This is a genomic window from Saccharopolyspora shandongensis (genome assembly GCF_900106995.1).
GTDB lineage: Bacteria > Actinomycetota > Actinomycetes > Mycobacteriales > Pseudonocardiaceae > Saccharopolyspora > Saccharopolyspora shandongensis.
Genome location: NZ_FNOK01000060.1, coordinates 1 through 57,263 on the forward strand (window position 1 = coordinate 1; position 57,263 = coordinate 57,263).

Genomic DNA, 57,263 nt, shown 5'->3' on the forward strand with positions numbered 1-57,263 from the left:
CGCAACCTGGCCCTGACCCATTTCATGGCGTCCTACGGCAACATGCGCAACCCGGTGGCGACCGTGCTCGACCAGTACGTCCGGCAGTGTGCGATCGAGATGAGCTGCCGCGACCTGGCCCTGGCGGGGCGGTTCCTCGCCGCGCGCGGTGTCCGCCGCGACGGTTCGGAGCTGGTCACCTGCAGGCAGGCCAAGCGGATCAACGCGATCATGCTCACCTGCGGGACCTACGACGCCGCCGGCGATTTCGCCTACCGGGTCGGCATCCCGGGCAAGAGCGGGGTCGGTGGCGGGATCCTCGCGATCGTGCCGGGCCGGTGCGCGATCGCGGTGTGGAGCCCGGGGCTGGACAAGCGCGGCAACTCCGTGGCCGGTGTGGCCGCATGTGATGCCAGCTTCGATGATGCACGCGAGTCCGTGACCCGCCCCATCGCCGCGCTCTTGTCAAGTCGCTAATACCTATTAGTCCTGTTGGACAAACATAGACCAGGGGCTTGATCCACGTGGCATGTGTCATACAGTCTCGGTGCCTGATCCGCGTTTTCGACGGGGAGGTACTGCAGTGGCAGCGGGGCTCAGCATGCGACACGCGGGCATCGCCCGGATCGCGACCACAGAAGATTTCTCCATCCTTGCCTGCACGAGGGTGGCTGCAGCGGCCCGTCCAATCCGGACCGGGATTCACCTGTGATCACCACGTCCGACGGTGTCCGCCTTGAGGCTGTGTGGCATCAGGGCGGTGCGGATACTGTGGTACTGGCACACGGAATCACCGCCGACCTCGGAGAGCAAGGACTGTTCCCGATTCTGGCGGATCGGCTTGCGGCTGCGGGGTTCTCGGTGCTGCGGTTCTCATTCCGTGGGCACGGCCGCAGCGAGGGCAGGCCACGCGACATGACGATCGCGGGAGAGCGGTTGGATTTGCAGGCGGCCGTGGAGTCGGCGGGGCACCCGGTGTCGGTGGTGGCGTCGAGCTTCGGCGCGGTGAGCACCACGCTCTCCTTGGGCGAGTTGCCCATCGACTCGGTGGTGCTGTGGCAGCCGGTGCTCGATCTACGCCGGACTTTCCTGCAACCGGAGCTGCCGCGCGGGCGGCAGCTCTACGGCGACTTGACTTCCTTGCAGCAGCAGGGTTTCCTTGACATCGAGGGACGGTTCGAACTGGGCGCGCAGCTCTTCGAAGAATTCGCGGAGCTCGACCCGAGAGCTGCCTTTCTCGCGAGCGGCATACCCGCGCTCGTCGTGCATGGCGATGCGGATGAGCACGTCTCCTACGAGGTGGCCCATGAAGTGGCAGCCCGGCGGCTGCGCACGGACTGGCACCGCGTTCAAGGCGGCGGACATGGCTTCCGGGACACGGGGAGCGAAGTCATCGACGTGACAGTGTCGTGGCTTCTCGGCCAGGCTGCCCAGTAAGAAGCGGAACCTGACCGGCAACTCCGCATGACGAACCTGTCGTCAAGCGAAGTTGCCCGCCGTGCGGGCTGCGGTCAACCGCGGGCCATGGCGATAACGCCGGACAGCCGCTCCCCGGCCTCGTAGATCATGTACGGCACTCCCCTGTCTGTCCCGAAGGCCGGCGCGGCCGCGCGGCCGTTTTCCGGCGCGGTGGAACGCGAGTCGTAGAAGACACCGAGGTGGTTGCGCCGGGAGAAGTCGTTGCCGACCTCCGTGATGAGGATGTTGCCGCCGCTCTCCTTGTCGCTGTTGTAGACGACGTACGTGCTGCCGTTCTTGTGCAGCAAGTGCGGGCCGCCGACGTTGACCGCGCCGACCTTGGCGTGGTCGATCAGCGGCTCGTGGTCGAAGGTCCAGTTGCGGCCCTCGGGCGACCAGCCCCAGCAGATGTCGCGGTGGTTGGCGGTGGTGTTGCGCATGAAGACCATCACGTAGCGGGCACCCCGGGAGGGCAGGTGGTGGCGGAAGACCCTGGCGTAGGAGGTCTCGGTGGTGCCCGCGGGCATCATCGAGGTGGTCAGCACGGCTTTGTCATAGGTGAAGTGGATGCCGTCTTTCGAGCGTGCGAGGCGAGTCGTGTTGTTGTCGCCGTGGAAGTACAGCCACATCTCCCGGGCCTCGCGGTGCCACAGCACGTGCGGGGACGAGACGTGCTTGACGCTGTAGTGCGGCTGCCACTCGTTGGCGACGATCGGGTTGTGCGGGTACTCGGTGAACGGGCCCTCCAGCGAATCACCATAGGCCAGGCAGATGCCACCAGGCGCGTCGTGTGGGGCGTAATAGAGGTAGTAGCGGCCGATCGTGCTGCTCAGCCGGTCGTAGACGCCGCGGACGCAGGGGAAGATGATTTCGCCGGTGGGGTTGTACTTGAGCTGCTCCGGTTTGAGAAGGGTACGCACGTAGCGGTAGTCGGGGAAGCCGCCGGGGGCGGCGGATGCGGGCAGGGCACTGCCAACTGCGAGCAGGGCACCGCCCGCCGTCGCGGTGCGCAGGAACCTACGGCGGTCAAGTTCCATGAAGGACACTCCATTTCGGACGGTGGGTCAGAGGTAGGTGGCGGCAGTGACGCACAAGCCGCCGAGCGCGACGCACCACACGTAGGGCAGGGTGCGCAGCATCACCCGCTGCGGGCTGACGCCGGAGTACTGCGCCGCCCACACCGTCTGGGTGCTCGTCGGGTCGGAAACGCCGAAAACCTGATTGTACGAGGCGGTCAGGCCCAGCACGGCGACCGCCGGGTAGATGCCCGCCGCGATCAGCACACCCGCGATCCCGGCGCCGAGGCCGAAGACGTTGAGCGGCCCCCGGTACAGGCACAGCGGCACCAGCAGTGTGAAGACCAGCACGAAGACGACCGGGTGCCCCGGGGCGACGGCCCCGACCAGCGGGTTGAGCGCCTCGATCGCGCCGGGCAGCTTGACCGCCGCAAGCAGGATGCCGATGGCGACGAACAGCACGATGGGTGGAGCAGCGACCTCGAAGGCGGCGTAGAGCGTGCGCAGCATCCGCTGGTTCATCTCGGCTGGTCTTGTCGTCGTCATCAACGCGTAGAGCACACCGGCGAGCATCGACGGGATGATCGCGAGGTCGAAGCCGAGCGCCAGGACCAGCGGGATGGCAGGGGCGAGTAGCGCGTACCAGGGCGCGTCGCCCATGCGGCGGGCACGCCCGCGCCCACGGCGCTCCGGCCGGGCCACGCCCGAGGTCAGCGACCAGGAGTGCTCCACCCCCTTGCGCCGGGTCTCCACGAGCACGAACAGAACTGCGAATAGCAGGGCGAAGGGGAACAGCCTGACCATGAAGCTGCGCACGGTGTCGATCGGCAGTTCCAGGGCGGTGGAGAAGAACTGCCAGACCGGCAGCTCGAACGGCACGCCGGCGGCGATCCCCATGAGGATGGTCCCGGCCGCGGTCGTCTTGGGCACCCCTACGGCGATCATCGCGGGGATTCCGACGATGCCCGCCATCATCGCGGCGGGAGCCGAGCCGGTGACCGTACCGACGAGCGCGGAGACGGCCAGCACTCCGAGCGCGACGATGGTCGGGCGGTCGCCGCCGAACTCGACGATCTTGCGGACGAGGGTCGCGGCGATGCCGGTCTCCTCCATAAGCTTGCCCAGCCACGAGCCGATCAGCACGGCGAGCATGGTGGACGCCAGCGCCACCGAGCCCTTCTGGAGCACGGTGTCGACGATGCTGTCGTCACCGGTGAACGGGGCGCCCGCCGCGACCGCGATGGCCACCCCGAGCAGGACGAGGGCGAAAGCGGTGGGCAGCTTGCGGGCGAGCATCAGCCCGACGCCGGCGAGCATGAGCACGAGGATGACGACTCCCATGTGGGCTTCAGTCCTCTCCGAAGGCCAGGACCGCGCCGGTCAGCGCGGCGGTGAGCAGGATCGGGGTCCGGCCCAGGCCGACGACGGCGCCGGCGTACCCGTGCGCGGCGACCTCGTCGGCACCCGCGACGTGGCCGAGGATGCGGAAGCGGCCGAGGCGCAGGGAGATGTGTCCCAGGCGGTGGCGGAGCGCTCGGCGGACTCCGGTGTCGTGCAGGCGCGCGTGCGCCTCTTCGTGGGCCAGCGCGGTCGCGCGCAGCGAGCCGGGTGGGAACCACCCCTGCCAGCCGAGGAACGCGGCCAGGTCCTCGCCGAGGGCGAGCGCGTCGACGTAAAGCTCCACAGTAGACACCGGACGGGACCGGTAGCGGGCCATCAGACCGCGGTTCAGCCCGCCGTCGCGCTCGAGGACCCTGGGCGGGTCGGCCGGACCGGCGGCGCCGGACCGGGCGAGTTCGGCACCGTACCCGGTGGACACCTCCGCCCAGCGGGCCAGCAGGGCCGAGTCGCGCGCCTCGTGGGTGGGAGTGCCGGCCAGCAGCCGGGCGGCGAGTTCGACGTCGGTGAACGCCGCCAGCCGCTCGCACTCCGCGGACAGCGAATCCCGGCGTGCGGCGGGCAGATCGGTCAGGCGGCGGGACGGGCCGGTCATGAGCGTGCCTCCAGCACCGCCACCACCGGCTCGTCGGCCGTGCGCGAGCGCAGCTCGCTGCGGGCCAGGGCCAGCAGCGGCCCCGCCTCGAGCACGCCGGACAGATCGGCGATCCGCGAGCCGAGCAGCAGGCGCAGCGACGGTGCTCGGACACCGCCATCCCCGTAGGTCGTGGTCTCGCGGATCAGCTCCGCCAGCAGCTCCGGCGCCTGCCCCACGGTAGTCGTGGCAACACGGGCGTTGGCGGCGTGCAGGCGCACGACGCCGTCGGCGTCGAGGACGCGCACTGGGTGGTGCGGTTTGCGGAAGCGGCGACGTTGCAAGGTTCCGTAGACGGTGTGGGCGTCGGTGGCGGCAAGCACCTCGACCTTCTGCGGATCAGTCTTGAGGCTGGCCGCGGCGACGGAGAGGAGTTCGCTGTCGTCTGCGCGGCGGGCGCGGTCCTGAGTGCGCAGTTCGGTGGCGCCGGTGGCGATGGCCCGCACGGTGCTGGTCTGCGGGTCGACGGTCACCTCCACTTCGACCGCGCCGGGTGCGGCCCCCTGCGCGACGACGGCCGCTTCGGCTTCGTTGCGCACGCCGAGGATGTGTTCCTGGGTGGCGCCGGGGATGATCCGTTCGATCTGCTCCCGGACCAGCGCGAGAGCCACACCGACCGGGCTGATCACTTCGTTGTGCTTGGCGATCCGGCCGGTCAGCCCGGTGCTGGCGGCCAGGTGCGGGGTGACGGCGGCCGCGCCCCCTCCCCCACCGACGAGGACGGCGGTGTCGCGGTCGAGGCGGTAGTCGCGGACCACCGCGTCCACGACGGTTTGAACCTGCTTTACCCCCGCATCCAAGACCCGCATCGCGGCACCCGCCACGTCGGTGTCCAGTGCCTCGGCAAGCGGTGCCAACGCGGTGTGAGCCACCTCCGGTTCGCACGCGGCGAAGTCGCCTTCCGGGACCCGGCCGAGCGCGTTGGCCGCGCAGGTCATGGTGATGGCGAAGCGTCCGCCCGCGGCTTCGAGGACCGCGTAGTCGCCCGGGTCGCCGTCCAACGGGCTGATGGCGACGAGCTTCGCGCCCCGCAAGTCCGCCGGATTCGCATAGCAGGCGTACGGCAACCCGGCGATGTGGGCGCTGCGCGGCCCGACAGCGCGCACCCCGCCACCGGCGAGCCGCACCATCGAGCCGCCGCCGACACCGACGGTGCGCACGTCCAATGCGGACAGGTACGAGGATTTGCCCAGGATGGTGGCGTGCCGGACCGCGACCTTGCCGCGGCGGACGACGCTGATGTCGGTGGACGTGCCGCCTGTTTCCAGGAACACGCCATCGCTGACCCGCTCCCGCATCAGCGCGCCGGCGACTCCGGCGGCGGGGCCCGACAGCACGGTCAGCAGCGGACGCCGTCGCATCTCCTCCAGCGACATCACCCCGCCGTCGCAACGCATCACCATCAGCGGGGCGGTCATCCCGGACGCGGCGATGCTCGAGTCGACCAGGTCCGCGGTGGCCAGCATCTTCGGCAGGATGGCCGCGTTGACCACAGCGGTGCGGGTGCGCTTGCGCAGCCCGTACAGCGACGTGATCTCGTTCGCGGCGGTCATGGGCAGCCCGTAGGAGCCCGCGACCGCCAGCACCGCCTGTTCGCCGTCGGGCAGGTCGACGCTGAACGGCTCGCTGGCGACCAGCACTTCGGCTCCGGCGGCGGTGACCTGCTCGACGGCGGTGCGGACCCCCGCGGGATCGTCGGGATCCCGGACGTGCGCGTAGTGCAACGGCAGCCGTTTGCCCGGGGCGAGTTCGAGATCTCCGAGGGCGGCGAGGCGCTTGGTGGAGACCGCGCCCGGGCCGGTGCCGATGCCGAGCAGCCCGACCGGGGCCACATCGCCCTCGAGCAGGGCGTTAGTCGCCTGAGTGGTGCCGTGCGCGAGGAAAGCGACGTCCTCGGGGAGGCAGCCGACGTCTTCGAGCAGCCGATTCAGCGCCGCCACGATGCCGTGCGCGACGCCGTCGGGATGGTGGTGGGTGGTGGGAACCTTGACCTGGGCGACGAGCGCCAGCGTGGCCGAGTCGACCGCCACGGCGTCGGTGAAGGTTCCACCCACATCGATGCCGACGCGGATGCGGTGCCGGGTCATAGGGACACCTCCTTGTGTCGTACGCAGGTCGAGCGAATGACGTGGGTGGGTGCTTCCGGGCGGGAAAGAACTGTCCCGACCGGTCTTCTCAGTAGCCGCGAACGTCGGGCCAGTGCCGCTGGACACCTGCCCGGTCGAGCACGCGGGCGAACTCCGCGAACCTCTTCTCGTCCTCCTGCACCTGGTGCGGCCGCACGCCCTCGTCCAGGCAGTGCGCGGCGAGCGCGCCCGCGACCTCGCCGACGTTCCACTCCACGGGGTGCAGGCGGTAGCAGCCGTTGGTGATGTGCGTGGTGCCGATGTTCTTGCCTGCGGGCAGCAAATTGGTGGTGCGGCGCGGCAGCAACGCACCCAGCGGGATCTCGAACGGCACCGACCCGATGTCGATGTAGTTGTCGCCGCCGGTGGACGGGTGCAGGTCGATGCGGTAGCCACCGATACCGACGGAGTCGGCGTGGCGGGTGCCGCCGTAGGGGCCGACCAGCTCGATGGCGACGTCGCGCTCGGTAACGGTGGTGACGGCCTTGATGCGGCGGGATTCGCGGATGTAGGCGGCCTTGGCCAGACCGTCTGCGGTGCCGGTGACGTCGGGCCGGAGCTTCAGGCCGGGGAAACCCGTTCCCCCGTCGGGACGCGGCGCCTCGGTCTGCAACCAGTACAGGACGGAAAGGGACAACTGCCGGGCGTCGGCGAGCGCCTGCCGGGCGGTCTCCTCGCCGGCCCCGAGCAGCGGCTTGAGCCAGTAGTCGTTGAGCGGCCAGTTGACCAGGGTGATGTCGGAGTCGAAGGCGCCGGGCCGGTGCAAGTTGCGGGCGAGGATGCGCCGGAATGCCCAGAGCTCCTTGTCTCCCGCGTCCGCGCTCTGGTCGGCGTCGACGTCGAGCGGATCGTCGTCCGGGTTCGGCTGGAACGTGCGCGGCACGGCTTCGAGGGTGCGCGGGTCCGGGGCGAGGAAGCCGATCAGCGGACCGGGCCAGAAGTCCGGCCGGTAGGAGCGCCAGAAGTCGTAGTTGGCGGGCCGGTCGATGATGTGGTCCTCGCCTTCGTAATGCGAGAGCGCGAAGCAGATGGTGATGCCCTGCTGGTTGAGGGGATCGGCGATCTCGGGGGCGTGCGGCTCGACGTGTTCGCTGCGCGCCTCGGCGCCGATCGCGTGCTCGACACCGGCCAGCTCCAGCAGATCGCCGGTCTCGGTGGCGTCGATGATGTACGGTGCCGCGATGGTGTGGCGGGTGCCGTCACGGACGTCCTCGACGGTGACTGCCCGGACCACGTCACCTTCGGTCTCGGCGGCGACGGGCCGATGCTCGGTGAGCACGGTCAGCCGCCCGGCGGCGCGGTGCGGCGCGAGCATCGCCTCGATCACGGCTAGCGCGACGCGCGGCTCGTGGCAGAGCTTGCTGACCCGCCCGGCACCGGGGTTGAGGCGCACCAGGTCCCTGGCCTGCGCCCGCAGCGGGTACCACTGGCGGTAGTGGGCGCGGATGCCCTCCCGCAGCGCCCGGTAGGAGGCGGTGACGCCGAACTGCTCGACCCACGGGTGTTCGTCGGGCGGCACGGCCTGGGCGGTGAGCTGGCCACCGACCCAGTCGGTCTCCTCGGTCAGCACGACGGTGCGCCCCGCCCGGCAGGCGGCCAGGGCGGCGGCCACGCCGCCGAGCCCGCCTCCCACGATCAGGACTTCGGTCTCCCCTGGGGTGGAGATGGGGGTGGGCATGTGGTGCGGCCTCCTCGGGATGTGTCGGATGTTGTTGCGGCTCAGGGACGCCCGGGCGCCGGGCCGGCGGTGCGCCCCGGCCGGAAGGTGCACGCCACCAGCGGCTCGGCGGCCTCCTCGCCGGCCAGCAGCGCGGTGGCCATCCGAACCGCGGCCGATCCGAGCTCGGCCCGGGGAACGTCGAAGCCGGTGGGCTGCGGCCGTCCGGCGAGGTCGGCCGGCGGAGAACCGAGCAATGCCAGGGATACTTCGCCCGGCACGTCGAGCCCGGCACCGTTGACGGCCGCGAGCAACTGCCGCCACGCGGCGCCCGTGTCGGTCTCCTCGGCGACGAACGCGGTGACTCCCTCGGCAACCCGGGCGCGCACCCAGGCCGGCGTGATGTCGGCGCCGGGGCGGGCGGTGCGCACGACCGCCGCGCCGTTCGGACCGCCCAGCTCGGCGAGCGCCATGCGGAATCCGCGCTCGCGATCGGCGGAGGCCGGAGCGTCATCGGACTCGCGGACCAGCACGATCCGCCGGTGCCCGAGACCGGCCAGGTGGCGCACGACCTCGGCGCTGGCGCTGACGTAGTCGACGCCCACCCAAGCCAGGCCCTCGAGCTCGTCACGGCGTCCGATGTGCACGGCCGGGAAGTTGTCGTCCACCAAGCGGCGCAGTTCGCCTTCCGGGATGTGCCGGCCGAGGAAGAGGCAGCCGTCGGCCATCCGCACCCGTTGCAGCGCGCCGGGCGCGACGGTTTGCGCGGGCCCCGAGCTGGAGCCGGTGAACAGCACCAGGTCGTAGCCCCGGGCCACCGCCTCCCGCTCCACACCGACCAGGATCGGGTAGTACGAGTGCTCGACGTCGACCGGGAAGGTCGCGGTGAAGCTGAAGACGCCGAGCAGGTTGTTGCGAGCCCTGGCCATCCGCCGGGCCGCCGGGTCGGGCACGTAACCGAGTTCGCGGGCGGCGGCGAGCACCCGGGCCCGGGTGTCCTCGTGCAGCGCGATGCCCTGCTTGTTGCCGCCGAGCACCAACGACACCGTCGTCTGCGATACCCCGGCCAGTCGGGCGACCTCCGCCTGCCTCGGCCGTCCCCGGCGCCCTGGTGTGGATGCTCTTCCCACCATGGTCACTCCTGACTAATACGCATTAGCCGACTGCGTCGAACGATCTGGCTGCGAATGCGGATTGACGAGCACACTGCCGCCGGGTCCACGGCGCCGTCAAGGGCCGTCGACGACTAATATCCAGCTAATTTCGGGAACTCCGGTGGGCGGCGGTCCGACGCGGCCAGGTGGCCGAGTGGCCGGGCAGCTGGGGCCGGGCGGACGCGGATCTCATCGGAAGGCAGGACCGCTGCCGCGCAAGCTCGCCTGCCTGTGCTTTCGTGGCGCGCCAGCGAGCTCTCCCCATGGTCGGGCCGACAGGATTCCCGGTAATGTCCACAAGAGACATTGATCCGCGAAAATCCCGAAACCGCGGGACAAACCTGCGCAGCGCGCCGCCGTTCGGCGCGTTGCCCGTTTCTACCGCGAACACCGTCCAGGCGTCTGCGCGAGAGTGCACCGGTGTTCCGGCCTTACCGGACGGGCTGCTGAACGCCGGCGTTGCGCGAGATGTCCGGGTAGTCGTTGTCGGCCAGCGTCGGCAGGCGCGTCCAACCCCATCGCGTCTCCTGCGAAACGCGCAGGTCGTAGCGGCCCACCGGGAGCTGGTAGCGGACCACGAACACGTTCCCCCACGGCAGTCGGGGCGGTCCGCCGGGCAGTTCCGCGGCCAACCGGGTCTGCGTCCACTCCCGGGTCGCCTGCATCCAGGCGCCGCCCCACTCCAGGTAGCTGATGTTGTCCAGCCACTCCGGCGGCAGCCCTTCGTCGGCGGTCAGCCGCACCTCCGGCGTGTCCGTGACACCGTCGCGGATGCCGACCTGGTCGACGCAGGGCCACAACGGCGCGTTGATGTGGTTCGCCAGCACCGGCCGGCCGCGGGTGAGCTCGGTGATCGGGCGCGATTCGGTCGTCTTCGGTTCCGCGACGGCCAACCACGACCGCGCCCCGGTCACCTGGTCGGTCGCGACGACCCGCACCGACTGCGCGCCCGCCGGGATCGGCGTCGCGAGCTGCTGCCATTCCCGCAACGCGGATCGGCGCAACTCCGGGTGCAGCTGCTGCGCGACGACACCGCCAGGACCCGCGAACTCGACTTCCAGGCCCTGGCCCGCGAGCAGCCCGGCCACCGGCACCGTCACGTGCGTGCCCGGGCCGGACAGCGGGTACCAGCCGGTGACCAGTCGGCCGACGCCCGGCGTCGTCCCGTCCGGACGATCGGTGTTCCAGATCGTCACCGGCTCCGGCCACGGGCCGGCCGGCAGCACGTTGCCGACCTGGAAATCACCGGCGAGTTCCGGGGCGCTCGGTGCGCCGAGCCGTCCGGACGGCAGCTGAACCCGGACATCGCTGGCCAGGCCGCAGCCGTCGCCGAACAAGGTTTGCGCGCCGGAGCGGGCGATCGTCCACCCCGGCGACTGCCCGATCGGCGCGTAGCAGAACAACGCGACCAGCAGCAGCACCGAGCCGATCGACGCAACGCCCAACACCGCGCGGTCCGGGCCCACGCGCACCGGCTCGCCACGTCGACGACGCCACTTCGCCCACGAGTACGCCACCACCGCGATGCCGATCCACAGCAGCGGATTGCGCAGGTAGAGCGGGCCGAAGTGCGGTTCTAGGTCGTTGGTCTGCGAATCCCGGTTGAGGTGTTCGCCGAACCGCTGCCCGGCGTCGGAGAACGGGATCCACCAGTTGTCCCCGGCGAAGCTCAGCGAAACCGCACCGATGATCAGCACCAGGCTCGCACCCGCGACCACCGGCCCGGCGCGACGCGGCAACGGCGAGCGCAGCAGCGCCGCCGCCAGCAGCACCGTCGGCGCGGCGGCCACCGCGTGGAAGTGGCTCACCCACTTGGTCGGGCTGAACGCGATCAGCACCAGCGCGATCGCGGTGGTGACCGCGCTGGTGATCAGCAGGCGGCGGATCGGATCCCGGCCCATGCCGCCGCGTCCGCTGGCCAACGCGACCACGCCGACGATCGCCAACGTCAGCAGCACCGGTAACCGCCGCGCCCATCCGGCCGTGTTCAGCAGCGTTTTGTAGTGCTCGAACTCCTCGTACCAGAGGAAGGACAGGTAGTACCAGCGGTGGACGTCGGTCGCTTCGAGGACATCGCCCAAGCTCGCGTCGGCGAAACCCACCGGCACGACAACGGTTGCCGAAGCCGCCGCCAGCAATACCGCGGCGATGCGCCCCGACCAGGACTGCCGGCGCAGCCAGCGCAGCAGCCACGGCACGCTCAGCACCAGCGGAGCGGCAGCGACCAGGCCGGACGGCGAGGCAGTCATCGCCAGCGCCGCGAACATCGTCGCCACCGCCAACGCGCCGATCGAATGCCGCAGGTGGGCGGCCTCCGCGAAGAGCAGCGCCGCCGCCGCGCAGACCACGATCACCGGTTCCGGGCGCAGCGACATGCCGTAGGACAAGAACCAGACCAGGTGCGCGACCAGCAACGCCCAGGGCACCGCGCGGAGGTTGGCCGCACGTCCGAGCAGCGTGGCGAAGACGATGCGCAGCAGCACCCAGGTCGCGAGCCCGCAGAACATCGGGACCAGGCGCATCCACCAGAGCGACCAGCCGCCGAGCTCGCCCCACCACTGCAGCAGGTACTGGCTCGACGCGAACGGGTTCTCCGTCGCGTTGAACATGTAGACGAAGTTGCCGACGTAGCCGGATTCGCCCGCGTTGCGGGCCATCATCAGGTACCAGCCGTCGTCCATGTTGACCGGCCCGAGCAGCACCCACGCCGCGGCGACCAGCACCATCACCGCGTCGGCGGCGGCGAAGCGGGGGATCGTCAGGACGCTCATCGACTGCCGGCCCCGCCACCGCCGCCACGCGAGCACCAGCAGCGCGACCAGGCACGCCGCGTGCGCCAGCAGGAGCGCGATTTTCAAGGCGCTGGGCGAGGATTCGTAGCGCGCGTCGGCGTGCAGCGCGACTTCGAGGCCGTCGACCGAGCCGGTGGTGGACAGCTCGGAGACCTGCGGTGGCAGCAGGTCCGGCCGGTCCACCAGGAGCGCGCCGTCCCGGGAGACGCGGATTCCGGCGGCGTCGGCGACCACCTGGTACTCGCACGTCGCGCGCAGCGGATCGGCGAGGATCTCACTGCCGTCGACCAGGAATCGCGCTTGCCCTGCCCGCGCGGCCACTTCCAGGCCGGGGTTGCCCGGGGCGTGCGTGCGCAACGCCGCTGCGGTGCTGGTGCGCAGCGTTTCGCACGGGATCGTGGCGGTGAAGTCCAGCGGCCGGTACGGCGACAGCGGCAACACCGTCGACGGCGTCGCGTCACCGGTCCGCGGCCAGGTGACCAGCGGCGCATCAGCCTTCACCGGCGCGAGCACGGCGAGCACTCCGAGCAAGAGCGTCAATCCGGCCAACGCGGCGAGCCGGCGATTGCCGCGCGGGGCGCGGTCGTGCGGGTTCGACGGAACGTCTCCCAAGCCCTGCCTCACTCTTCGTGATCAAAAGGTAACGGGAGACCGCCCTTTTGGCCGTAGTTCTCCGTGCGCCGATCTGCAGCATGATCGGCGCCAGTCGACAGCGAACAACGAAACCGCAAGGGCTGCACGCAGATCAGCAGAACTGCCCTCGCGTGCACCCGTGCCTCGAGTGACCGGGCAAGAACGCGCCTGGTCCCGCGCTGTGACTTCGAGAAGCGCTCCCCGAGCCGGTCCGGGGAGCGCTTCAGTGAAACGTCAAGATCGTGATGTCGGCGTGAAGTGGGCCCGATCCACGCAAGCCACGCGCGGTGTGCCACCGGATCGGCGCAGTGCCGGCCGAGACCCGCAATTTCCGGGAAGCCTCCGACCGCGCGACCCACCAGAGCCGCCGGTGTCATCGTGCTCCGCTGATCACGCGGCACCGAAGCCGTTGACATGTCCTTCTCCTCGCTCAGGTCCCCTCGCGCCGCGATGCCGTGAGCACCCCCGCGGCCTTCCCACGCCTCCGCCCGGCTCGGGGTTGCCCCAGGCTCGCTAATTGCCCGAACAGGCGATTCGCCTAGCTCAAAGGGGAAATTTGAACCGGGCAGCACGGGACGTGCGTCACAAACCCTTGACATGGCGCAGGATTTGCCGACTCCGACATTCCTCGGGCCAGGCAACGCGAAGCCGCACATTCCGGAAACCCGGTCGCGCAGCCAGTTCGGCAATGCATCGTGGGCGGCGCACCGTCTGGCCGGTGTCAATTCGAGCCAGGGCAGTCGGCACCTGCCATCGACTCGTAGAGCCAGTCTCCCTGCTCGCCGCAGCAAGCCGCAGTCGAGAGCCAGGCCCTGTCGCTAGACCCGCATCGACATGCGCGTAACGCACTGTCGGTGCTTGCAGGTCGTTTCAGAATGATGTTGGCAGTTGACGCTAGCAGATCAAACCAAATTCCAGCTGGAGGAATCCGAGATGGATATCGGCTCGTCTTTCGCAGCGGACTCCACTCCTAGTCTCATTCACAAGCGACATGGATATGAATAAACCAGCAACCACAGGACAAACCGTCGACACTAGCTGTCGTCCAGCGCATTTCAACGCAGCCTAGGAAAAATCGATCAACCTACTTTCCTTCCGATGACGGCATAAAACCGAGGCTTGCGGGGACAGTTCGATTCCCCCTCCTGTCGCTGCCACAACGAATTTCGCATCGTGATCGAGCACGAGGTTCGGTCGCGCTCCCCACCTCGCGTTACAGGCTCCGATCCACTATGGACTCTCATGTATCGGGCTGGTGGAGAACGACTCCAAGATCGCGTTGCCGTGGCCGACGCCGTTCGACGCTGTCCGCCCCAGCTCACGAAGCAGACCGCCCCACCAGAAAAGCAAATCGGGGGTTGCCGCCCCAGCATTGGTACTGCTAGCTTTCCGCTCGGCACCAGTCCGGGAGTGATTGACGCCGGGTCCGTGGTCGAGGATTCGACCTCCGGAGCGGGACGGCTTCTTCCGCCGTCACCCCTCCACTCCCGGCCTCTTGCGAGGAGGCCTGTTTTGGCTCCGCTCACTGCCGAATCTCCTGACCAGCTGTGCGACGACAAGGTCCTGCTGGACCTGTGGCACCCGATGGGGGCCATCGAGACGATGCCCCGAAACCGCGTGTGGCACGACCAGCTCCTCGGCCATCCCCTGACAACAGGTCGCGCCCCTGACGGCACGCTCTGGGTGTGGAAGCGGGCGGCGAACGATCCTCCAGTCGGGCCGTGGCCCGCTGACGGACCACCCGAGGCGACTTTGCCGGTGCTCGAGCGGTACGGCTACCTGTGGACGTCGTTCGGTGCGCCTCGACCGCTGTTCCACATCCGTGAAGCCGAAGAGAACGACCGACGCCTGCTGCACGCGTGTTCGGTCACGTTGCGCACATCGGCGCCGCGCAGCATCGAGAACTTCCTCGACATGGGGCACTTTCCGTTCATCCACACCGCCGTGCTGGGTGAGGAGCCGCATACGGAGGTCAAGGACTACAACGTCGAAGCCTCGGTCGCCGACCAGGAGATCCTCGCGACCGAGTGCGTCTTCTACCAGCCGCAGGCCGCGGCAAACAGCTCCGGTGGGGCGGAGGTCGACTACGAGTACCGGGTGCCGCACCCGCACTGCTCGGTGCTGTACAAGTCGAGCGCGATTCATCAGGAGCGGTTCGACGTCATCGCCCTCTTCGTGCAGGCGCTCGACCAGGAGCACATCCGCGCCCACATGTGGCTGTGCCTGCTGGACGACGATCAGCCCGACTGGGCGCTGCGCCGCTTCCAGGTGTCGATATTCGGGCAGGACAAGCCCATCCTGGAAAATCAGCTGCCACGTCGGCTGCCGCTGGATCCCAGGGCGGAGACGCCGATTCGCGCCGACAAATCCTCCGTTGCCTACCGCAGATGGCTCGGCCAGTTGGGTGTTCGCTACGGCGTCATCCGGGGAGCCGCCTGATGCGCGGGGACTTGCTGCTGCGCGCGGCCGACGCGTGGTACCCGGTCGCGTCCGAGAGCGACCTCGTCCACCGGCATGTGTTCCAAGGTCAGCTGCTCGGACAGGAGCTGGCCATCTGGCGGGCCGACGACGACCACGTCAACGTGTGGGAGAACCGCTGCCTGCACCGCGGTGTGCGGTTGTCGATCGCGGTCAACGACGGGCGCGAGCTGAAATGCCAGTACCACGGCTGGCGGTACGCCAATCGCACCGCGGCCTGCACGTACATCCCAGCCCACCCCGCCGACGCGCCGGCGCGGACGATCTGCAATCGCACGTACCCGGTCCGGGCTCGCGGCGGGATGATCTGGACCACCGTCGGTCAACCGGTCGATGAGCCGCCCGAACTCGACCCGGGTCTGGTGCTGCGACCGATGCCGGTGTGCGCACCGCCCGGCGACGTGGTGACCCTGCTCCTGGAGCAGCCACCGGCCCCGTTGAACGCTGAGCCACCGACAGCGAGACAGCGCGGTGATTTCGGTGTCGAGTTGCCGGGACTGGGCTTCTTCGTGGTGCAGCCGGTGGACGCCGGCCGGGCGATCGTCCGGGGCGTGCTGGACAGCCCTGCACCTGCGGATGAGCGATTGCGAGTCCTTCGGCAGTTCGATGATGCCCTGGCGCAGTTGCGGGACATCGCCGAGGAACGGGCGGCGCACGAGCCTGCACCGCAGCCGCTGCCGCCGCGCTATGAACCGGTACCGGCACATTTGGCTTCGTTGCCGGAGAACGGCGACCGACGCGACCTGCCGACCCGGGTTCGGGTGGTCAGGGCGTGGGAGGCGGGGGCCGGTGTCCGCGGCCTGGAGTTGGGGCCGATGGACGAGCATCCGCTGCCCAGCGGTCAGGCGGGCGCCCACCTCGACGTCGCCCTGCCCGGAGGATTGGTGCGGCAGTACTCGTTGGTCAACGGACCTGGCGAGACCGACCACTACGTCATCGGGGTGAAGCGCACCCAGGACTCGGCAGGCGGGTCGGTGGCGCTCCACGAACGCGTGCGCGAGGGCGACGTGCTCGCGGTGTCACTGCCCCGCAACTGCTTTCCCCTGCGGCAAGACCGCGAACGCACTCTCTTGGTCGCCGGGGGTATCGGCATCACTCCCTTGCTGGCGATGGCGCAGACGCTCGAACACCAAAGGTTGCAGTACGAGCTGCACTACTTCGTCGCGGACGAAGCGGACGTGGCCTTCGCCGAACGTCTGGCCGCACTCGGCAGCGTCCGCGTCGTCACCGGCCTGGATCCGGCCGCGACGGAGGCCGAGCTGGAACGACTCCTCGCCACCGCGGACGACGACAGCCAGGTCTACTTCTGCGGTCCTCCTCCGATGCTCGACGTCGCGCGGGATGCCGCGAAGCGGAACGGCTGGTCGCGCGACGCCGTGCACTTCGAGTACTTCCGCAACGACCAGGCGATCGACGACAGCAGCCGCTTCGAGGTCGTCCTCGCGCGCTCGGTCATGAACCTCGCGGTCGAACCCGGGCGCAGCATCCTCGAAACCGTGCGGGACGCCGGAGTCGTGGTGCCCTCGTCGTGCGGACAGGGCGCGTGCGGCACCTGCCGGGTCGCCGTGATCGACGGCCGACCGGACCACCAAGACGTCTACCTCGACGACGAGGAGCGGGCGGCAGGCGACTCCGTCATCACCTGCGTCTCCCGTTCGCTAACTCCCCGGCTGACTCTCGATCTGTGAGGAGTCCTCGATGATCACCATCTACGACGACGAGACGTCAGCGGAGTGCTACCAAGTGCGAGCGATGCTGGGAGTCCTGGGAAAGGACTTCCGCTCGGTGGCACTGGAGGAGTATCCCGACATCGCCCCGGACGGCCGGCCGGCCATCGTCCTCGTCGACGAGCACTTCAGCCCCGCCGCCGTCGTGCACGACCCCACGGCGGCCCTCCTGTACCTGGGACGGGTGCACGACCGCGAAGGCAGCCTGATGCCGACGGACGATCCGGCGCACCTCGCCGCCGTCCTGGACTGGCTGGCGTTCGGGCGCTCTCTCACGGTCTCCGCGGGAGCGGCCCGGCGGCACGAGGCTTTCGGTGAGCCGTTGGACCTGCCGGCGGCCCAACGAGAGGCCCACCGGTTGCTGCGGACGATGGACCGCCACCTGTGGTTCGGCGAGCAGCAGGGCCGGTACTTCCTGGCCGGCGCGTTCTCCCTCGGCGACATCGCTTGTTTCGGCGACGTGGCCCTCAGCGAGGAAGGCGGTGTCTCCCGCCAGGACTACCCCGCGGTCCGGCGCTGGTGCGACCGCGTCAAACGCGTGCCGGGTTTCCCCTTGATGTCCGGGATCTTCCCCGCTGCTGCTGGTCGTGCGGCATGAGTGCCGACGGTCCGACCCGGCGGGACGCCGTCGACGAGGTTCCGCCGGCCGGGAAGCTCGTCATCTACGGATTCCAGCACGTGCTGGCGTTCTTCGCCGGTGGCGCGATCGTCATCCCGATCCTGCTGGCATCGTCGCTCGGCCTGACCAGCGGTCAGCTCGTGCACCTCATCAACGCCGCTCTGCTGACGTGCGGGATCGCCACCATCGTCCAGTCGGTGGGTTTCTGGAAGGTAGGAGTACGTCTTCCCCTGCTGCAGGGCGTGGCGTTCGTCGCCGTGTCACCCATGATCGCCATCTCGCTGGACGCGGGCGGCGGTGCGGAAGGGCTTCGGACGGTCTACGGCGCCATCATCGTGTGCGGTCTGATCACCTTCGCGATCGCGCCGCTCTTCGCCCGGGTCGTGCGCTACTTCCCGCCCGTCGTGACAGGCTCGGTCATCACCATCATCGGCCTGGCCCTGCTCCCGGTGGCCGCGGTGAGCGCGGCGGGAGGCGATGGCCCCTCGTTCGATCCGGGCAACGGCCGGAACATGGCCTACGCTCTCGGCACGCTCGCCATCATCGTGCTCCTGCACAAGGTGTCACGCGGATTCCTGGCCACGATCGGAGTCCTGCTCGGGCTCGCGATCGGCACGACCGCGGCCTGGTTGCTCGGCGACACCGACTTCAGCGAGGTCGGCCGTGCCGACTGGATAGGGCTGTCGACCCCCTTCCAGTTCGGCATCCCCCAGCTGTCCCTCGGGCCGATCATCTCGATGATGATCGTCATGTTGATCACCGCGGTCGAAACCACCGGCGCGGTGTTCGCCGTCTCGGAGATCCTCGACAGGCGCGTCCGCGGTGACGACATAGCCCGCGCGATGCGGGCGGACGGCCTCTCCGTAGCCGTCGGCGGCGTCCTGAACTCGTTCCCCTACACCTGCTTCAGCGAGAACGTGGGCCTGGTGCGCATCACCGGGGTGACGAGCCGCTGGGTGATCAGCGTCGCGGGCGTCTTCATGATGTTGCTGGGCCTGGTACCGAAGTTCGCCGCCATCGTCACCTCCATTCCCGCCCCGGTACTGGGTGGCGCCTCCCTGGCCATGTTCGCCATGGTGTCGGTCGTCGGGTTCCAGATCCTGTCCCGCGTCGACTTCCACGACCACCGCAACTCGTTGATCGTCGCGGCCAGCATCGGGATCGCGATGTACGTCACCGCGGTGCCCGACGTGAAGCAAGCCGTCCCGGAATGGGCGCAGATCTTCGTCGGCAGCGGCATCACCCTCGGAGCCGTCACGGCTATCGGGCTGAACCTGGTCCTGCACCACTTGGGCCCGCAACGCAGACGCCCGGCCCCAGATCCGCCGAGCGCACCGCGCCTATCCCTGGAACACATCAACGACATGACTCGCGAGGAGTTCAGGACGAGTTTCGCGGCGCTGTTCCAAGGCCCGGCCCAAGCGATCGACCGCGCCTGCGAACTGCGCCCCTTCGCGAACGCGACCGACCTGCGAGCCGCCCTGCAGGAGGCCTACTTCAGCTCCAGCAACGACGAACTGCAGCGACTGCTCGCGTGCTACCCCGATCTCGGTGGGCCCTCGGTGGCCGGCGAAATGTCCACACGCGACCGCTCAACGGCCGGCCTGGACCAACTCCCCAGACATGAACAGGTTCGGCTCGACGAACTCGCCCGTGCCTACCGGGAGCGCTTCGGCTTCCCACTCGTCATGTGCCTGCGCGACCAATCCCACCTCAAAGCGGTGCTGGACCGCGGACAGCAACGACTGCACAACACCCTGGCTCAGGAACGCCACACCGCCGTGCTGGAGGTCGCCCGAATCGCCGACCACCGGCTCAGCGACCTGGTGGCCGAGGCGAACCCCGATCGCCGATACCCGAACTGAACGCCGGGATCGCCCCGGTGGACGCAAATATCGGCCGACGTGCCACACGAGACTTTCCGCGGCACAGAACCACCACCGGCGTTAGCCGCGCTCAGGCACCCGGGGCGCGGTAGTCGACCGTCTTCCGCGCAGCCTCGTCGAGGTCCTCTGGACTAAGGAGCGGCACCACCCTGGACATCACGGCCCCGGCCGCCCGCACCGCCATGGCCATGGCAGCCATGGAGGCGTCGTCGGGCATGTCGACGACGATGTGGAAATCGTCGGCGCCGAACGCGAAATACATCGACTCGAGCTTTCCGCCGCACGACCCGGCGACCCTGTCAACAGCCTCCCGCCGCCCGGTTCCGCCCTCGGCGAGCACCCCCTTCGTCCCCTCGGCCGTGTAGTTGCCCAGCACCAAGTACTTCGGCATGTCACTCCCCCCACTTCACCTTGCAGACACCCGCAACCGCGGTTCTGCTCCCACCCTCGGGCACCAGAGCAAGCCGTGCCAATCGAAGCGCAGCTCGGCAACCGACAACCCGAAACCGGCACCGCCCCGTCTCCGAAGATGGGCCCGACAGCGCCCCAGGATCCACGCACACGTGGTCACATCCCCACCACGGCAACCGGGTTGGCGGTAGAGCCTTACGTCATCCGCGCTGAAGTCAATGTATTGACCTGGCCGGACTCTTCGAGGATTAATTTCAATTAACACTGAACCGATTGCTCATGTTGAACCAATGCCGACACAAGGACGGCGAGGCCACCGGTGGCAACTGCGGCCCTGCAAGATTGATCGAGTCCAACAGAAGAACACCATCGGAGAGAAGAACATGGCAGCGTCGCAACGCCCCACCTCCCGCCGCGCTTTTCTCAGCGCGGTCGCACTCCTACCGGTGGCTGGATGCGCTCAAAGCACGCCGACGGCAACCCCGCCCGCAAACCCCACCACCCCACCGACGACGTCCACGTCCGCTCCCCCGCCGACCGACGGCGATCTCCTCGCGCTGGAGCGAAAGTTCGACGCACGCCTCGGGGTTTACGCCCTCGCCACCGGCACCGGCACCGCCATCGCCCACCGGGCCGACGAGCGGTTCGCGTTCTGCTCGACGTTCAAGGCGCTGGCGTCGGCGGCCGTCCTGCACCGCAACCCACTGTCCTATCTGGACACCCTCGTCACCTACACCGAAGCCGACCTCATGAAGAGCGCGAGGATCACCAGGGAGCACCTGACCACCGGGATGACGATCCGCCAGCTGTGCGACGCCGCAGTGCGCTTCAGCGACGGCACCGCCGGCAACCTCCTGCTCCGCGACCTCGGCGGCCCGGCCGAACTGACGGCGTACACGCGAAGCCTTGGCGACGCGGTCACCAGGATGGACCGGTTCGAACCGATGATCACCGAAGCCACCCCCGGCGACCCCCGCGACACCACGTCTCCCCGCGCGATCGGCACCGACTTCCACCGCATCGTGCTGGGCGACGCCCTGCCGACCGACAAGCGCGCCTTCCTCCGCGACCTGCTGGAACGCAACGTCACCGGCGCCAAGCGCATCCGAGCCGGTCTGCCATCGGGCTGGGCGGCGGCCGACAAGACGGGGACGGGCGACTACGGCACGGCCAACGACATCGCGGTCGTGTGGCCCCCGAACGGCGAGCCGCTCATCATCTCCATCATGTCCAGCAAGGCCACGAAGGACGCCGAGTACGACGAGGCCCTCCTCGCCGAGGCGACCGCCAACGTCGTGGCGAGGCTCGCCTGACGGAGACGTTGAGCCCGCACCACGTGCCGGCCACGAGGGAACAAACGAACGAGGTCCGCCCACACCGTCTCGTCTCACGTCCCAGCGAGGCGCTGGCTGATCGTGTTCGTCTGAGGCTCGGTGAACGAAATGCTATTGGCGACCTTCCCGAGGATGCCGAGGAACCGGGGCCAGTCATCCACATGTTCGGTCGACAACGCGAGCGTGACGAGATGCCGCCCGTCTGGGTGCAGGAAAAACACTTGCGCCTGGCGTACGCGGTGAGTACTCGCCGCCGCTGTCCCGCGCAAGGGTGCCGGAAGCTTCAACCGCACTTCTTCGCCGATCGCCAATGCCTCACCCGCCGGGTACTCGAGGACGCGAACTTCCCGAGCGCGGCCAGGTTCTCGCAGTGCACTGGCAAGAACGGACAGCGGGCGCCGGGTCGGAAGCCTGGCGTCCTTCAGCATGATGCTCAGCTGCGCGATGCTGATCCCGGAAGGGGACGCATCCGACCGGGCGAGGCAGTTACCCACGTAGATCGAACCTTGGCCGATCAGCTGCGAGAGCATGATTTCCTGGCGCAGCACCATGTCGAGTCGTTGCTCGGCCGTGGCTGTCAGCAGCACAGCGGTGAGTGCGTCGTAGGTCCTCTTGATGCGCTCCGCGGGAGCTTCGGCGAGGTCGATGTGCTGGAACTGCTCGGGGACGGAGAACCAGAGCGGTGCGCCCGTGCCCGGTTTCGTCGTCGTGACGTGCATCGTGGTTCCTCATTTGGCGGGTGCGTTACCGAGTGCGTTGACCAGGGCCGACAAGAAACCGTCTTTGTCCTTGCCGGACTTCACCTCGTCATCGTTGTCAAACAGCCCGATAACGTTATTCGCCTGCAACGACACCGCGGCACTCGACAGCGCTCCATTCGAAATCATGGAGTAGACCTTGTCCGTGATCTCATCGGTATTGGCGATGCCAGTATTCTTCTCGAAGAAGTTCTTAACGATTCCGGGAGCGGTCTCGGGGATCTTTGCCGCTTCGTCCGCGAACGCCTGCCATCCTTTAAAGCTCGCGCCGATCGCGCCGAAGCCGGGGATAACGCCGAGGACATCGCCGCCGACAGAGATCCACGATGCCGGATCGTCGAACTTGTCGTTGATCACCATGTCACCGCCGTGCGCGCCGAGGGCGACCAGGCCGGTCACAACCATGACCGACGCGGCTGGAATAGTGCAGGGCGGGTAGAGCACCAGGTAGCCGCTGACCGCCGACACCAGTCCCGCGATGTCGCCAAGATCGCCGATGTGGTCGTCGAACCACTCCCCGGGGTTGCTGAAGAGCTCGTCGAAGGATTCGAAAAAGGCCTTGGCCGGGGCTTTCTCCGCCGCCTCCCGCAAGGCCTTCGCGCAGATGCGGCCATCATCTTCCCAGAGTTCCTGGAGATTCTCCGCTTTCCCGCGGACCGCATTGAGCGCATCCCACGCCTCGGCTCGGATCTCTTCCGGCTTGCCGGCCGTCCCCTCGTAGGTTTCCCGTGCCTTCTTCGCCTGCGCTTCGAGTTTCGCAGCGGCGGCCTGGTGCTCCTGCAACCTGGTGGACCACGTCGAGAGCGCTTTGCCTGCTGCTTCCAGGGAAGAATGCGCGTCACCGATGTACTTCGGCAGCTCACCCAACTCCTCGGCGAACGCCTTCGCCGCCTGGCCTTGCCAGACATCCTGCTGGGACTGCACGGCCTTCAGCGCCTCGTGCGCTTCCTTGGCGTACCCGGCCGCATCCGTGGCCTGTTCGGCGAGTTCACGCACCGCCGCAACATCCCCACGGGCCGGGTCGAAGCCCAATGCCGGGAACCTACGTTCTGCTGCCATCCCGGGGCTACTTCTTCCTGGTCATGGCCGCCACGTCAGCGGCCATCTTCTGGAGATCCTTGCTGATGGCGGTGTCCAGCTCGGCGTACGACTGCTTGGCGTCCGCGACCGCACTCGTGATCTTCTCGACGGTCTCCTTGATCTTGTCCAAGCCTTCCTTCCAGTCCGTGCGAAAGTCGGCACATGCCTCGTCCAGGACAGTCGGCCCGATAGCCCCGAGCCCCGCGTCCTGGATGCGCTTGGTCGCCTGATCAACGTTGTCCACGGTGCGTTCGAGGTTCTTGCGGAGCGCATCAAGCCCCCCGAGATCAACTTTGAAGTCGGTCATCACCGCTCCTGCCTGATGCTGGACTCCCGCTTGCAAGGCCTCGTACGGACTGCGGCCTTGCCTGATACCGCTCGGCACGGATACCAGACGCCGTGGCGATTCCGGCTAGGTTACCGATCTTGAAAATCCCGCAACAAGCTAGCCGGGCGAGTCGCACCTCACCCGTCACGGCCGCTGTGTCGCACCGCAGGACGAACCGGCGCGGTTCGCTGTCGTCCAGCTACGCCGCATCCGCGTGGGCGTGGCGCGGAGAGGGACCATTGGGGCGTGGCCTGACGCCGAAGACCAGGATGAAAGAGGCTCATTCCGCCAGGCCGGTCAGTACAGTTCGATCACCAGCTTGTCGCTCAGCGCTCGGGAGACGCACAGGGCCATCTGGTCGCCGGCGGCCTTGTCCGCGGCGGATAGGCAGTTGTCGCGGTGGTCGGGCTCGCCGTCGAGCACCCCGGACACGCAGGAGCCGCAGATTCCCTCTTCGCAGGACTTCGCCACCTCGACACCGCTCTCCGTCAGGACCGAGAGGATCGACCGGTCGGCCGGGATCTCGAAGACCTCACCGGTGTCGAGTTCAACGGTGAACGGCGCGTCGGCGCTGGTGTCGACCTCGGTGGCGGTGAAGTGCTCGACGTGGACGTGGTCCGCGCCGACGGCCGGGGCGAACACGTCGGTCACCTGGTCCATGAATCCCTGCGGCCCGCAGGTGTAGACGTGCGCGGACGGGGCGAGTTTCGCCGCGACGTCGGCGAGCAGGGCCGGTTGTTCGGTGCGGGGAACGCCGAAGTGCAGGCGCACGTGGTCGCGGAATCCGGCGCGGTGTTCGAGCAGGTCGGCGAAGGCGGCTTCGCCGCGGCTGCGGGCGAAGTAGTGCAGCTCGAACGCGGCACCGGCGCGGTGCAGTTCGTAGGCCATGCTCAGCAGCGGGGTCACGCCGATCCCGCCGGCGACGAGGACGTGCTCGCCCGCGCCGTCGGCGAGGGCCAGCAGGTTCCGCGGCCGCCCGATCTCGAGGTGGTCGCCGACGGCCACCGCGTGGAGCGCCGCCGAGCCACCTCTCGACTCGGGTTCCCGCTTCACCGCGATGAGCACGGACTGCCGGTCGTCGGGCGGACCGCACAGGGAGTACTGCCGCAACACCCCGGTCGGGCCGGTGACGTCGACGTGCGCGCCCGCCCGGTGCGGGCCGAACGGGGCGCCGTCCGCGCGGACCAGCCGCAGTGCGCGGATGCCGGTGGCCTCGTCGGTGACCTCCGCCACCCGGACCCGGACGTTCATCATCGCGACTCCCCTCTCAACGCAGGTAGAGGCCGCCGTTGGCGTCCCAGCAGGCGCCGGTGACCGATGCGGCGTCCGGCGAGACGAGCAACGCCACCATCCGAGCGATGAACGCCGGGTCGCCGAGCCGGCCGACCGGGACGCTCTTCGCGAAGGAGTCGAGGGCGTCCTCGCCGACGATGGACCGCACCATCGGGCTGTCCTGCGGCCCGGGGGACACGGCGTTGACCGTCACCCCTCGGGGCGCGAGTTCCCGGGCGAAGACCTTGGTCGCCGACATGATCGCGCCCTTGGACGAGGCGTAGTGGCCGCCGGTCGCGGTTCCGCCGTTCTGCCCGGCCAGCGAGGCCATGTTGACGATCCTGCCGTAGCCCTGGTCCGCGAAGTGGGCGCCGAAGACCTGGCAGGCGGTGAAGGTGCCGGTGAAGTTGACGGCCATGACGGCGTCGAGCTCCTCGGGCGTGATCTCCAGCAGCGGGGTCGCCTGCGTGCGGGCGGCGTTGTTGACCAGGACCTGCACCCCGCCGAAATCGGTCACCACGTCGGCGAGCAGCCGCTGCAGGGCGGCCCGGTCGCGCACGTCGACGAGGTACCCGCGCGCGGTGGCGCCGGTGCTGTCCAGCTCCGCGGTCAATGCCGCGGCATCGTCCACATCGGCCACTGCGACGCGGTAGCCCTCCGCGTGCAAGCGGCGGACGATGAACTCGCCCAACCCGCCTGCCCCGCCGGTCACCACGGCGACCTGCGCATCCGGGGCGCTCACAGCAGGAATCCCGCGGCAGGCACGGCGTCTTCGCTGTCCACGAGGCGGACGACCTTCTGCACGATGCGGTCCTCGCCCGTGGGCGAGAGCCGGATCCGGTGGACCAGGTCGCCGGCCCAGATGTCGTGGTGACCGCGCTTGTAGGCGATGAGGATCTGCGCCGACCGCAGCACGACCTCGTCGTCGGAGACCGACTCGGGCACGAAGCGGGACACGGTGCGCACCGTGCGGGCGGCGTCGACCGCCGCGATCGCGTAGCCCTCGATCATGCGGGTCACGCGCATCTGCCGCATGCGCGCGTCGTCGTAGACCATGTTGAGCGAGTCGGCGAAGTCCTCGGTCTGCGGATCGATCGGGATGATGTAGTGGCCGTCCTCGGTGTAGAGGCCGTTCCAGGTGACGTAGTCCTTGCGGTCGAGCAGTTCGGCCTCGCGCCAGACCAGCTCGATCGACCGGACGACCCTGGGGTCGGTCGTCGAGATCGGGGTCCGGGATTCCGTCGCGGTCGCGTCAGTCATCGCCCATCATCTCCTTCCACTTGCCGTAGGCCGCGCGCATCCCGGTCTCGTCGGTGACGTGGGCGGTCGGCCAGCCTTCCGGACTGGTCGTCTCGCGGCCGAGCCCGCGGTTGACCATGATCGGCATCTCGGGTGCGCCCTGCGCCCCGCGCTGGACCCGGTCCCACCCCTCGGCGTCGTCGGGGGTGCCGAACCCGAACGGGCCCTGGAAGTGCTCGTGGATGCGCAGGCGCTCGCGGTTGACGGCCTCGACCTCGGGCGGGCCGTCCGGGCCGATCGCGACGTGCTCGATCCAGGTCTCGTCGACCGCGACGGGGCGCAACACCCGGAAGAACGCCGACGACATCGACACGTTCGGGAAGAGGTTGAGGTTGAAACCGGTGCCGTGCATGGCGCGGACCAGCTTGCGCACCTGCGCCGGGTCGAGGGTCTTCGACAACTCCTGGACGAGGTCGTCGAACCGGCCCTGGAGCGGCTCGGTGCCGTCGTCGGCATCGAGATCCGAGTGCTCGGGCACCATCTGCATGACGCTGTGCCCGTTGCCGAGATCGTGGGTGATCGCGGCGGGATCGGTCATGAACGACATCATGTCCGCGGTCTCGGCGTCGACGGAGGCCATCCAGGACCGGTGCACGATCGGGAAGTGGTAGCCGTCGGTGGTGTTCTCCAGCTGGATCTTCCAGTTGCCGCGGAACTTGAACCGGTGCTTGCCCAGCACCTTGATCGGGTAACCGCCACCCTGCTTCATGAACAAGTCGATCCAGGCCCTGGCGTCGCCGAGGAATTCCGCCAGCGGCTCGGCGGCATCGTTGAACGTCGCGAACACCAGCCCGCCGTAGGACTCGGTGCGCAGCGTCTTCAGCGACAACTCGGCCTTGTCGACGACGCCCTCGTAGCCGTCGGGGTACGGGATTCCGCGCAGCTTCCCGTTAAGGCCGTAGGACCAGGCGTGGTAGGGGCAGGTGAAGCCGTTGGCCTTGCCGCTGGGCTTCTCGCAGATGCTGGCACCGCGGTGGCGGCAGCGGTTGAGCAGGGTGCGCAGTTCGCCCTTGCGGTCGCGGGTGACGATCACCGGCTGCTTGCCGACGTGTGTCGATTTGAAGGTGCCCGGCCCGGGCAGCTCGCTCTCGTGCGCGACCCACACCCAGGTGCGTTCGAAGATCCGGGTCAGCTCCTGGTCGAAGATGTCCGGGTCGGTGTAGAGGCGGCCGGCGACCCGGTCCCCGGCGACCAGCTCGGCGGGGGCGGTGGCGTTGTCGGTCATCGGGTTCTCCCTGTTCAGTCGGGAAGCTCGACGTCGTCGCGGACGGTCAGCGGGCGGCCCATCCGGGCCTCCACGTGGGCGAAGCGCCACAACTTGGCGCGATCGCCGGCGACCGGCGTGGTGCGGAAGAGGTTGCAGGCGGCCTTGACCGTCTCCTGCGAGTCGACGTCGGCGAGGATGTAGCAGGTCCACGGCCAACCCGACGACGGCCCGACCACGTGCGCGTCGTCGTCGATGTCGCCGATGAAGTCCACCCCGGGCAGCGCCTTGAGCTGGTCCATCATCGAGACGAACGCCTGCCAGACGTCACCGGCCTCGATGCCGTCGGTGGGCAGGTCGAAGAAGTTCTGGTTGATGCCGATGCAGAACAGCACGCGGAGCGGCTGCGCGGTCATGCGGGTCTCCTTCGTCGTGGGGTGGGTCAGCGGAAACCGGGTGTGGTCGGCGGCATTCCCATGAGGACCGCGCCGGCCGCGTCGTACATCGCGGGGCCGAGGAAGGCGTGCTGCTTCGGGACGAGGGCGTCGCCGTGCAGCAGCTGCAGCGGATGTGCGCTGTGGATCGGCGCGGTGCCGGAGATCTCCAGCAGCCGGCCGACGACGTCGGACGAGGTCTTCGCGAGGTGCGCGGAGGCGAGCCGCAGCCGCGCGTTCTGCTCGTCGGTGGCTTCGTCACCGGCGACGACGGCATCCCAGACCTCGTGGCTGAGCTCGTAGAACCACGCCCTGGCCGAGTGCAACGCCGCCTCCGCCCCGGCGATCTCGGCGCGGTAGTAGGCGCGGTCGGCCAGTTTCGGGGCGCCGGTGACCCCGGCGTACCCGGCGCCGACCTCCTCGGCGTAGTCGAGCGCGGCGCGGGCGACGCCGGCGCCGACGACGGCGAGGACCTGTGCGGCGTAAGCGATCGTCGGGTAGCGGTAGAGCGGTTCGTCCACAGTGGGCCGTCCGCCGCGGATGAAGGTCCACTCGCGCGGCACCTCGACGTCGCGGACCACCAGATCGAAGGATCCGGTGCCGCGCATGCCGACGACGTCCCAGTCCTGGACGATCTCGACCTGCTCGGGGCGCAGCAGCGCGGTCCGCGGCTTGCCGCCGGTGGATTCGTCGCCCGGGATGCCCACGCCGAGGACGTCCGCCCCCATGCAGCCGCTGGCGAACTTCCAGCGCCCGTCGACCCGGAAGCCGGTTTCGGTCGGCGCGGCGGGCTGCACCGGGAAGAGGCCGCCCGCGAACGCCAGGTCCGGGCCGTCCCGGTACAGCTCGGCCTGCGTCGCGACGGGCAGCGCCGCGAGGTAGACGAGCGCGGACCCGAAGCTGGCGACCCAGCCGGTGGAACCGTCCACGACCGAGATCCGCTCGATCCGCGCCAGGAAATCCGCGGGCGCGAGCGGCTCACCGCCGAACCTCGTCGGGGTGGCGGCGCGGTAGAGCCCGAGCTGCTTGAGCCGGGCGATGAAGTCCTTCGACACGTAGCGCTGCTCGCGGAACTCGGTTCTCCGATCGGCGAGTTCTGCGAGCACGTCCTCGAAGGTGACACCGTTCCCCGCCGGCACATCGGCATCGGGGCGAATCTGTTGGGTGTTCACCATCTCAGCTCCCTCGTAGTTGCTGGATGGCTCCCGACGTTACGAACGCGCCCGCCACCGCGAAAGTGGTATTGCCTCTGCCTCCGTAGGGGATTCCTTCAGTGCGGGACCGGGCGCACCGCCCTTACGCTGGCTCGATGCAGGTCGATCCCCGCGTGCCCGAGCTGACGGCGCAGGACTTCGTGGCGATGGTGAACGCCACCCGGATGTGCGTGCTCGTGCACGACGCCGCGAGCAAGGACATCCTCTGGGCCAACCCCGCCGCGTGCGAGATGCTCGAGTGGAGCGTCGCCGAGCTGCGCCCGCTCAAGGCCGACGACATGAGCAGCTCGGCGCAGCAGTACGACCGGGTGATCGGCCGCGCCTGGCTGCAGGAGGCCGTCGACAAGGGCGCGAGCCGGATCGAATGGCACTACCGCGCGAAGTCGGGCCGGGTGATCCCGACCGACGCGGTGGCCGTCCGGGTCGAGCTGGACCGCGGCCCCGCGGTGCTGGTGCAGTTCCGCGACATCGAACGCGAGCAGGAGATCGAGCGCGAGCTGCGCCTGACCACGTCCTGGGTGGACGCGCTCGCCCACCACACGTCGACCGTCGCGCTGATGCTCGACTCCACCGGCACGATCCGGTTCGCCACCAACACGGCGGTTCCGCTCATCGGCGCGACCGCCGGCGAACCGCTCGGCCCGCTGACCGACTACGCCCGCCTGCGGCTGCACGGCCGGGTGTCCACATGGGACGAAGTGCGGGACCGGGCCGATCCGGTCACGGCGGTGCAGCTGGAAGTCCCCGATGGCCCGGGCCGGGAACCCGTCTGGCTGGAAGGCAGCCTGGAGCGGCTGCAGGAAACCGGCGGCGACGCCCTGCTGATGATCCTGCACGACGTCTCCGAACGGGTCCACGGGCAGGTGCGCCGGGAACGGGAGATGCAGCGGGAGAACTACCTCGCGCGCTACACCGCGATGGGCGACATGGCGATGGCCATCGCGCACGAACTCGGCCAGCCGCTGGCCGCGGCGGCCAACTTCCTGGCCGGTGCGCGCGCCGCGGCGCAGACCGACTCGCGCGTCGGGTACGGCATCGACAACGCGGTGCGGCAGATCGAGCGCGCCGCCACCATCGTCGGCTCGGTGCGCGCGTTCGTCGGCCATCTCGAACACGTGCAGCAGGTCGCCGACCTCGACGACATCGTCGAGGAATGCCTGTACTTCATCCGGCTGCGCGCGGACCCGGTGGGCGTCGACGTGCGGGTGGACCGCGGCCCGCAGCCGGTGCGCGTCCAGTGCGAGCGGGTGCTGACCGGCCAGGTGGTGCTCAACCTGTGCTTCAACGCGATCGACGAGATGGCGGTCTGCTCCCCGCAACGCAGACGGCTGACCATCACCACCCGGGTCGAAGGCGGTGCCGGCGTGCTCACCGTCGACGACCAGGGCCGGGGGCTGCCCCACGATCCGTTCGCGCAGACGTTCACCGCCAAGGAGCACGGCAGCGGCATCGGGCTGGCCCTGAGCTACCGGATCATCACCCGCCAGCACGGCACCATCTGGAGCGAAGGACGCGCCGAAGGCGGCTCCCGGTTCGGCTTCACCCTCCCGCTCGCCGAATGACGCCCGGTCGTAGGGGAAATCCTCAGCGGGGCGCGGGGAAGTCTCGATTCCCGCGCACCGGCCGCGTCCGTACCGTCGGAACGGTGCCGGTACCGGCAGTGCTCAATCCGCGTCCTGCGACAGGAGGAATCGTGCCCGAGCTGACCCCGGTCCAACGCGAGTTCCGCGCCGCGATGGCGAACCTATCGGCCGCCGTCAACGTCGTCACCACCGACGGGGCCCACGGGCTCGCCGGGATGACCGTCAGCGCGGCCTGTTCGGTGACCGACTCACCGCCGACCGTCCTCGTGTGCGTCAACCGGTCGAGCCGGTCCCACGACGTCCTGGTCGCCAACGGCCGCATCTGCGTCAACGTGCTCGGCGCCGAACAGGAGGAGCTGGCGATGCACTTCGCCGGCGCCACGAAGGTGCCGACCGCGCAGCGGTTCACCGAGGACTGCTGGGACCTGGACTCCGAGGGAGTCCCGGTCCTGCGCGACTCGCCCGCCTCGATCATCGGCCGGATCATCGCCGAGCAGACCCAGGGCTCGCACTCGGTGATGTTCGTCGAGGTCGACAAGGTGCTGACCCGGGAGGACAGCGGCGCCCTGGTCTACTTCCAGCGCCGGTTCCACAGCCTGGCCGCACCGTCGCTGAGCGCCTGAGCACTTGTCCGACGAACTCGCTTCGCGCGACGGTGCAAGTGGCGGAACCTCAGCGCCCGCCTGGCTGTGGGATCTCCTCCTGACGTATGTCCGATACGCGGCGTCGGAGCTGTCCCCGCCAGACGAACGCCGAGAACCCGCGGCGGTGCAAGTTGCTTAGGTGGGCTAAGCGGCTACACCGCTTCAAGAACCCAAACCAAACCGGGACGAATACACGCGCTGAAACCCGTCCGGACAAGGAGATCGCCGCATGCCCACCCCATCTGACGCCGAACCCACGCGGATGACCCTGACCTGCTACAACGACACCCACGGCTACGGCTGGCGGCACGTCGACCTGTTCGTCCACGACGCCAGGGGCCGCGAGCTGAACTGGGTCCACTGGGAGGTCGCGGAGGACGGGCCCGACGCGGCCGACGCGGTCACCGCCGAGGTGGAGCCGCTGCTGCGGCGGACTTCGGAGTGGCGGCACGGGGTCAGCGCCGGCGGCATGGACTTCTGGGTCGCCGACGCCGCTTGGGGGCAGCCGTGAACCGCGCGTACTGGCAGCCGTGGTCGCTGCGCGAGCTCGTCGACGCCCTGGCCGCCGGCACGACCACGCCCGCCGAAGCGCTCCGGCGCTCCCGCGGGCGGATCGCCGAGACCGACGCCGAGCTGCGGGCGTGGGTCGAGCTCGCTCCCGGCACCGATCCCACCAGCGACGGGCCGCTCGGCGGGGTTCCGCTCGCGGTCAAGGACATCATCGACGTCGCCGGGCTACCGACCCGGTGCGGATCGCAGCTGCGCGCCGATGCGGTGGCCGCCGAGGCCGATGCGGCGATCGTGACCGCGTGGCGGCGGGCCGGCGCGGTCCCGGTCGGCAAGGCGGTCACCACCGAGTTCGCCTACTTCGCGCCCGGCCCGACCCGCAACCCGGCGGCGCCCGACCACACGCCGGGCGGATCGTCCAGCGGCTCGGCCGCGGCGGTCGCCGCAGGGCAGGTGCCGCTGGCCCTGGGATCGCAGACCGCGGGTTCGGTCACCCGGCCCGCCGCGTTCTGCGGTGTCGCATCGCTGGTGCTCGGCCACGGCCGGTTCCCCGTCGACGGGGTCACCGGGCTGAGCCCGAGCCTGGACAGCCACGGCGTCCTGGCCGCGGGCGTGTCCGACCTCGCGCTGGCCTGGTCCGCGCTGGCCGGCGATCCCGATCCCGGCCTGGAGGCGGGCCGACCGCCGCGGCTGCTGCTCTGGACCGCACGACAGCTCGGCGTCGAACCGCGGATGACGACCGCGCTGACCAGCGCCTGCAGCAGGTTGCGCGCCGCCGGCGCGGTGATCGACGAGTTCCCGGAGGAGCAGCTGGCCGCGCAGGTGACCGCTGCGCATCCGGTGATCATGGCCTACGAGGCCGCGCGGGAACGAGCGGCGGAGCTTGCGGTGGCCCCGCAGCTGAGCCCGCAACTGGCGACACTGCTGAAAACCGGTGCGGCCTCGTCGCAACACGATTACGAGGCGGCCCTCCGCACCGCGGCCGAAGCAGGCACGCGGCTGGCGGAACTGCTGGCCGACTACGACGCCGTGCTGGGCCCCGCCGCCCTCGGCCCGGCCCCCGCTGGGCTGGCGGCCACCGGAGACCCGGTGTTGAGCCGCGCCTGGCAGGCACTCGGATTGCCTGCGGTGTGCGTGCCGGGAATGCGCACCGACGCGGGACTGCCGCTCGGCCTCCAGCTCGTGGGTGCGAGGCGGCGCGAAGCCGAGCTCCTGGCGGTCGGCTGCTGGGTCGAAGCGGCGCTGCTCGGCTGACCGCGCACCGCCGGTCCTTGACCCAAGGGGTCGTTTCAGGATGCGGGTGCGGGCACGTGTGAGACGTGAGGGCCGCGGCACTCTCGGGGCGAGGTAGCCCTGAACCATTCTGAAACGACCCCTGACGCGGGTGGTGCCCTTCTCGCGAGAGTTCGGCATTCGCGAAAAAGGGCACCACCTGCGCCAACGGCGCGTTGTTCAGACCTCCACGCGGTGGAGGAGGATGTCGCGGACGAGGGCGCCGAGGCTGTCGGCGTCCGCCTTCGCCTTGATCCTGGCCCGGTGCACGTCCACGGTCTTGACGCTGGTGCCCAGCTTGCCCGCGATGACCTGGCTGGGCAGTCCCTCGATGACCAGGCGCAGCACCTCCCGCTCCCGCGGGGTCAGCGCCTGCAGCCGGGTGGCGACGGCCCGGCGGTCGGCGTGCTCGGCGAACCGGTGGCGGGCCTCGTCCAGCTGCGCCTGCACCAGTTCCACCATCCGCTGCGGCTGGTAGGGCTTCTCCAGGAAGTCGACCGCGCCGCGGGTGACGGCGCGGACCGACATCGGGATGTCCCCGTGGGCGGAGCAGAACACCACCGGCGCGGGGTAGTCCATGTCGAGCAGCCGCTCCTGCAGCTGGAACCCGCTGATCCCCGGCATCCGCACGTCGACGATGACCACGGCCACCTCGCCGGGGTCGAACTCCGCCAGGAACGTGGTGGCATCGGGGTAGGTCAGCGCCTGCACCCCGATGCTCTCCAGCAGGAACACCAGCGACTGCCGCAGATCGGCGTCGTCGTCGACGATGTGTACCACTGGTTCCGCTCCCACCGGCTCCTCCGAAGTCACCGCGCCTGCCTCCCTCCGCATCGCCACCACCTGCCCGCCTACGGCCTCATCAGCACCGACGCGGTCGGGTGGTCGCTGACCCAGTCCGCGGCCAGCGGTGCGATGAACACATTCTCGGTGCGCGTGCGTGTGATCTTCCAGGTACCGCCCTCCTTTCGGAAGGCGTTGTTGAGCCGGCTGGAGCGCAGCAGCGCCTTACCGTCGGAGAACAGCCAGGGCTGCACGTGGATCCACTGCCCGGTCGCCTCGGCGCCGTCGACCCGGATCTGCTCCGAGGTGAGGTAGTGCGCGTTCAGCAGCAGCGCCGGATCACGCTTCTGACCCCAGAACGCCTCGAAGTGCGCGCGGATCGCGGCGGCACCCTCCGCTCGGCCGAACTGGCCGTCGTAGTACTCGCCCACGCCCTCCCAGACGGCGTCGTCGGTGTAGAGCCGCATGATCAGGTCGATGCGGTGGTCGTCGTCGCGGACGCCGAACTCCGGGCAGGGCGTGTCGCACAGGAACATGTAGCGGGCCTGGACCCGGCGGATCTCGGCCTCGGCTTCCAGGACCTCGACCCGGCGGGCCAGCTCGGCGACGGTCTTCTCCAGCTCCATCGTGTTCACCTCACAGGATGTCGGGTCCGGCCGCGGCGCAACCGCCGTCGCGGACGTGCGAGAACGGCTGCGCCTCCCGGCCGGGGCCCGTGTTGAATCGGATCAGATGCCGGTCAGCCGCCGGTGGCGGGTCTCGCCGGCGACGACCATCGAGATCAGGGTCAGCGCGAGCATCGCGAGGACGAAGGCCGCCACCGGGAGCACCGAACCCGTGGCCGCGAGTAGCGAGACGCCGACGATCGGGGTCGGGGAACCGCCGACGATGCCCGCCAGCTGGTAACCGACCGAGGCACCGGTGTAGCGCCCCGACGTCGGGAACAGCTCTGCGAAGAAGGCGGCGAGCCCGCCGGTGATGATCCCGTCCAGCAGCACGCCGACGCTCAGGGCCACCGCGATAGGCGAGGGCGGGTCGCCCATCGCGAGCCAGCCGAGGCTGAGCGGGATCCACACCGCGGCACCCAGCGCGGGGCGGGCGCTGCGCGCCGACAGGCACGGATGTTGTCTCGGACATCGCATCTCCAGCGCGTACATCGCACTTCGCAGTGCGGATTCGGCACAGCACAAGCGGCGGCACACCGGAGGTCCGCCACCGGAACCCGGTAGTTCACAGTGGACTGGCCAGCGATGCGACGTGGCTGCCGGAACCGCGCGGGTACGACCTGCTCCAACTTGGTCGCGGCGAATTCTTGGCTGCCCGCACGGTACTTCGAAGGGCGGGTCGAACGGCCGCGAAGTGCATAGTGCACGAACCGACCTGCATAGCGGAAGCCCACGATCCCACAAATCGCGAAAAACCCTGCCAGGAGCTAGAACCAACTTCGGCCCGCTGACGGTTCCACACGAATACGGGCTTCAGTGGGCCGCGCGCGGAGTTCCCGGGCCAACGCGACGACGGCGAGACGAGCCGTCGACACAGTCTCGGTGCCCAGGCGTCGAGCAGGCCCCGTACCTGCTGATCGGCGCGGCCACCGCGTGCGCACCGGCCTCGCCGCACGATCGCCCACTCCCGCTCGCGCATCGCGATCACAGCAGGTCAGGGGCCTTCGTACCCTGGCGGAGTGCGGCAAGCGCCCGTCCGGAGCTCCCTTCGACCACCGCCCGAACTGAAGAAATCCCCTACGCCCGCAGGGGCTCTACCAATTCCGCAGCAGCGGACCGGCCCCTAACCTCGGCAATCACCCAGTCAGCGGCGACGCGAGATCGAGGAGGCCGACGCTCGATGCCCAACGGCGCTCCGTTCCACAGTGGATTCTCCTACCGCGCTGCGCGATCACGGCACAGCGGCGTCTTCGAACCGAACACGCCACCGACCGAGGGATTCGCATGAAGATCACCAGGGTTGAGGCGATCCCGTTCGCCATCCCGTACCGCAAGCCGCTGAAGTTCGCCTCCGGAGAAGTGGCCGCCGCGGAGCACGTGCTGATCCGCGTGCACACCGAGGACGGCGTCGTCGGCGCGGCCGAGGCTCCGCCGCGACCGTTCACCTACGGCGAGACGCAGGCCGGGATCGTCGCCGTCGTCGAATCGGTCTTCGCACCGCAGATCACCGGGCTCCGCCTGGCGGAACGCGAAGTCGTCCGGGCGCGCCTCGGCCGCACCGTCGGCAACCCCACCGCAAAAGCCGCCATCGACATGGCGATCTGGGATGCCTTCGGCAAGACCGTCGGGCTTCCCGTCACCGATCTGCTCGGCGGCTACACCGACCGCCTCGGGGTCAGCCACATGCTCGGCTTCGACGAGCCGGCGAAGATGGTGGCCGAGGCCGAGCGGATGGTGGCGACCTACGGCATCCGCACCTTCAAGGTCAAGGTCGGCCGCCGCCCGATCGACCTCGACATCGCCGTGGTGCGCGCCCTGCGCGAGGAGTTCGGCGACACCGTGGAGCTGTACGTCGACGGCAACCGCGGCTGGACCCCGTCGGAGTCCATGCGGGCGATGCGCCGGCTCGCCGACCTCGACCTGCTCTTCGCCGAGGAGCTCTGCCCGGCCGACGACGTGCTCGGCAGGCGCTGGCTGGTCGGCCACCTGGACGTGCCGTTCATCGCCGACGAGTCCGCGGTGACCCCGGCCGACATCACCCGCGAGGTCCTCGGCGGCTCTGCCACCGCGATCAGCATCAAGACGGCCCGCACCGGGTTCACCGGCTCGCAGCGCGCGCACCACCTGGCCGAGGGACTCGGCATCGAGGTCGTCATGGGCAACCAGATCGACGGTCAGCTCGGCACCGCCTGCACGATCGCCTTCGGCGCGGCGCACCAGCGGACCTCGCACCGCGCGGCGGAGCTCTCCAACTTCCTGGACATGACCGACGACCTGCTCACCGATCCCCTTCAGATCCGGGACGGCGAGTTGCGGGTCCGCCCCGGTGCCGGGATCGGAGTCGAGATCGATCCGGACAAGCTCGCCCGCTACCGCCAGGACTAGGCCGGGCCGCAGGACACATGGAGGAACCAGATGAGCACCGCTGACGAAACCGCCACCGCAGCCGCGTCCGGAGCAGCCGCGACCGAACGATTCCACCACGACAAGTCGCCGTACGACGCGGTCAAGGACACCCCGAAGGAACGGGTCGACCTGCTCGCGCGCGCGGTCCTCGACGCGATCCACGAGACCATCCGCAAGCACGAGGTCACCTACGACGAGTACAACGCGTTGAAGGCGTGGCTGATCCAGGTCGGCGCGGACGGCGAATGGCCGCTGTTCCTGGACGTGTGGGTCGAGCACGTGGTCGAGGACGTGGCCACCGCCGATCGCCAGGGCAGCAAGGGCTCGATCGAAGGCCCGTACTACGTCCCGGACGCCCCCGAACGCGGCGCGGACGCCGACCTGCCGATGCGCGACGGGGAGCAGGGCACCCCGCTGCTGTGGGAGGGCGGCATCACCTCGACCGACGGCACCCCGCTGGCCGGGACCGTGGAGTTGTGGCACGCCGACGCCGACGGCTACTACAGCCAGTTCGCCCCGGGCATCCCGGAGTGGAACCTGCGCGGCACCTTCACGACCGGCCCGGACGGGAAGTTCCGGATCCGCACGATCCAACCGGCGCCCTACCAGATCCCCACCGACGGAGCCTGCGGCAGGCTGATCTCCGCCGCCGGCTGGCACGCGTGGCGCCCCGCGCACCTGCACGTGAAGGTCTCCGCGCCCGGTCACGAACAGCTCATCGCGCAGCTGTACTTCCCCGGCGACCCGCACAACGACGACGACATCGCGAGCGCGGTGAAGCCGGAGCTGATCCTGTCGCCGGTCGTCCAGGACGACGGCAGCGCCAGGATCGACTACGGCTTCGCGCTCGACCGGCGGGAGGACTGACCATGCTGTTCCAGGTGCGGATGGACGTGTGCCTGCCCCACGACCTCGACCCGAAGACCCGGTCCGAGATCGTGGCCGAGGAGAAGCAGTACGCCCAGGAGCTGCAGCGCGCCGGGAAGTGGCCGCACATCTGGCGCATCGTCGGCGAGTACGCCAACATCTCGGTCTTCGACGTCGAGTCCAACGACGAACTGCACGCCCTGCTCTCGGGCCTACCGCTGTTCCCCTACATGGACATCCACGTCACGCCACTGGCGACGCACCCGTCCGACATCAACGCCTGACAGCACGGTAAGGGCTGTCCACATAGGACTCGTGAGGTTGGCTTGCCGCGCAAGCCCACCTCACGAGTCCGTTCAGCTGCCGCGAGGTTGGACCGGGGATCAGGCTGGTACCGGCTCGGCGCACGACTCGATCACATCGTCGACGATCTCCGCCAGATCCGGGAGGGCCATCATCTGCCGCCGTACCGCGGACACCGCAGCGCGGTACCGCGTTTCGGTGAGAACCTCGAAAACCGCATCCCGGACCTGCGAAGGGGTCGCGGCGAACCGATCGAGCAGAAGGCCCATGCCGCGCGCGGCCATTTCCCTTCCGTTGAGCGACTGGTCGGCGAACCACGGAAGCATCACCATCGGCGTTTCGGCCTCGATCGCTTCTCGTGATCCACCGAACCCGCAATGCGTGACGAACACGTCGGCGCGCCGGAGCACGAGCGTTTGAGGCGCGTATTCCACCACGCGGACATGGCGAGGCTGTGGGAGGTATTGGGAAACATTGCCGCGTCCGACCGCGACGACAACAGCGCCGTCGAAATCCGCCAGGGCTTCGAGAACGCTCTGGTTCGCCCGGCGGAAACCGGCCGCCATGCCGGGCGCGCAGTTTCCGGAACTCCCGAGCATCACGTAGACCAAGGGGGTGTCGCGCGGCAGCTCGCGCACCCAGCGCGGGAGCTCTTCGCGGGCCTGCCTGGGGTTCTCGTGCCGGTAGGACCGGACCGCCGGAATGGGCAGATCCGCGAGGAGGAGTTCGCGCGGCGCGGGGGTGAGCACCCCGTGGTCCAGGCTGCTCGGTGTCCGGGGTTCGGGGCCGAGGCCGAGTGCCGAGCGGTGTTCGGTCAGCCTCGGACGGATGTGATCAGCGTGATGATCCCAGACGTTTCGCAGCAGGCCGTTGTCGGCGGCGAGGTTCCGGATTCCCAGCGCCAGAGCCAGAAGCGGTCCCGCCCACTCCGCGCAGTCGTTGATGACGACGTCGGGGGCCCAGTGCATCGCGTGTTCCAGCAGGTCCTCGAACATCGGCAGCACGCACCGCCCGGCCAGGACCTCGCCGTAAAGCATCCGGCAGAAGGCTTCGTTGCCATCCCGGACCAAGGCCGACGTCAGCCGCCGCTCGACGTCCGGATCCGCGGTCCAGTCGAGCCCGGCCGGAAGGTGCGGGATGCCGTACGACCTGGTCACGAGGCGCTCCATCGACGCCGCTGTCGCCAGCCGCACGTCGTGCCCGCGCCTCAGCAGCGCTCGCGCCAACGGTTCGTGCGGCCGGATGTGGGCCGGTAGGGCCAGTGACGTGAACAGAATTCTCAGCGGTCTCCCCGTGACCGCCCGCGATCCGGAGCCGGCCGTTCCCGGCAGCGGAACGACAGGCGGAAGATGCGCGACGGACGCCGGACTCCCGTCTGCCGAGTTCATGCGTTATCAGCGCAGAACACGCACTGTCCTTCCGTGTGTGGCTCGTCGCCAGGACCTGGCCGCGATCGAGCGAGGTACCTGCGAACGTTCCTACCGGCTTCGGAGGACTGGCGCGTACCAGCGAACTGCGGTGCTGCCTGAACGTTTCGGGAGCTTGCCTCTTCGGCCATCGCCGATGGCTCGGGAGAACTGTGCCGTCGAGCGGATGCGCTCAACCTGATTCACCGGGGACAAGAAAGGATCAGTGCTTTCATCGCGCGCCGTTCGGGGCGAATGGGCTGCTGATACTGATCGGCAACGAGCCATTCATCGAATGTCCGCACGATGACTGGAACAACGGGGGCATCAACGACTTCTACGAGGCCATCGCCGAGCACGTCATCGACTAGCGTGCCGCGCATTGTCCGGACCCAGCCGAGCGTTTCGCCACGCGATTCGTCACCACCGACTCGCCGCGGCGCTGCGACGGCACCCTCACGTGGCGACGCTCACAGCTCGTCCGGAGTGGACACCAGCGAGCTGACTCGCAGGTTCTCCACGGCGAACCGCACCTCGTCGTCACCGACGATGTAGACCGGCTGGAGCTCGGACATGTCCGGCAGCGAGGCCTGGAACCCACTGAGAACATGAGCATCCGGATCACTGCTGTCGGCCAGGATCATGCCGATGCCGAAGTACGCGCTCTCACCCGGCTCAAGAGTGAACTCCTCGGGCGCTTCGGGAAGCCGCACGTCCTCGACCGGCAGCTCCTCGATCGGCGAGTCACTCATGTCCACGCCCTTGAGATTGGGCACGCCACCGTTGATCGTGCAGGTCTTGTCCGACCGGTTCCCGTACGTCACGATGAAACTACCGGGCTCGCCCTCCACAGGCGCTGCGGAGGCGAGGAAATCGGCTTCCGAGCAGTTCGACGTGCCGATGTCCCCACCACCCCCACCGGAAGCCAAACCAGCGTTGGCCACGCCACGCTCGGGCGCCTGCGAAGGCTGCAGCGCGACAGCGGCTCCACAGCCGGTGATCAGCAGCGCCCCACCCAGAATACCGGTGATGGCCGTCGTCATACGGTGACGCTTGAGCATAGCACTCCCCTTTTCCCCAGGCGCATCAACGGTTTCTCACCGCTGTGTCATCAGGAAAGACGCACCACACCAACCGAGGTTGCGTCCACCACCCGGCTTCGGCCGCATTCGATCAACCTTGCCCGAAAGGGCAACGAACCCCCGATTGAATGGACACATCCTGGGAAGCGGACGCCGCCGCGGTCCAGCCGCTTGAATAGGCGAACACCCGCGGCACAGCGGCGCTCTTCTCAGCCGCAGCCGTCCTTCGCGAACGGCGCACACACGCCGATTCGTGGAGCCCACGGCCGTTCCTCATAGCAGAACAGACTTTCCGCCAGGGCGTCACTACCGCACGATGGAAGGTGCTACCGGCAGTCCGCGGCAAGGCTCAGCAGCCCGCGCCCAGACGACCCGGGGAGCCCGATGCCCAGAGGAGCAAGACCAGTGCAGTTCTATCTCGACGGCTACCAGCCCGGAGACCCGTTCGTCGCCGACCCCCACCCGTCCCTGGCCGACCGTCCGAGCGGCCTGCCGGACACGGCCGACGTTCTGATCATCGGCTGCGGCCCGGCCGGGCTGGTCCTGGCGGCCCAGCTCGCCGAGTTCCCCGAGATCCACACCGTGATCGTCGACCGGCGGGACGGACCGCTCGAGGTCGGCCAAGCCGACGGCGTGGCGTGCCGCACGGTGGAGATGTTCGAGGCGTTCGGCCTGGCCGACCAGCTCATCCACGAGGGCTACCAGGTCAACGAGGTGACCTTCTGGCGACCGGACCCCCAGGACGGCACCTCGATCGTCCGAACCGGACGCATCGACGACGTCGAGGACGGCATCTCCGAGATGCCGCACATGATCGTCAACCAGGCGCGGATGCTGGCCTATCTGCGCGACCACATGCGCCGCTCCGCCTCCCGCGCCGAACCCGTCTACGGGCTGCACGCCACCGACGTGCGGATCGACACCGACGCCGAGTACCCGGTCACGGTCACGCTTGAGCACGTCAAGGACTTCCAGCCGACCGGAGAGAGCTCGACCATCCGCGCCCGGTACGTCGTCGGTTGCGACGGCTCGCGCAGCGGCACCCGGGAAGCCATCGGCCGCCGCCTCCAGGGCGACACGGCCAACCAATCGTGGGGCGTGCTGGACGTCCTCGCCGTCACCGACTTCCCCGACATCCGGCTCAAGTCCGCCATCCACTCCGAACAGGGCAGCATCCTGGTCATCCCGCGCGAAGGCGGCTACCTGGTCCGGCTCTACATCGAGCTCGACAACGACCGTGACGCCGAGATGCTCCGCGAACGCAGCGCGACCCCGGAGAAGCTCACCGCGGTCGCCAACCGGATCCTGCACCCCTACACCCTCGACGTGAAGCACGTCGGGTGGTGGGCGGTCTACGAGATCGGCCAGCGCCTCTGCGATCGCTTCGACGACGTCCCCGACGCCGAGACCGAGACCCGCCGGCCTCGCGTCTTCATCGCCGGCGACGCCTGCCACACCCACAGCGCGAAGGCCGGGCAGGGCATGAACGTCTCGATGGCCGACGCCTGGAACCTCGGGTGGAAGCTCGGCACCGTGCTCCGCGGGACCTCGCGGCCCGAGGTGCTGAGCACCTACTCGGCGGAACGGCAGAAGGTCGCCCAGCAGCTCATCGACTTCGACCGCGAATTCGCCGCGGCGTTCAGCGCCCGACCCGACAGCGAGGAGGGCGCCGACCCGGCGCGGTTCCAGCACTACTTCCGCGAGCAGGGCCGGTTCACCGCCGGGGTGGCGGTCCGCTACGAGCCCTCCATCCTCACCGCGGCACCGACCCACCAGCACCTGGCGGAGGGCTTCCCGATCGGGATGCGGTTCCACTCCGCGCCGGTCATCCGGCTGGCCGACGCCAAGCCGATGCACCTCGGCCACGCGGCCCGGGCCGACGGCGCCTGGCGCCTCTACGCGTTCGCCGACCGGGCCCATCCGGGCGGCCCCGATTCCCGGCTGCGGGAACTGGCCGGGTTCCTGGCCTCGGAAGGCTCACCGATCGCCCGGTTCACCCCGCCCGGCGCCGACCCCGACTCGGTGATCGACGTCCGGGCCGTCCTCCAGCAGGGACATCGCGACGTCACCGTCGATGACCTGCCGCGGGTCCTCCTCCCCCGCAAGGGATCGTTCGAGCTCATCGACTACGAGAAGGTCTTCTGCCCCGATCCGGCTACCGACATCTTCGATCTGCGCGGCCTGGACCGGGAACGAGGAGCTCTCGTGGTCGTCCGACCGGACCAGTACGTCGCGAACGTCCTCCCCCTCGACGCCCACCACGAGCTCGTCGACTTCCTCGCCGGCGCACTGGTCGAGGCCGGGACGCCCACCACCTAGGCCGACAGCGACGACGGGCAGGCGAGCAGATCGCCGGAGCCAGTGTTGCAATCCGGCTCCGGCCCCGGGGTCGGAGCCGGAGCCGGAGCCGCCCCGCCAGCGCACGGCTCGCGGCAGCCGGCTACCTGAAACTGCTCGATGCGGCTCCCGGCCGCATCAAGCGCCGCGCTGTCTCTCCCGACCCACAAGTCACGTCTGTCCCTCGGAGAGCCCACAAATCCTCATCGGATCATCATTCGCGCGCGTAGACCTCCGTACCACCGACGTAGGTGGCCCGGACTGCGATCTTCGAGATCTGGTCGTGGGGCACCTCGAGCGGGTCATCTTCGAGCACCACGAAATCGGCGAGCTGACCGACGACCAGTGAGCCCTTCAGCCCTTCCTCACCGGTGCTGGCCGCTGATCCAGTTGTGTAGACCGACAACGCCTCGGCCGGCGAGACCCGCTGCCCCGCTCCGACAACCGATCCGTCCCAGCCGGTCCGCGTGACCATGCTCTGCAGCGCCAGGAGGGGTTCCACCGGACCACACGGATAGTCGGACGAACCAGCGACGGTGATGCCGGCGTCCAGGAAGGAGCGGTGGGCGAACATCCGCTCCACCCGGGACTCGCCGTACCAATCGATCAAGCGCCCGCCATGCTGGTGAACGTAGTTGCCGAACGGCACAGCGATCGCAGACAGGGCCCGGATCCGGCCGAGGATATCGTCGTCCACCATGCTGCAGTGCTCGATGCGGTGCCGCAGACCAGGTTTGGGCACTTCCCGGTGGGCGCATTCGAGTTCGTCGAGCACGAGCCGGATCGCCCTGTCTCCGTTGGCGTGGACGCAGACCCGGTTGCCGTCGCCGTGCACCGCCCGGACGATGTCGGCGAGTTCCTCCCGCGTGAGCACCTGGATGCCGTGGCCGCCAGTGCCGTGGTGCGGCTCGTCGACCAGGCACGTCCGGCCGCCGACCGCGCCATCGGCGAAGGTCTTGACACCGACGAAACGAAGCCCGGCGTCCCCGAAGCCCGAACGAAGGCCGAGCCGGCGCAAGGTGTCGTAGTGCTCCGCGGCCAGGAGGAACCCGACCCTCATCGTCAGCAGCCCCTGCTCCCGCGCCGCGGCGAAGAGGCGGATGTCGTCTGGCCCCACGAGTGCGTCGCACACCGATGTCACGCCGGCCGCGTGCCAGCGGCGCACCACGCGTCCAAGCGCCTCGACACGGTCGTCGAACCGAGACTGCGGTACGACTGGACCTCCCGCCGAATTGACGTGACCGTAGGCGAATTCGTTCAACGCGCGTTCGTAGAGGACGCCATCGAGCCGCCCGGCCGCGTCCCGGCCGTACTCGCCACCGCTCGGAGGTAGCGACTCATCGGTGATGCCGCCCGCGGCCAGCGCTGCCGAGTTGACCACACCCCAGTGACAGGCGACGTGCAACACGATCGCCGGGACATCGCCCGTGACCGCGTCCAGGTCCCAACGGGTAAGCCGGCGCCCCTCGGCCATCCGCGCATCGTCGTAGCCGAAGGCGCGGACCCAGCCGTCCACCGGTTCGCTCCTCGCAGCGGCTCCGACCTTCGCGGTCAGCTCCGCGAGGGAGGACACCTCCGCGGGGGACACGTCGACCTGGAGCTCGTTGTCGGCGGCCATCGACAGGTGCACGTGCGCGTCGTTGAAGCCAGGGGTGACAACTGCGTCGCCCAGGTCCACGAGCCGCGCGAGAGGCAGCGACCGCCGAAGGTCGTCCGCATCGCCCACCGCAACGATTCTGTCCCCGAGCACCGCGACCGCGTCAGCGGATGGGGAGGACGGCGTGATGACCCGACGCGCGCGGAAGATGCGCGGCTCGGCTGACGAATGCATGCGATTCCTTCCAGGTTTTCGATGTTGAGAAAGCTGGGGCCGCGCCTCACGTCCACTGGCGCGCGTACTGGTTCACCCGGGGTGAATGCCGCACCGAGTCTCACGCGGGCGCATCGCTGGCGCGAAGGTCCGAGTTGTCCGGCAGATCCGCAACGCCTTGGGACTTCGCGATCCTGCGGCCCAGCGCGGCCACGCACACCAAGGTCAAGACGATCAGCCCGACGTGGTAGGCGACGACCAGGCCGATCCCGCCGCTGGAGAGCAGGGATTGTGCGATCAGCGGGACCGAGCCGCCGATCACCGTTGCGGAAAGCTGGTAGGCCAACGAGATTCCGGTGTATCGGACCCTGGCGGGGAAGGCCTGCGTGAGGAATCCGGCGAGGACGGCGAAGTAGGCCGGCGCGACGATGTTGATGAGGACGATGCCGAGGACGATCTTGCTCCCGTCACCCGTGCTGACGAGCAGGTAGAAGACCGGGGTGAGGAGGGCGCTCGCCACCAGAGCCACGATCATGAACCGCGTGGCGCCGACGCGGTGCGCGATCAGCGCTGCCACCGGTTGCGCAACGAACTGGATGATGGTGCCCACCAGCAGGGCCGACAGGATCGTCGCCCGGGGCACGCCGAGCTCGGTCGTGGTCCAAGCGATCGTGAACGCGTTCAGGAAGTACGCTGCGCCGATCCCGATAGCCGATGCCCCGATTCCCAACAGGACTGCACCCGGGGCCGTCCGCAGCACTTCTGCCGCCGGCGCCTTGACGATCTCGCCGCGTTGCTTGGTCGCCAAGAACTCCGGCGACTCGGCCACTGTCAGCCTGATCACCAGGCCCACTACCAGCAGGACCGCAGACACGAGGAACGGAACACGCCACCCCCAGGCCGCGAAGTCCTCAGCCGACAGCCGGCTCACGCCCAGGAAGACCAGGGTCGCCATCAGGCCACCCGCCGGCGAGCCCTGCTGGGCGAAGGCACCGAAGAGGATTCGACGGCTCGGTGGCGCGTGCTCAGCCGCGATCAGCACAGCTCCTCCCCATTCACCGCCCAGCGCCAGGCCCTGCACCAATCGGAGCAGGATGAGGAGGGCCGGGGCAGCCATCCCGATCGAGGCATAGCTGGGCACCAGACCGATGGCGGTACTGGAGACGCCCATGAGGACCAGCGTGGTGACGAGCGTCTTCTTGCGGCCGATCCGATCGCCGAGATGTCCGAAGACCACACCTCCCAGCGGCCGGGCCAGGAAACCCGTCCAGAAGGTCGCGAAAGACGCGAGCAGACCGGCTACCGGTGACGCCGTGGGAAAGAAGACCTCCCCGAACACGAGCGCCGCAGCGGTTCCGAAGATGAAGAAGTCGTACCACTCGATCGCGGTGCCGATGAACGATCCGAGGCCCGCCCGGCGGGCTGCGCGGAGATCAGAAGAACTTGACATGCCGTCTCCTCGACGACGGGAGCGTTGAGGCCCTGATGTGCCCTCACTCGGTGACCGGAACGGGATCTGATTCTGAGCGCATGTGGCATATGCCGTCTAATGCCCGTTACCATCGCTGCCCATACCTCGGAGGCATGGTGGAGATCAGAGTTCTGCGTTACTTCCTGGCAGTGGTCGACCAAGGCTCGATCACGGCGGCCGCGCGCGATGTCCGAATCGCACAGCCCTCGCTCTCCCGCCAACTGCGCAACCTCGAGCGCAGCCTGGGAGTGGAACTCTTCTCGCGCACGCCGGGGCCGCGAAAGCTCACCTTCGCCGGGGAGCGCTTCCTGCCCCTCGCCCGTGACCTGGTGGCCCGGGCCGACCGCACGCTGGGCGCGGTCAGGACCATGACCCAAGGGCATGGCATGCCGTTGATCGTCGCCGCACCCCCGACCACGATCGCCGACTTCCTGGCGCCCTACCTCGCCGACCGAGGCGCCGCCTCTTCAATTCGCGACATCCTCGAACGCGACGCGCGCAGCGTGTACGACGTCGTTGCGCGCGGAGATGCCGACCTCGGCATCGCGCCCATCCCGCCACCCGGATCGATGGAATCCCGCGTCGTGGGTCACGCCCCCGTGCTCGCGCTGGTGCCACCGACCCACCGGCTGGCGCGAATCGGCGAAGTCGAGCTGACCGATCTCGTCCACGAGCAATTGATCCTGATGCATCCCGTCAATGCGGGTCGGCTGGCGCTCGACGCGGCTGCCGCACGCGAGGGTCTGGTCTACAACGAGCCGCGAGTCGTCTCGACAACCGTCGTGGCCCGCGCCTTGGCAGCCTCGGGCCACGGGATCGCCGTGCTCACCGACAAAGCGATCTTCGGACTCACCCCGGTCGCCATCCGGGCAGGCGAGAGCCTGCTCTCCGTGACCCTGTACGCCGGCTGGGACAGGACCCACTGGGCCGGCGCACAGGTGGCCGCACTCGTCGACTCGGTCTCCCGGTTCCACCGAGAAGTGCTTGCGCGCACCCACCTCTTCGAGAACGCACCGGGCGACCGCTCGGAGTAACAGCCCGAGGTTGCCGCTACCGCGAGGCCTTCCCTCGGCGTGCCGTCGCCTCGCTGACGATTCCGTTCCACCCGACGAGACGCTGGTAGTGCGTGCTCCGTCATGAGCCGGTGATACTTCGCAGCCTGGGCGGGGTCGATGCGGCTGGCTCGCTCAGCGGATGAATCGACCCGGTCTGTCATTTGATCGTGGCAACAAGGGTGCGGCGCCAGCTTCCTCCGGCCGCGGATCTACCGGGTGCGGATCGAGCCGGCCGTGGCGTTCTGTACAGGTGCGCGCATCAGGAGGCGCGCGGCGTCTCGAGCTTGGTGCGCTGGTTCGGGGGTGCCGGAGATCGCCGCGGTGGTGATCGCTCCTTCGGCGAGCAGCGCGAGGTGCTCTGCTAGCTCGACGGGCCGGCCAGCTGCCGTCACCAGTCCGGCGAGGTAGTCGCGGAAGGCCTTCTTGTGGTGTCGGGCCTGCTCGGCGACGTCGGCCGAGACCGCGCCCAGCTCGCCGAAGGAGTTGATGAAGGCACACCCGCGGTAGTCCGGTTCGGAGAACCACTTGTACAGCCAGTCGAACACCGAGAGGATCCGCTCGTCGGGAGATGCCCCCTCGTCGACGTGGTCGGCGAGGGCTCGGCGCCACCGCGAATCGCGCTGCTTCAGGAACTCCAGCACGAGCGCCTCCTTGGACGGGAACAGCTGGTAGAGACGCTTGAGCGACACCCCGGAGGCATTGCGCACCGCATCCATCCCGACCGCCTGGATGCCCCGTGCGTAGAACAGCCCCTCGGCCGCCTCCAGCACCTGCTCCCTTGCCATGTCCTGATCCAGCATCTATGCCCCCTTGCGTGGAGAACCACCGTTCTCTACGCTATCAGACATAGCGAGAACGGTCGTTCTCCCTGCTGTCCCCAGGCTCGCCGGACATGCGGTGAGTCCAGAGTTCGAAGGAATCGACATGACCGACACGACCCGCCCTCCGGTGCCGCCGTTCACCCGGGAGACCGCCATCGAAAAGGTTCGGCTGGCCGAGGACGCCTGGAACACCCGCGACCCCCAGAAGGTGTCGCTGGGCTACACCGCGGACTCCCGCTGGCGCAACCGCTCGGAGTACGCCACCGGCCGAGACGAGATCGTCGCCTTGCTGACCCGCAAGTGGAACACCGAGCTCGACTACCGGCTGATCAAGGAGCTGTGGGCGTACGACGGCAACCGCATCGCCGTGCGCTTCGCCTACGAACACCGCGACGACGCCGGCAACTGGTACCGCTCCTACGGCAATGAGAACTGGGAGTACGACGAGCACGGCTTGATGCACACCCGCCACGCCTCCATCAACACCCTCCCGATCGCCGAATCCGAGCGCAAGTACTTCTGGCCGCTGGGCCGCCGCCCCGACGACCACCCCGGCCTCAGCGACTTCGGCTTCTGAGGACGCCTTCCCGGCAACCACCTGTCGACCAGAATCATCGCCCCCGGTGTCCAGCGCTTGATCGGGTCATTGATCACGAGCTGGCCGGCGCAGCTCCAAACCGGCCACATCGCCCGCGGTGGAGGGCCGGGCGCGACGCCGCGCCCGGCCCTCCACCGCGGGCGATCAGGCGCGGGCGAAGTCGGGCACCAGGTCCTCGTACTTGATCTGGCCTTCCTTGGCAGATCCGGATGTTGCTTGGCGTAGTCCTCGCGGACAACGATCGCATCCACTTGCTGCTTGCTGAGGACGTCCGGCACATCGCCGGCACCGAATCCCTTCGGGGCGGTGCACCGTCTCACCCGGTTGCTCGGCTGGATCGTCTCGTCTCAGCGAGTTCGCGGCGCATCTTGAGGTGCTCACGCGGCATCCCGACGGCCTCTCCGCCGATGAACTCGTCGCCGTCGTACCGCCACACCGCGAATCGGCCGGTGCTCACATCGCCGATGAGCTCTGAGCGGTCTGCGGACCGCCCAGGCATGCCGGTGATCTGCACCTTGACACCGGCTTGATCTGTCCAGAACCACGGCACCGGGTCGTACCCGGGGCGAGTGCCGAGAAGGGCTTTCGCCAGGTACTGCGCGGAATCCGTGGCATGTTGCACGCTGGTGAGGCGGCACGAGCGCGAACCGGCCGGGAACCTGATGCAATCGCCGACCGCACTGATCCGCGGGTCCGATGTGGTCAGGTGCTCGTCGACGATGATCCCGTCCGCTGTGTCGAGGCCCGCGCGCTCGGCGAGGTCCACTCGCGGCTGCGACCCGATGCCGACGGCCACGACGTCCGCGTCGACGCGGGCACCGGAGCTGGTCGTGGCCCACCGCACGTCACCGTTCGCGTCGAACCCGAACGACGTGATCGTCTCGCCGAATCGGAACTTGACCCCCGACTCGGCGTGCCGACCGGCGAGGAAGTCGGCGACGAGCGGAGGAAGCATGTGGCCGAGCACGCGAGTCGCCTGCTCGACCACGGTCACCTCGCAACCGAGTTCACTCGCGACGGTGGCGACCTCCAGCCCGATGAATCCGCCGCCGATCAGGAGCATCGACCGCGCACCGCCGAGCCGTTCATGCAACCGGCAGGAGTCACTCCAGCCGTGGACGGTGAACACGTTCCCGGCCGACGACAACTCATCGAGCGTTCTGGGACGCGAACCGGTTGCGAGCACCAGATGGTCGTAGGGAACCTCCACTCCGGACTCGAGAACGACGAGCCCGTGGTCGCGATCGATTCCTCGCGTCGGGTCTCCGCACAGCAACCGCACGCCGATGCTGTCGTAGTGCTCTGCCTGGTGAAACACGATGTGTGCGGGATGAGGATCCTTGAGAAAGGCCTTCGACAGCGGCGGACGTTGGTAGGGCAGATGATCCTCGCCGCCGATCAGCGTCACGTCGCCATCATGACCAGAACGGCGAAGTGCACTGACCACGTGCACACCCGCTTGTCCCGCACCCACCACAACCAGCCGTCCGACCGGCCGGGAAACCGACTCGCCCGACATCGCAGCTCAGTCCTCCGCGAGCTCGATCGCCGCTGTCGGGCAGGCGGCGATCGCCTCCTCGATCTCCGGTTTCGCCGTCGCGGCCGGGTTCTCCTGCAACAGCAGGATAATTCCGTCGTCATCCTGATCGAAGACCGCTGGTGCCGCCAGGACGCACTGCCCCGAACCACAGCACCTGTCGGGGTAGACCTTTACCTTCATTCGTTGCTCCTCAGAGGAAATCCTTCTTCAACGGCGGGTTTCTCAGCTGCCGTCGGGTGGTCCAGATATGCCTTCACGGGCGTCTCCGCTTCCAAGGCGATGATGAGGAACCCCCTCGTATCCGCCGGATCGATCACGTCTTCCACTCCGTAGACCCACGACGTCGCGAACAGACCGGTCTCGCGGAAGCTCCCCTCATCGAAGAGGCGAGCAACCCGATAGCGCGCGTTCAGCTCGCCCTTTTCGGCGCGCGCGGCGAGCTTGCGCTCCCCACCCGTGGCGAGTGCCTGCGCGCTGTGGGCGAGGTGCTCTTCGCGATGATCGCGTGTCAGCTGGATCGGATCCTTTCGCATCGGCCGCTTCAGCCGCCGAGATCGGCCATCTGTCCCGGGTTCGGTCGAGCGGCGTGAGATGCCCGTTTGCGGAACTCGAGGACGACCTGGGCCGCGCGCGCCGCGTCCTCGACCGAGCCGTACACGGGCAGACCGGCACTCCTCGCCAGCTGGACGTAGCTGCGGATGAGCTCATCGACGTCCGACTTGCCATCGCCCTTGAGCACCAGGTAGTGCAGTGACGCCAGGCCCGTCTCGGCGCGCACTCGTCCGATGCTGCCGATGATCGCTGCGGTCACGTCGCCGTGCGTCTGGCTGAGGTTGCGATGGATGATCCCGACATTCAGATGGGTGATCACCACCGCCGGCGTCATCGCGTCGAGGACGATCGAAAGAATGTCACCGGCGACGGCGCCACCGTTCACACCAAGAGTGGGCGCCGGGGTGTCGATCGGGTTGAACAGTCCATTTCCGGGCGGTAGGCCCAGTCCCTCGATCTTCGCGACCGTGTCCGGCGACAGCACCGGTACGCGAAGTCCGTGGTGGGCAAGGGAATCCGCGGCCAGGACACTGGCTCCCCCACCGTTGCCGAACAGCACTCCGTCGCTGTTGGTGTACGGCTGCGTCAGGTCGGCTGTGTCGAAGGCGAGCAGGACGTTGACGAACTCATCGAGCGAATCGGTCAGGACCATGCCGGCCTGCCGAGCGACGGCGGGCCACAGCCGGTGATTCCCGGCCAACGCGCCGGTGTGGCTGGACGCAGCCCGAGAGCCCTCGGACGTCCGGCCGCCGGCAAGCAACACGATCGGCTTGACGCAGCTGTGTTCGGCCAGCAGGTCGAGCACACTGCGGGCGTGCCCGAGCGACTCCAGGTAGAGTCCGATCACACTGACTTCCTGCGCTCCCAGCAGGAAGTCGACGATCTCCGCAGGTCCCAGGTCGGCGGCGTTGCCGATGCTGGTCAGGCTGTGGAAGGCGAGCCCCCGCGCGGCGCCAAGGCGCAGGATGTCGACGCTCAGGCCACCGCTTTGCGATACCACTGCGACCCCACCGGGCTCGAGCGGCGCTTCCGGCACGAAGCTGAACCCCCCGCTGGAACTATGCGTGCCGAGGCAGTTCGGCCCGATGAGCCGCGTCTTCTGCGCCCGCATCGCCTCGACGAGCTGCCGTTCCATTTCGGCGCCATCGGGGACCTCGCCGAACCCGCTGCTGATCACCTGGGCAAAGCGCAACTGTCCCGCCGGCGCCTGGAGGGCTTCAGCGACCGCACCAGAAGGTAGCGCGACGAAGGCGTAGTCGACCACGTCCCGGACATCGGCCATGGTGCGGGCCGCCGGAATGCCCTCGATCGCCTCCGCAGTCGGGTGGATCGGCACGATCCGCCCGGTGTAACCGCCTGCGCGAAGCCCCCGGATGTACCGATTCGCACCGTTCGTGCCCTTGGCGCTCGCGCCGAGGACGGCGATCGTCTGCGGTTGGTACAGGGCGGAGAGATCATCGTTCGGCGCGACGGCGGACCGGTGCTCGGCACTCACCGAGCCGAGGACGAACCGCGCATCGACTGCGACAGCGCCGGCGGGGTTGACGATGACGGGATTCAGGTCGAGCTCGACCACTTCTGGCGGCAGAGCGGCCAGCAGCCCGTCGGGCCCTGCGAGTCTTTCCACGAGCGTCACGAGCGCGTCGAGATCGGCAGGCTCGGCACCGCGCGCACCCTGCAGGATCGGCAGGCCCCGCAGTTCGTCGAGCATCGCCGTGATCTGATCGGTCCGAAGGGGCGCCACCCCGAACGCCACATCGGCCAGGACTTCGACGAAGACGCCGCCCAAGCCGAGCATCACCACCCAGCCGACACCAGGCGTTCGCACCGCGCCTACGACGACTTCGTGGCCGGGATCAGCTTTCTCCTCGACCAGGAAGCGGTCGACCTGGTGCCCCTGCTCGGCGAGAGCAGCCGACATCAGCTGAGCAGCTTCGGCCACTTCGGCAGCACTCAGACCGACACGCACGCCGCCCGCGTCCGACTTGTGCACCAGGGTCGGTGACACGGCCTTCAGCACCAGCGGGCCGCTGATATCCGAGGCCGCCTTGACCGCGTCGCGATCCGCCGTTCCCGCCGGGACCGGGATTCCGAAGTGCTGGAGCACCTGCTTGCCCTCGGGCTCAGGTAGAACTCGATGTCCGGCCGCAACGCTCTGCCCGATGATCGAACGCCACGAACTCGGCGATTGATGATCCACGCGGTTGGTCTCCGTTTCTTCCCATGCACCGATGCCCGCCCACGCGACAGCGATCGACGGGGTCTTGGCGGCGATTGACGGGGTCCTGGCGAGGAGTCTGCACAACGACGCGCCACGCGGGTAGAAGGAAAACCCTGCACCTGTGATGCCGGATGGCTACCGGCCGGCCACCGGCGGACGCGCCTGGCCACCCAGGCCGACTTCAGCCTTCATTCGTGATAGACGGGAAGAATCACCGCTGTAGGCATTGTGACCTACCAGACATCCCACTGGGTGCGGAGAATCGTCGCAACTCGTCGTCCCAGGTCACAAGGCAGGAGTCGGACCGAGTAGGCAACGGGCGCCAGGAGCTCTCGCCGGTGCCGCACGAGAACCGACGGCCGAATGACGTCCATTTCGACTGAGGTTTTTCCAACCTCGTTCTGCGTAGCGGTGCGGGTGGCGGAACCTCAGCGCCCGCCTGGCTGTGGGTGCCCTGACTTATGTATGCCAATACACGGCGTCAGGGCCGTCCTCGCCGGAGGAACCCCAGAGGGGTGGGCTCCGTGAACCCGCGGCGGTGCCAGTTGCGAGGGTGGGCCCGAAAGCGCCTGACGGCGCTTGGCGACGGCACGCACTCAGGCGCAGGTCAGACGCCGCAGCTGCGGTACCCGACCAGGATGAAAAACCCTCACTAGGAGAGACGGTGGAAAGCCAGATGCACGAAGACAATTCAGCTGAGGCGGATGCCGCTGAGGCCTGTCCGCACCTTCGCCAACTGAGCTTCACGCCGCCGGCTGATCGACCGCTGGACGATCCGGAGTACTTCGGCGAGCTGCGCCGTTGCCCGGTCGGTGAGATCGGTCTCGGGCCCGACATGAAGGCCTGGATGTTCACGAAGTTCGACGATGTGAAGGCCGTCCTGGGCGACACCCGGTTCAGCGCGAACCCGACGACCCCGGGTTTCCCCGTCCGCGGCCTGCCCGGAGGGGGTCATCCGATCTCGGTGAACGGCATGCTGCGCGTGGATGCCCCGTTGCACACGAAGTTGCGGCGGGTCGTCACCAGGTACTTCACCCCGAAGGCCGTCGAGGGATACCGCCGGCGGGTCACCGAGATCATCGACGAACACCTCGAACGTCTCCCCGACCTGCCGCAGCCGCTCGACCTGGTCTCCGAATTCGCGCTGTCCATCCCCACGACCGTCATCACCGATCTGCTCGGCATCCCGATCGAGACCGCGCCGCGGTTCCACGAACTGACCGATCACATGACGAACCTGGTGCTTCCCCTCGACGAGATGCACGAGGTTGTCGAGGAGTTCGCCGAGCTGAGCCTCCAAATCGCCGACCAGAAGGCGAAGAACCCCGGCGACGACATGTTGACCAAGATCCTCGAGGAGCAAGAAGCGGTCGGCGGGCTGACCCGCATCCAGCTCGCCTCGCTCGTGACGAGCCTGATCGTCGGCGGGCACGACACGACCGCCAACATGATCGGGCTATCGGTGCTGACCCTGCTCAAGCGACCCGACCAGCTCGCGCTGCTGCGAAACGGCGAACGGGACTGGGACGTCGCCGTCGAAGAACTCCTGCGCGTCCTGTCCGTCGCCCGCATGGGTCCACGTCGCGCCGCTATGGAAGACATCGACGTCAACGGCCACGTCGTCCGCGCGGGCGAAGGCGTCATCGCCTCGATCTGGTCGGCCAACCACGACGAGTCGTATTTCGAGCGCACGCGCTGGGCCGATTTCGCGATCCCGGAAACCAAACCCCAGCACATGGCGTTCAGCTTCGGCTCGCACCAATGCCTCGGCCAGAGCCTCGCCCGCCTCGAACTGGCCATCGCAGTGCCGAAGATCTTCGAACGCTACCCCGAGATGGAACTCGTCGACCCCGCTCTCGCGAACCTCTCCTACCGCGAGGACCGCGCCTTCTTCGGTCTCAAGGAGCTTCTCGTCACGCTCTAGCGTGCACGGATCCGAAGCGCCAGTGACGATGACGACTCGGCCGGCGAAATCGAACATGACCTGCTCCCTCGAATCGTGGTGCGCACAGGCCCGCCGGGTGAGCCGCCCAGGGCAATGGGCCGCTGTCTGTCAGGGTGATAGCCGCATGCGCGACTACGACGTCTTGACACCGCGATCGCGGCTCAAGCAGACTTCCGGAACCTTGTTGTCGAGAATGCGATCGCGATTCACTCTGGTTCAATCGGCGAAGAAGAAAGGTCCCGGTTATCCGCCTGATCCACGGGGCTTCGCACCGAAGAATCCGAGGGCCGCAATGGAGCGGTTCGCGCCAGTTGCGAAGTTCCGCCGTCGATTGATGGGATTCACCAATTCAGGAGGTTGCCGGTGGGAACACCAGCAGTCGAGGAAAACCGGTCCACCCAGGATCTGGGAATCGAGTTCGACCACGTCGACCACAGCTTCATCCACGACAATCGTGCCGTGCTCGTGCTGAAGGATTTCAGCCTGAACATCGAGCCGGCGGAATTCGCGAGCGACGATGACTGAGCACTTCACCGCCGCCGACGGCGCTCGGCTGGCCTACCGCATCGTCGGCGACGGTGCCGAGAACATCGTGCTCGTGCACTCGCTCGCCCTCGACGGATCGTGGTTCGAGCCCTTGGCCGAGCAGCTGGGTGCGGAGTTCCGGTGCGTGATCCCCGATGTCCGCGGGCACGGCTGCAGCGAAGGACAGCCTGATCAGATCAGCCTTGCGCGATTCGCCGACGACATCACGCAGCTACTTGATCACCTAGCGGTACATCGAGCCAGCGTCCTGGGAATCTCGCTGGGCGGGATGGTCGCCCAAGCGTTCGCCGCCCGTCATCCGCAGCGCGTGGACAAGGTCGTCCTCATCGCCACGGCGGGCTCGTTCAACGACGCAGCGCGAGAAGGCAACGCTGCGCGCGCACAGGCCGCCTTGGCACCGAACGGCATCGCCGCCATGGCGGACGCGACCCTCGGCCGTTGGTTCGGCGATCAGCCGCAGCACGATGAATCGATCTCCGCGCTCGCGGCGCGGGCGCGCGAGCAGTACCTCGGTTCCGACCCCCAGGTGCACGCCGCGACCCTGACTTCGATGACCGCCGTCGGCGACTTCCAGGTTCCACCGGACCTGCCGACGCTGGTCATCGGCGGCCAGGAGGACGTGAGCACGCCTCGCACGGTGGTCGAGCAACTCGCTGCCGGCATTCCGCAGGCGCGGCTGGCTTTCGTGCCCGGCGGACACCTCACGGCATTCACCCACCCAACCCCGGTCGCCGCCATGCTCACCGAGTTCTTGGCGCAACGCGATCCAGAAGTGGCGAATTGACCCGCGTCGCAGCACCCGAAGGATCAGGCATGGAACAGTCCTCCGCCAGCGAACCGACTATCGATGACCTCCGGCGATGCATTCATGCTGCCGAAACGCCGGCCCTCCTCATGCTGGTCGCGCACCTCACCGATGACGCGGAGGTCCTGCGGCCGGACTGGCGTCCGAAACCCGAGCTGCTGCCCGCGGGCGGCCTCACCCCTGACGTCGAGTCGCAGATTCGCGCTCTGTGCCTCGAGAAGCTCGAGCCGCTGCTACCGACGATGGGCACCTGGCCGCAGCGCCCCAGTCCCGCCGTGCTGACGGCCATCAGCGACTGGGCGTTGGGCAGCACCGACGAGAAGAACGTGCCGCTGCTGCACGCGGCATTCGTGCCCCCCGGCGTCGATGAGCGCGCCCCTCGGTGGACCAAGGACGACATCGCTGCCGACCGGTCGATGCGGGTAGCGATCATCGGCGCCGGTCTTTCGGGCCTGATGGCCGGTCTGCGCATGAAGCAGGCGGGCATCGACTTCACCATCATCGAGAAGGGCGACGACCTCGGCGGCACCTGGTACGAGAACACGTACCCGGACTGCCGGATCGACGTCCACAGCTACATCTACACGTACTCGTTCTACCCGTACGACTGGCCGTCCTACTTCTGCCGCCAGGACGTGATCTTCGACTACTTGCGGTCGTTCGCCGAGGAGCACGGTCTGGTCGACCACATCGTCCTCAACACCGAAGTCACCGCCGCGAACTGGGACGACGAATCGCAGCTCTGGACCGTGGAGACGATCGACGATCACGGCGGCGAACGCGCCGACGAGTACGACATCGTCGTATCGGCGGTCGGTCAGCTCAACCGGCCGCTCATCCCGGCGATCGAAGGCCTCGATACCTTCGCCGGCCCGGCTTTCCACACCGCGCAATGGGACCATTCCGTCGACTTCGCGGGAAAGCGGGTCGCTCTCATCGGCACCGGCGCCAGCGGAGTGCAAGTCGGCCCGGCTCTGGCGCGCCAGGCCGACGAACTGGTCATCTTCCAGCGCACCGCACCATTCCTGCAGCCCACTCCCGAGCTGCGCCGCGATCTTCCAGAGGAAGAACGATGGCTGCTGCGCAACATCCCGCTGTACCGGTCGTACTACCGCTTCTCCATCTTCCTGCCCCGAGCGATCGGCAGGCTTGC

Annotated in this window: 51 protein-coding genes (1 of these 51 running past the window's edge); 21 read left to right on the forward strand and 30 right to left on the reverse strand. The window is 68.6% G+C overall.

The annotated features are described in order from the left end of the window. A partial coding sequence (locus BLW84_RS38320; protein WP_177226923.1) for a glutaminase occupies window positions 1-456 on the forward strand: 456 nt, incomplete at its 5' end. Window positions 457-687: 231 nt separating this feature from the next. After that, window positions 688-1,416: an alpha/beta hydrolase gene (locus BLW84_RS38325; RefSeq protein WP_093276101.1), complete on the forward strand. Its 729-nt coding sequence runs from the start codon at window positions 688-690 to the stop codon at window positions 1,414-1,416. Window positions 1,417-1,490: 74 nt separating this feature from the next. On the opposite strand, the gene BLW84_RS38330 is transcribed toward BLW84_RS38325, so the two are convergent. The 7 genes from BLW84_RS38330 to BLW84_RS38360 all read right to left on the reverse strand — a co-directional run bounded on the left by BLW84_RS38330 (window position 1,491) and on the right by BLW84_RS38360 (window position 12,826). Then, on the reverse strand, window positions 1,491-2,474 hold the full coding sequence (locus tag BLW84_RS38330; RefSeq protein ID WP_093276103.1) for a twin-arginine translocation signal domain-containing protein: 984 nt from the start codon (window positions 2,472-2,474) through the stop codon (window positions 1,491-1,493). A 27-nt stretch (window positions 2,475-2,501) separates the two neighbouring features. After that, entirely contained in the window at window positions 2,502-3,794 is a 1,293-nt protein-coding gene (locus BLW84_RS38335) for a TRAP transporter large permease subunit (RefSeq protein WP_093276105.1), read from the reverse strand. A 7-nt stretch (window positions 3,795-3,801) separates the two neighbouring features. Next, window positions 3,802-4,446 carry a hypothetical protein gene (locus tag BLW84_RS38340; RefSeq protein WP_245761675.1) on the reverse strand — a complete coding sequence of 215 codons (645 nt, stop codon included), beginning with the start codon at window positions 4,444-4,446 and terminating at the stop codon, window positions 3,802-3,804. After that, entirely contained in the window at window positions 4,443-6,572 is a 2,130-nt protein-coding gene (locus tag BLW84_RS38345) for a hydantoinase/oxoprolinase family protein (RefSeq protein ID WP_093276109.1), read from the reverse strand. Before BLW84_RS38345 ends, BLW84_RS38340 begins: the two co-directional genes overlap by 4 nt. A gap of 88 nt (window positions 6,573-6,660) precedes the next feature. Next, the gene (locus tag BLW84_RS38350; RefSeq protein WP_093276196.1) at window positions 6,661-8,289 is read right to left on the reverse strand and encodes an FAD-dependent oxidoreductase; all 1,629 of its coding nucleotides are present in this window, start codon (window positions 8,287-8,289) and stop codon (window positions 6,661-6,663) included. Between the two features lie 41 nt (window positions 8,290-8,330). Next, window positions 8,331-9,401 (reverse strand): LacI family DNA-binding transcriptional regulator, encoded by a 1,071-nt coding sequence (locus BLW84_RS38355; protein ID WP_093276111.1) that lies wholly within the window; start codon window positions 9,399-9,401, stop codon window positions 8,331-8,333. Between the two features lie 452 nt (window positions 9,402-9,853). Then, the gene (locus BLW84_RS38360) at window positions 9,854-12,826 is read right to left on the reverse strand and encodes an arabinosyltransferase domain-containing protein (RefSeq protein WP_093276113.1); all 2,973 of its coding nucleotides are present in this window, start codon (window positions 12,824-12,826) and stop codon (window positions 9,854-9,856) included. 1,449 nt (window positions 12,827-14,275) lie between these two features. Between BLW84_RS38360 and BLW84_RS38365 the strand changes: the two genes are divergently transcribed. From BLW84_RS38365 to BLW84_RS38380, 4 genes are read left to right on the forward strand one after another with little or no spacing between them, the layout of a single operon-like run. After that, complete coding sequence (locus BLW84_RS38365) at window positions 14,276-15,286, forward strand: aromatic ring-hydroxylating oxygenase subunit alpha (RefSeq protein WP_245761676.1); 1,011 nt, start codon at window positions 14,276-14,278, stop codon at window positions 15,284-15,286. Then, window positions 15,286-17,013 carry a Rieske 2Fe-2S domain-containing protein gene (locus BLW84_RS38370; protein ID WP_093276115.1) on the forward strand — a complete coding sequence of 576 codons (1,728 nt, stop codon included), beginning with the start codon at window positions 15,286-15,288 and terminating at the stop codon, window positions 17,011-17,013. Before BLW84_RS38365 ends, BLW84_RS38370 begins: the two co-directional genes overlap by 1 nt. A 10-nt stretch (window positions 17,014-17,023) precedes the next feature. After that, window positions 17,024-17,650 carry a glutathione S-transferase C-terminal domain-containing protein gene (locus BLW84_RS38375; protein WP_093276117.1) on the forward strand — a complete coding sequence of 209 codons (627 nt, stop codon included), beginning with the start codon at window positions 17,024-17,026 and terminating at the stop codon, window positions 17,648-17,650. Then, a complete protein-coding gene (locus BLW84_RS38380; protein WP_093276119.1) occupies window positions 17,647-19,536 on the forward strand; it encodes a solute carrier family 23 protein in 1,890 nt (629 codons plus the stop codon). Before BLW84_RS38375 ends, BLW84_RS38380 begins: the two co-directional genes overlap by 4 nt. A gap of 91 nt (window positions 19,537-19,627) precedes the next feature. On the opposite strand, the gene BLW84_RS38385 is transcribed toward BLW84_RS38380, so the two are convergent. Then, window positions 19,628-19,948 (reverse strand): GYD domain-containing protein, encoded by a 321-nt coding sequence (locus BLW84_RS38385; protein ID WP_093276122.1) that lies wholly within the window; start codon window positions 19,946-19,948, stop codon window positions 19,628-19,630. 403 nt (window positions 19,949-20,351) lie between these two features. Here BLW84_RS38385 and bla point away from each other — a divergent pair, with 403 nt between their 5' ends. Next, on the forward strand, window positions 20,352-21,281 hold the full coding sequence (gene bla / locus BLW84_RS38390) for a class A beta-lactamase (protein ID WP_093276124.1): 930 nt from the start codon (window positions 20,352-20,354) through the stop codon (window positions 21,279-21,281). 74 nt (window positions 21,282-21,355) lie between these two features. On the opposite strand, the gene BLW84_RS38395 is transcribed toward bla, so the two are convergent. The 9 genes from BLW84_RS38395 to BLW84_RS38435 all read right to left on the reverse strand — a co-directional run bounded on the left by BLW84_RS38395 (window position 21,356) and on the right by BLW84_RS38435 (window position 28,852). Next, a complete protein-coding gene (locus BLW84_RS38395) occupies window positions 21,356-22,021 on the reverse strand; it encodes a hypothetical protein (RefSeq protein WP_093276127.1) in 666 nt (221 codons plus the stop codon). A gap of 9 nt (window positions 22,022-22,030) precedes the next feature. Next, on the reverse strand, window positions 22,031-23,092 hold the full coding sequence (locus tag BLW84_RS38400) for a WXG100 family type VII secretion target (protein WP_218157633.1): 1,062 nt from the start codon (window positions 23,090-23,092) through the stop codon (window positions 22,031-22,033). A 34-nt stretch (window positions 23,093-23,126) separates the two neighbouring features. After that, the gene (locus tag BLW84_RS38405) at window positions 23,127-23,447 is read right to left on the reverse strand and encodes a hypothetical protein (RefSeq protein ID WP_093276132.1); all 321 of its coding nucleotides are present in this window, start codon (window positions 23,445-23,447) and stop codon (window positions 23,127-23,129) included. Between the two features lie 318 nt (window positions 23,448-23,765). Then, on the reverse strand, window positions 23,766-24,722 hold the full coding sequence (locus BLW84_RS38410) for a PDR/VanB family oxidoreductase (protein ID WP_093276135.1): 957 nt from the start codon (window positions 24,720-24,722) through the stop codon (window positions 23,766-23,768). A gap of 13 nt (window positions 24,723-24,735) precedes the next feature. Then, window positions 24,736-25,482 carry an SDR family NAD(P)-dependent oxidoreductase gene (locus tag BLW84_RS38415; protein ID WP_093276138.1) on the reverse strand — a complete coding sequence of 249 codons (747 nt, stop codon included), beginning with the start codon at window positions 25,480-25,482 and terminating at the stop codon, window positions 24,736-24,738. Next, window positions 25,479-26,000, reverse strand: coding sequence for an aromatic-ring-hydroxylating dioxygenase subunit beta (locus BLW84_RS38420; RefSeq protein ID WP_093276141.1), 522 nt, complete (start codon window positions 25,998-26,000; stop codon window positions 25,479-25,481). The genes BLW84_RS38415 and BLW84_RS38420 overlap by 4 nt, the downstream gene beginning before the upstream one ends. After that, window positions 25,993-27,264, reverse strand: a complete 1,272-nt coding sequence (locus BLW84_RS38425; protein ID WP_093276144.1) for an aromatic ring-hydroxylating oxygenase subunit alpha — start codon at window positions 27,262-27,264, stop codon at window positions 25,993-25,995. The genes BLW84_RS38420 and BLW84_RS38425 overlap by 8 nt, the downstream gene beginning before the upstream one ends. 14 nt (window positions 27,265-27,278) lie before the next feature. After that, window positions 27,279-27,659, reverse strand: a complete 381-nt coding sequence (locus tag BLW84_RS38430) for a hypothetical protein (protein WP_093276147.1) — start codon at window positions 27,657-27,659, stop codon at window positions 27,279-27,281. A gap of 26 nt (window positions 27,660-27,685) precedes the next feature. After that, entirely contained in the window at window positions 27,686-28,852 is a 1,167-nt protein-coding gene (locus BLW84_RS38435) for an acyl-CoA dehydrogenase family protein (protein ID WP_093276149.1), read from the reverse strand. Window positions 28,853-28,986: 134 nt separating this feature from the next. Between BLW84_RS38435 and BLW84_RS38440 the strand changes: the two genes are divergently transcribed. The 4 genes from BLW84_RS38440 (at window position 28,987) to BLW84_RS38455 (ending at window position 32,879) form a co-directional block, all read left to right on the forward strand. Continuing rightward, window positions 28,987-30,453 carry a PAS domain-containing sensor histidine kinase gene (locus tag BLW84_RS38440; protein WP_093276199.1) on the forward strand — a complete coding sequence of 489 codons (1,467 nt, stop codon included), beginning with the start codon at window positions 28,987-28,989 and terminating at the stop codon, window positions 30,451-30,453. A gap of 131 nt (window positions 30,454-30,584) precedes the next feature. Beyond that, window positions 30,585-31,097, forward strand: coding sequence for a flavin reductase (locus BLW84_RS38445; protein WP_093276151.1), 513 nt, complete (start codon window positions 30,585-30,587; stop codon window positions 31,095-31,097). Between the two features lie 250 nt (window positions 31,098-31,347). Beyond that, window positions 31,348-31,629 carry a hypothetical protein gene (locus BLW84_RS38450; protein ID WP_245761677.1) on the forward strand — a complete coding sequence of 94 codons (282 nt, stop codon included), beginning with the start codon at window positions 31,348-31,350 and terminating at the stop codon, window positions 31,627-31,629. Continuing rightward, the gene (locus tag BLW84_RS38455; protein ID WP_218157634.1) at window positions 31,626-32,879 is read left to right on the forward strand and encodes an amidase; all 1,254 of its coding nucleotides are present in this window, start codon (window positions 31,626-31,628) and stop codon (window positions 32,877-32,879) included. The genes BLW84_RS38450 and BLW84_RS38455 overlap by 4 nt, the downstream gene beginning before the upstream one ends. Window positions 32,880-33,077: 198 nt before the next feature. Here BLW84_RS38455 and BLW84_RS38460 read toward each other — a convergent pair whose 3' ends face one another. The 3 genes from BLW84_RS38460 to BLW84_RS38470 form a co-directional block, all read right to left on the reverse strand. Continuing rightward, window positions 33,078-33,692, reverse strand: coding sequence for a response regulator transcription factor (locus tag BLW84_RS38460; protein ID WP_245761678.1), 615 nt, complete (start codon window positions 33,690-33,692; stop codon window positions 33,078-33,080). A 56-nt stretch (window positions 33,693-33,748) separates the two neighbouring features. After that, a complete protein-coding gene (locus BLW84_RS38465; protein ID WP_177226924.1) occupies window positions 33,749-34,306 on the reverse strand; it encodes a nuclear transport factor 2 family protein in 558 nt (185 codons plus the stop codon). Between the two features lie 102 nt (window positions 34,307-34,408). After that, window positions 34,409-34,756: an MFS transporter gene (locus tag BLW84_RS38470; RefSeq protein ID WP_143061253.1), complete on the reverse strand. Its 348-nt coding sequence runs from the start codon at window positions 34,754-34,756 to the stop codon at window positions 34,409-34,411. Window positions 34,757-35,629: 873 nt separating this feature from the next. Between BLW84_RS38470 and BLW84_RS38475 the strand changes: the two genes are divergently transcribed. From BLW84_RS38475 to catC, 3 genes are read left to right on the forward strand one after another with little or no spacing between them, the layout of a single operon-like run. Next, on the forward strand, window positions 35,630-36,730 hold the full coding sequence (locus BLW84_RS38475) for a mandelate racemase/muconate lactonizing enzyme family protein (RefSeq protein WP_093276159.1): 1,101 nt from the start codon (window positions 35,630-35,632) through the stop codon (window positions 36,728-36,730). A gap of 30 nt (window positions 36,731-36,760) precedes the next feature. Further along, window positions 36,761-37,618, forward strand: a complete 858-nt coding sequence (gene catA / locus BLW84_RS38480) for a catechol 1,2-dioxygenase (protein WP_093276160.1) — start codon at window positions 36,761-36,763, stop codon at window positions 37,616-37,618. Window positions 37,619-37,620: 2 nt separating this feature from the next. Then, entirely contained in the window at window positions 37,621-37,902 is a 282-nt protein-coding gene (catC, locus tag BLW84_RS38485) for a muconolactone Delta-isomerase (protein ID WP_093276162.1), read from the forward strand. A 99-nt stretch (window positions 37,903-38,001) separates the two neighbouring features. Here the strand turns inward: catC and BLW84_RS38490 are convergent, their stop codons facing one another. From BLW84_RS38490 to BLW84_RS38500, 3 genes are all read right to left on the reverse strand, one after another. Next, the gene (locus tag BLW84_RS38490) at window positions 38,002-39,078 is read right to left on the reverse strand and encodes a glycosyltransferase (protein ID WP_177226925.1); all 1,077 of its coding nucleotides are present in this window, start codon (window positions 39,076-39,078) and stop codon (window positions 38,002-38,004) included. Between the two features lie 452 nt (window positions 39,079-39,530). Next, on the reverse strand, window positions 39,531-39,710 hold the full coding sequence (locus BLW84_RS48625; protein WP_218157635.1) for a hypothetical protein: 180 nt from the start codon (window positions 39,708-39,710) through the stop codon (window positions 39,531-39,533). 87 nt (window positions 39,711-39,797) lie between these two features. Next, window positions 39,798-40,370 (reverse strand): DUF4232 domain-containing protein, encoded by a 573-nt coding sequence (locus tag BLW84_RS38500; RefSeq protein ID WP_245761679.1) that lies wholly within the window; start codon window positions 40,368-40,370, stop codon window positions 39,798-39,800. A 444-nt stretch (window positions 40,371-40,814) separates the two neighbouring features. Between BLW84_RS38500 and BLW84_RS38505 the strand changes: the two genes are divergently transcribed. Beyond that, window positions 40,815-42,728, forward strand: coding sequence for an FAD-binding monooxygenase (locus tag BLW84_RS38505; protein ID WP_093276168.1), 1,914 nt, complete (start codon window positions 40,815-40,817; stop codon window positions 42,726-42,728). 232 nt (window positions 42,729-42,960) lie between these two features. On the opposite strand, the gene BLW84_RS38510 is transcribed toward BLW84_RS38505, so the two are convergent. Beyond that, window positions 42,961-44,577, reverse strand: a complete 1,617-nt coding sequence (locus BLW84_RS38510) for an amidohydrolase (RefSeq protein ID WP_093276169.1) — start codon at window positions 44,575-44,577, stop codon at window positions 42,961-42,963. A gap of 100 nt (window positions 44,578-44,677) precedes the next feature. Beyond that, window positions 44,678-46,006, reverse strand: a complete 1,329-nt coding sequence (locus tag BLW84_RS38515) for an MFS transporter (RefSeq protein ID WP_093276171.1) — start codon at window positions 46,004-46,006, stop codon at window positions 44,678-44,680. Between the two features lie 134 nt (window positions 46,007-46,140). Between BLW84_RS38515 and BLW84_RS38520 the strand changes: the two genes are divergently transcribed. Further along, window positions 46,141-47,061 (forward strand): LysR family transcriptional regulator, encoded by a 921-nt coding sequence (locus BLW84_RS38520; RefSeq protein ID WP_281247487.1) that lies wholly within the window; start codon window positions 46,141-46,143, stop codon window positions 47,059-47,061. Window positions 47,062-47,291: 230 nt separating this feature from the next. On the opposite strand, the gene BLW84_RS38525 is transcribed toward BLW84_RS38520, so the two are convergent. Next, a complete protein-coding gene (locus tag BLW84_RS38525; protein ID WP_093276172.1) occupies window positions 47,292-47,882 on the reverse strand; it encodes a TetR/AcrR family transcriptional regulator in 591 nt (196 codons plus the stop codon). Window positions 47,883-48,006: 124 nt separating this feature from the next. Here BLW84_RS38525 and BLW84_RS38530 point away from each other — a divergent pair, with 124 nt between their 5' ends. Then, a complete protein-coding gene (locus tag BLW84_RS38530; RefSeq protein WP_093276174.1) occupies window positions 48,007-48,480 on the forward strand; it encodes a nuclear transport factor 2 family protein in 474 nt (157 codons plus the stop codon). 337 nt (window positions 48,481-48,817) lie between these two features. Here the strand turns inward: BLW84_RS38530 and BLW84_RS38535 are convergent, their stop codons facing one another. From BLW84_RS38535 to BLW84_RS38550, 4 genes are read right to left on the reverse strand one after another with little or no spacing between them, the layout of a single operon-like run. Beyond that, entirely contained in the window at window positions 48,818-50,020 is a 1,203-nt protein-coding gene (locus BLW84_RS38535) for an NAD(P)/FAD-dependent oxidoreductase (RefSeq protein WP_093276175.1), read from the reverse strand. Window positions 50,021-50,026: 6 nt separating this feature from the next. After that, a complete protein-coding gene (locus BLW84_RS38540; protein ID WP_093276177.1) occupies window positions 50,027-50,221 on the reverse strand; it encodes a ferredoxin in 195 nt (64 codons plus the stop codon). Beyond that, entirely contained in the window at window positions 50,218-50,574 is a 357-nt protein-coding gene (locus tag BLW84_RS38545) for a hypothetical protein (RefSeq protein ID WP_093276179.1), read from the reverse strand. The genes BLW84_RS38540 and BLW84_RS38545 overlap by 4 nt, the downstream gene beginning before the upstream one ends. A gap of 8 nt (window positions 50,575-50,582) precedes the next feature. Further along, window positions 50,583-52,793: an acetate--CoA ligase family protein gene (locus BLW84_RS38550; RefSeq protein ID WP_177226927.1), complete on the reverse strand. Its 2,211-nt coding sequence runs from the start codon at window positions 52,791-52,793 to the stop codon at window positions 50,583-50,585. Between the two features lie 697 nt (window positions 52,794-53,490). Here BLW84_RS38550 and BLW84_RS38555 point away from each other — a divergent pair. The 4 genes from BLW84_RS38555 to BLW84_RS38565 form a co-directional block, all read left to right on the forward strand. After that, window positions 53,491-54,738: a cytochrome P450 gene (locus BLW84_RS38555; RefSeq protein WP_093276183.1), complete on the forward strand. Its 1,248-nt coding sequence runs from the start codon at window positions 53,491-53,493 to the stop codon at window positions 54,736-54,738. Between the two features lie 384 nt (window positions 54,739-55,122). Continuing rightward, a complete protein-coding gene (locus tag BLW84_RS48025; protein WP_177226928.1) occupies window positions 55,123-55,284 on the forward strand; it encodes a hypothetical protein in 162 nt (53 codons plus the stop codon). Beyond that, window positions 55,277-56,089, forward strand: coding sequence for an alpha/beta fold hydrolase (locus tag BLW84_RS38560; protein WP_093276185.1), 813 nt, complete (start codon window positions 55,277-55,279; stop codon window positions 56,087-56,089). Before BLW84_RS48025 ends, BLW84_RS38560 begins: the two co-directional genes overlap by 8 nt. 29 nt (window positions 56,090-56,118) lie before the next feature. Continuing rightward, a protein-coding gene (locus BLW84_RS38565) for a flavin-containing monooxygenase (protein WP_093276187.1) crosses the window boundary here: on the forward strand, window positions 56,119-57,263 show its 5' portion. It continues 763 nt past the right edge of the window; only the first 1,145 of its 1,908 coding nucleotides appear in the window; its start codon is at window positions 56,119-56,121; the stop codon falls past the right edge of the window.

What these genes read in the sequence shown, in the direction of transcription:
- BLW84_RS38330 (WP_093276103.1), bottom strand. Translation starts at nt 2,474, where the DNA reads ATGGAACTTGACCGCCGTAGGTTCCTGCGCACCGCGACGGCGGGCGGT.
- BLW84_RS38335 (WP_093276105.1), bottom strand. Translation starts at nt 3,794, where the DNA reads ATGGGAGTCGTCATCCTCGTGCTCATGCTCGCCGGCGTCGGGCTGATG.
- BLW84_RS38340 (WP_245761675.1), bottom strand. Translation starts at nt 4,446, where the DNA reads ATGACCGGCCCGTCCCGCCGCCTGACCGATCTGCCCGCCGCACGCCGG.
- BLW84_RS38345 (WP_093276109.1), bottom strand. Translation starts at nt 6,572, where the DNA reads ATGACCCGGCACCGCATCCGCGTCGGCATCGATGTGGGTGGAACCTTC.
- BLW84_RS38350 (WP_093276196.1), bottom strand. Translation starts at nt 8,289, where the DNA reads ATGCCCACCCCCATCTCCACCCCAGGGGAGACCGAAGTCCTGATCGTG.
- BLW84_RS38355 (WP_093276111.1), bottom strand. Translation starts at nt 9,401, where the DNA reads ATGGTGGGAAGAGCATCCACACCAGGGCGCCGGGGACGGCCGAGGCAG.
- BLW84_RS38370 (WP_093276115.1), top strand. Translation starts at nt 15,286, where the DNA reads ATGCGCGGGGACTTGCTGCTGCGCGCGGCCGACGCGTGGTACCCGGTC.
- BLW84_RS38375 (WP_093276117.1), top strand. Translation starts at nt 17,024, where the DNA reads ATGATCACCATCTACGACGACGAGACGTCAGCGGAGTGCTACCAAGTG.
- BLW84_RS38380 (WP_093276119.1), top strand. Translation starts at nt 17,647, where the DNA reads ATGAGTGCCGACGGTCCGACCCGGCGGGACGCCGTCGACGAGGTTCCG.
- BLW84_RS38385 (WP_093276122.1), bottom strand. Translation starts at nt 19,948, where the DNA reads ATGCCGAAGTACTTGGTGCTGGGCAACTACACGGCCGAGGGGACGAAG.
- bla (WP_093276124.1), top strand. Translation starts at nt 20,352, where the DNA reads ATGGCAGCGTCGCAACGCCCCACCTCCCGCCGCGCTTTTCTCAGCGCG.
- BLW84_RS38395 (WP_093276127.1), bottom strand. Translation starts at nt 22,021, where the DNA reads ATGCACGTCACGACGACGAAACCGGGCACGGGCGCACCGCTCTGGTTC.
- BLW84_RS38405 (WP_093276132.1), bottom strand. Translation starts at nt 23,447, where the DNA reads ATGACCGACTTCAAAGTTGATCTCGGGGGGCTTGATGCGCTCCGCAAG.
- BLW84_RS38410 (WP_093276135.1), bottom strand. Translation starts at nt 24,722, where the DNA reads ATGATGAACGTCCGGGTCCGGGTGGCGGAGGTCACCGACGAGGCCACC.
- BLW84_RS38420 (WP_093276141.1), bottom strand. Translation starts at nt 26,000, where the DNA reads ATGACTGACGCGACCGCGACGGAATCCCGGACCCCGATCTCGACGACC.
- BLW84_RS38425 (WP_093276144.1), bottom strand. Translation starts at nt 27,264, where the DNA reads ATGACCGACAACGCCACCGCCCCCGCCGAGCTGGTCGCCGGGGACCGG.
- BLW84_RS38430 (WP_093276147.1), bottom strand. Translation starts at nt 27,659, where the DNA reads ATGACCGCGCAGCCGCTCCGCGTGCTGTTCTGCATCGGCATCAACCAG.
- BLW84_RS38435 (WP_093276149.1), bottom strand. Translation starts at nt 28,852, where the DNA reads ATGGTGAACACCCAACAGATTCGCCCCGATGCCGATGTGCCGGCGGGG.
- BLW84_RS38440 (WP_093276199.1), top strand. Translation starts at nt 28,987, where the DNA reads ATGCAGGTCGATCCCCGCGTGCCCGAGCTGACGGCGCAGGACTTCGTG.
- BLW84_RS38450 (WP_245761677.1), top strand. Translation starts at nt 31,348, where the DNA reads ATGCCCACCCCATCTGACGCCGAACCCACGCGGATGACCCTGACCTGC.
- BLW84_RS38465 (WP_177226924.1), bottom strand. Translation starts at nt 34,306, where the DNA reads ATGGAGCTGGAGAAGACCGTCGCCGAGCTGGCCCGCCGGGTCGAGGTC.
- BLW84_RS38475 (WP_093276159.1), top strand. Translation starts at nt 35,630, where the DNA reads ATGAAGATCACCAGGGTTGAGGCGATCCCGTTCGCCATCCCGTACCGC.
- catA (WP_093276160.1), top strand. Translation starts at nt 36,761, where the DNA reads ATGAGCACCGCTGACGAAACCGCCACCGCAGCCGCGTCCGGAGCAGCC.
- catC (WP_093276162.1), top strand. Translation starts at nt 37,621, where the DNA reads ATGCTGTTCCAGGTGCGGATGGACGTGTGCCTGCCCCACGACCTCGAC.
- BLW84_RS48625 (WP_218157635.1), bottom strand. Translation starts at nt 39,710, where the DNA reads ATGCGCGGCACGCTAGTCGATGACGTGCTCGGCGATGGCCTCGTAGAA.
- BLW84_RS38500 (WP_245761679.1), bottom strand. Translation starts at nt 40,370, where the DNA reads ATGACGACGGCCATCACCGGTATTCTGGGTGGGGCGCTGCTGATCACC.
- BLW84_RS38510 (WP_093276169.1), bottom strand. Translation starts at nt 44,577, where the DNA reads ATGCATTCGTCAGCCGAGCCGCGCATCTTCCGCGCGCGTCGGGTCATC.
- BLW84_RS38515 (WP_093276171.1), bottom strand. Translation starts at nt 46,006, where the DNA reads ATGTCAAGTTCTTCTGATCTCCGCGCAGCCCGCCGGGCGGGCCTCGGA.
- BLW84_RS38520 (WP_281247487.1), top strand. Translation starts at nt 46,141, where the DNA reads ATGGTGGAGATCAGAGTTCTGCGTTACTTCCTGGCAGTGGTCGACCAA.
- BLW84_RS38525 (WP_093276172.1), bottom strand. Translation starts at nt 47,882, where the DNA reads ATGCTGGATCAGGACATGGCAAGGGAGCAGGTGCTGGAGGCGGCCGAG.
- BLW84_RS38530 (WP_093276174.1), top strand. Translation starts at nt 48,007, where the DNA reads ATGACCGACACGACCCGCCCTCCGGTGCCGCCGTTCACCCGGGAGACC.
- BLW84_RS38535 (WP_093276175.1), bottom strand. Translation starts at nt 50,020, where the DNA reads ATGTCGGGCGAGTCGGTTTCCCGGCCGGTCGGACGGCTGGTTGTGGTG.
- BLW84_RS38540 (WP_093276177.1), bottom strand. Translation starts at nt 50,221, where the DNA reads ATGAAGGTAAAGGTCTACCCCGACAGGTGCTGTGGTTCGGGGCAGTGC.
- BLW84_RS38545 (WP_093276179.1), bottom strand. Translation starts at nt 50,574, where the DNA reads ATGCGAAAGGATCCGATCCAGCTGACACGCGATCATCGCGAAGAGCAC.
- BLW84_RS38555 (WP_093276183.1), top strand. Translation starts at nt 53,491, where the DNA reads ATGCACGAAGACAATTCAGCTGAGGCGGATGCCGCTGAGGCCTGTCCG.
- BLW84_RS38560 (WP_093276185.1), top strand. Translation starts at nt 55,277, where the DNA reads ATGACTGAGCACTTCACCGCCGCCGACGGCGCTCGGCTGGCCTACCGC.